Genomic DNA, 57,671 nt, shown 5'->3' on the forward strand with positions numbered 1-57,671 from the left:
TTCAAACTATTGCTTTATCTTGGTTCGGTTGTGGAAGCGTTGTTCTCGCTCGCTTCTCACTTTATCTAGATTAACAATCCGTTTTGGGTTTGTCAACCTTTTTCTCAAACTTTTTTTAAAAAAGTAGGGAAATTCGCTCAAACGTATGTACAGTAGTCGTTTTAGACATTCCACAGATCTTTGGTTTTCAAACACATATATATAGTATTATGTTTCTTGGTTCGGTTTGCCAGCTTTACTGTTAAGCTGAAACTATAACTTATGGGATAGCTCAAATTTTTCATTAAAGTTTTGGGCATGACGCCCTGTCACTTTATTGCAGGGTGCTGATGTAGACTCTAGCAGCGATGAGAATTTGCAGTGCTTCTATTTGTTGCAAATTCAATTATCGGGCAATATAGTCAATTACACACCAAGTTTTTAAAGGCAACCTCTCTTCTGTCATTATAGGATCGCCTATAGAAAAACGAATATATCTTGTTTGAGTTTACAAAAATCAACTATATATCTGAGTGTTTTTTACGTATATAGCAATCCTATCTGATTTATGAAAATTTGCAGCATCCAGAACCCAGGTTTCTCAAAGAAGTCGGTATTCTATCTGTTTACAAATGATTTAGGATTGCTATATACATTATAATTATAATGAAAATTGTATTTTATGTTAGTAAATTATCGGCAATTGGACAAAAAAGAAACTGTTATGAAAGATGATAGACACTACCGTCTTATATCCAAATATTAATTGAGAACTAATTTTGTTAGTCTTTTTAAAGATTTTTTTACGTATAACTAAGTATAGAAAATAGATATTTTACTATAAAAAATAAGAAAAATTAAGTATTTGTTTTGGTTAGTTAATTAAGGCTTTGTTAATAATGAAGTTTTACAACTAGAAGATCTTGGTTGAGATATTGGAGGTAAAATTGTAGGTGTAGATGCAGTCAAAACAATTTCTCCTTGAGGATTAATTACCCATCCCGTAGCTTCCACAATAGATTTTGAAAGCACATCGTTCTGGTGGCTAAGTGTAGTTGGAGTGGAAGAAACTTGGGTATTGGGAACAAGTGCAATCCAATGTGCGATCGCAGCCTCATCATTAAGTAGTTCGTAAGGATTAGACGGTACACCACCACGTCCAGTCATCACAAATCTGCTTTCTTCTTGAGCCGTAATATCTTGACAGCTTTGACTCAACCTTGCTCGAACAATCTCGGTTGGTAAATTGATGCGTGCTAAATTGGGTTCTATGCCAAGTAGATCGATTTGAACAGTACCATCTAATCCAACATCTGAACTTGCATTGATATCGCTTAGAGATGTGAGTAATGGTCTATTTTCAAATCCATAAATTCCAGAGCTCACAATTGTAATTCTACCACCGTTTCCTTTTTGGGCGTTGGCAATGATGTTACTATCTTCATGCAGGAAACCAATAATAAAACCATTGGGAATATCGATAGTAATATTACCTCCATTCCCATTATTACCAGCATCAGCAGATATTTGACTTTGACGCCGCATTAAAATAGAGTCTTGCACTTGCAACTTAATATTTCCACCTTCACCAGATGCAGTCGCTGCTCGTAATTTCCCTCCATTATCTAAAAATATTGAGCGAGACTGAATTTCTAAATTACCTGCATCTTTTTGACCGCTACTAACGCTTAATTGTGCGCCATCTCGAACAATTAACTGTCCAGTTCTTATATTAATAGTCCCACTTTTTCCAGTAGACGTTTCGGAAGTACTAGCATATATACCACTCGCACCGCCAACAGTACCAAGTCTAATCTCTGCCTCTGTTTTACTCTTATACTTAATTGCTGTTTGGTTAAAGATTTCATCAAAATTAGGATTGCTACCTGAGATGTCTATACGATCGCTAGCACTCATAGTAATATTACCTGCATTCCCACTTCTAGAAGCACTTGTGAGAAGTTTTCCACCCCCAGTTAATTCAATCCTCTTCGCATTTACAGCGATCGTACCACCTTTAAAATTCCCTTGACTTTCTGCTCTTAAACTTGCTCCATCTACTACCCGTAAAGTTCCATTTGGAACATCAATGCTAATATTACCCGCTTGACCTCTTGCATTTCGCTCAGCACTTGTTAGCAAAGTACTATAAAGTGCTGTTCCCGAACGATTGTTCTCAGAAAACAACTTAGGAACTCTGCCAGAAATCTCCACTAAATCTGTAGCATCAACTTGAATTATACCAGCATTACCACCCAAAGCATTTCTTGTCGTTACTTCCGATCCAGCAGTGACAAAAATAGATTTTCCAGATAGGTAAATCTTACCCGCATTACCTCTAGCAGTAAGAAAATTATGTGATGCTCCAATGTTAGCAGAAATCAAGCTATTCTCAACACGCACAAAATCAGATGATTTGAGTGTAATATTACCAGAATCACCTCTAATAAAACTAGTAGCAACGAGGGAGCTATTGTTTCTTAAAGATATAGCTCGATCGCCTTGTAGTAAGATTTCTCCCGCATTTCCGTTAAAGCTACTAGTGACAATAAAAGCATTATCTAAAGAAATAGAACCGGCTTTAATAAATACACTTCCACTTCCGCCTTGACCTCTTCCATTTGTATAAGTGGAAATGATTTTATTTTGAGGATTGTCACCTCGCCCAATTAGAGCGATCGCTCCATCAGCTTCCAAATAAATATTACCACTATGTCCTCTTCCAGAAACAAAAATTCCATCATTGCTAGTATCTATCGCTGCTTTATCTTCAGATATATACCGACCATTTTTGTCTTGAAGAATGTAAGACGGATTGTCGAGTGAAATTTCAACAGCCTTAACACTAATATTGCCAGCATTTCCTTGACCCAAAGTACGAGTCCGAATTTGTCCGCCGTTGACATTCACTTTCCTCGCACTAATCTTGATGTTACCAGCATTACCAGTTGCTTCAGGCTCTACTTCATTTTTTATTTGACTATTTTGATTTATTGTCAAGCTTCCACCAGCATTCAATTTAATATCTCGTGAAGTTAAGCTCGTTGCACTCAATTTCGATCTAATACCTGTAGAAATAAGACTCCCCCCAAAAATATCTATATCTTCAGCATTAATTGTCACACCCCCTTGACCTTTACCAGTGACTTCAACTTTTGCTCTATTAACAAGTGATACATCCGATTTCTGTATATTCTCTGAAAAGTTCAAATTCAAATTATTAGCACTACCTAAAAGCTCTACTGTTCCTGCATCAGCTAATCCACCAAGTTCTATTTGACCATCCAATACCCAGATATTAGCAGCATTTAAGCTAATATCTCCCCCCAAAAGTACCAAACTCTTGCCTTCTCCAACTGATAGAGATGCTCCATTCACTTGAATTCCAGGGATTGCTCGATTGGAAATTTGGTTAAACAAGAAGGCATTAGGATTAACATTTAACAATTGGGATGGCAGAGGCTCAGTTGGTTTAGTACTGAAAATCTCTCCATTACCCAAACGCATACCGTTAGCAGTCGTTCCGACAAATGAACCCATCACGTCCAAACGAGCTGTGGAACCGAAAACAATACCATTAGGATTCATAAAAAATAGATTGGCATTACCTCCTGTAACGCCAAGGGTTCCCAAAATTTGAGAGGGGTTTACCCCAGTGACGCGAGTTAAAATATTCTCCACACCAGAAGGAAGAATAAAGTAAGCCCCTCTTCCTACATCAACATTAAATTCCTGAAAGCTGTGGAGAAGGTTAGTTCCTTTGACGATTCCACCTGAGATTTCTTCGCTAGGAACTCCTTTTATCTCAACATTAGGAGTCACTGTAGAGTTTGAGATGCCCAACGAGTTATCTGGAACGATATGACTTTGAGCTAGTGCGAGACTTTCAGTGAGAGCGAACGTACTCGAGACGACTAACCCATTCGCGAGTGCTACATAAGGGTTGCGCCAATACGACTTACGTAAGGTCAACATTACGCTCCTCCTAACTTAACTGTGTGAAAAAATTGTATACCTGCTAAACATTATTTTTTAGCGCCACCCCCTTAAGAACGATCTTTGGGTAATAAATTTTAAATTTTTTCCTCTCAATGCCGAACTCACAACCATATGAGATGACGCTGGCTTGATAAAAGATTACACTGTGGAATATGTTATGTTCTGTTTGTTTGCTTGTAGCAACACTTACATACATTTAGTTCCATTGATAAACATTGCTAAAGTCAAATTCTATAACAAAAGTCAGTTATGTCAGTTCATCAACGTGGTTGCGGTGCTACCGCCGATCTAATTATTGGTGTTGCAGATCGCGAAAGTCATGCTATGCAGCGAAATGGTGCAGTGGTAGGTGCTCTTGCCAAACGCAAAGGAACAATTTCTACTTTCCTCGCGCCCTTAACTCAGGATACTTTTAAGCAGGTTGTTTCCGAAGTCGAACAAAAGCTACGCATTGTCAATCAAACCCTGTCTATGCTTGACTCTCAGGGATTTGAAACAATCTTGCAAGAAATGCTACATTCAATCACCCTAAAAACCGGGGAGTTACTGGGTGCCGATCGCACGACAATTTTTTTACTCGACGAGGAAAAACAAGAATTGTGGTCTATTTTGGCAGAGACAGAGGGCAATCGCTCCTTAGAAATTCGCATCCCAGCCGATAAGGGAATCGCTGGTGAAGTTGCCACCTACAAAAAAGTTGTTAACATTCCTTTTGATTTTTACGACGATCCCCGTTCGGTATTTGCCCAAGAACAGGAAACAAGAACGGGGTACCGCACCTACACAATGCTAGCGTTGCCACTCGTGAACGAGGAAGGAGAATTGGTTGCAGTTGTACAATTGTTAAATAAATTAAGATTTCCCAACGCCCCAGATGCGCCTTTGTCAGAACGTATTGATATAAAAGGTTTTACAGAAGCCGATCGACAGTTATTTCAAGAATTTGCCCCTTCCATTAGGCTAATTTTAGAATCTTCTCGTTCCTTTTACATAGCAACTCAAAAACAAAGAGCTACAGCTGCTCTCATGAAAGCAGTAAAATCTCTCAGTCAAAGCAGCCTTGACTTAGAGGATACACTTAAACGGGTGATGGCAGAGGCAAAAGAACTCATGAATGCCGATCGCAGTACTCTCTGGTTAGTCGATCGCGAAGCAGGACAATTATGGACAAAAATCACCCAAGATGATGGTTCTGCTAAAGAATTACGAGTACCTATTGGCAAAGGTTTTGCGGGTATAGTTGCTGCAACTGGCAAAACACTCAATATTCCATTCGATCTATATAACAATCCAGACTCAGAGACAGCCAAACAAATAGACCAACAGAATGGCTATCGTACCTGTAGCTTACTTTGTATGCCAGTCTTTAATGCAGATGGAGATTTGATTGGCGTCACTCAGCTCGTTAATAAAAAGAAACCAGGAGATTTTCCTCCCTACAACCATGCTAATTGGCCAAACCCTCCTGAGTGTTTCCAAGCAAGCTTCGATCGCAATGACGAAGAGTTTATGGAAGCTTTTAACATTCAAGCAGGAGTCGCACTGCAAAATGCCCAATTATTTGCCACAGTTAAACAGCAAGAACAACTACAGCGAGACATCCTCCGCAATCTTTCTAATGGAGTTATTTCTACTGATAAAGCGGGTCAAATTATTATTGCAAATGAAAGTGCTAAGCGTTTACTTGGTTTAAACCCAGAAGAACGTTTGGAAGGTAAACCCGTTAGTGAAGTTGTCAGTATTAAAGAAGGTGATTTTCGCAAGTGGTGTCAAGCTGCTTTAAACACAGCAGATCTGAAATACCGCGAACAATACTATCCAGATCGAACTCTAGTAACTCATACTGAAGATCAAAACAGTATCAATTTGTCAATTAACACAATTGCCGATGCTAGCGACGCTCAACAAGTACGAGGAGCGTTAGTGGTGATGGATGATATCAGTGATGAAAAACGGCTTAAAAGTACTATGTACCGCTACATGACTCAAGAACTAGCGGAAGAATTACTAAAATTAGATGATGCAAAATTGGGAGGCGATCGCAAAGAAGTTTCCATCTTATTTTCTGATATTCGAGGCTATACCACCCTCACAGAAAATCTAGAAGCCGAAGAAGTGGTTAGCATGCTCAACGAATATTTTGAATCAATGGTAGAGGCAGTTTTTCAGTACAAAGGCACGCTAGATAAATATATTGGTGATGCCATAATGGCTGTATATGGTTCTCCATTGCCCTTACATGAACACGCTTGGATGGCAGTGCAGTCTTCAATAGAAATGCGCCATCGGTTGCAAGAATTTAATGCTCGCCGTCGTTCTATTCACAAACCAACCATAAATATTGGCATTGGTATCAACTCCGATATCGTGATTAGCGGTAATATTGGTTCGAGCAAACGGATGGAATTTACTGCGATCGGTGATGGCGTTAACCTCGGTTCTCGATTGGAAAGTGTTAGTAAGCAGTACGGATGCGACATCATCATCAGTGATAATACTTATAAACCTTGTAAAGAGCAACTGTGGGCGCGAGAACTAGATTACATTCGCGTTAAAGGCAGAAATGAGCCAGTTGCTATCTATGAGCTTGTTGGTTTGCGTTCCGATCCGATTTGCGATGGAAAACTACAGGTTATTGAGTACTATCACCAAGGTCGTCACTATTATATCAATCGTGACTTCGAGCGTGCTAGAACAGAATTTGCTAAAGTCTTAGAGATTGACAGCAAAGACCAAGCAGCACGGTTGCACATACAACGCTGTCAGCATTGGCTGCAAAATCCACCATCTGATAGCAATTGGGATGAGGGTGTGTGGACTTTTAAGGAAAAGTAAGACTTATCGATTTTGGATTTTGGATTGAGAACACTTTGTACTAATTTGGATTAAGTAAAGCTTCACCTGAAGTTAATCTCATTTGAGGTCTTGTCTCATTTTTTTTTAATTTAGTACAGATATTATGTTGTCATGGTGCAATCTATGAAATATTTCTTAATTATGTTGAACAAAAAATCTGGTAAACTTATCTAAACCCTGCATTAGACATTTGAGAAAAAACATTGTGAAGGCACTTTCATAATAGTGCGTCTTTACGAAAGTAGTGTGTAACAACCAATAAATTGTTGGCGATATTGATTAAATTAGTTCTGCTCTGATTCGAGTCAACGTTAGAGTCATAGGAACAAACAATGAAACTAGAAGGCAAGGTTGCGCTGGTCACAGGTAGCAGTCAGGGGATTGGACAGGCGATCGCTATTCGTCTGGCACAGGAAGGAGCAAGTATTGTCATCAACTATCGATCGCACCCGGAAGGGGCAGAAGAAACCTTGTCAAAGGTAAAGGCTGCAGGTGGAAAGTGCCAAACAGTTGATGGATTTACAATTCAGGCAGACACTGGAATAGTCTCTGACGTGCAACGCATGATTGCAGATAGCGTTTCTCACTTTGGTCAGCTAGATATTTTGGTGAACAATGCAGGCATCGAAAAGAACGCTGACTTTTGGAATGTGACAGAAGCAGATTATGATGCCGTAATGAACGTAAATCTCAAAGGAGTTTTCTTTGCTATCCAAGCATTTGTAAAACATCATATTGAAACAAAGCAACCAGGCAAGGTTATCAACATTAGTTCCGTACATGAAGAATTGCCCTTTCCTCACTTTGCAGCTTACTGTGCTAGCAAAGGGGGCTTGAAGATGCTGACTCGTAATTTGGCAGTTGAATTAGCTCCTTATGGCATCACAATTAATAATGTTGCGCCAGGGGCAATTGAAACTCCTATAAATACCAAACTCTTAAACGATCCAGAAAAGTTAGGATCGCTTCTCAAAAATATCCCATTGGGAAGATTAGGACAACCAGGAGATGTTGCTTCTCTTGTGGCATTTTTGGCTTCTTCCGAGTCAAATTATGTAACGGGTACAACATTTTTTGTTGATGGTGGATTGCTCTGGAATTATCAGGAGCAATAGAGGTTAGTAGCTCATAAGAGTTTTCTCATTTCTCGTTCTCTGGTTCTACCAAGGAATGCACGACTAGAGGCTCCGCCTTGCGGGTAGATGGAACACTCTTAGGCAGAGCCTCTAAAGAAGGCATTCCCAGGCTCTGCGTGGGAACGAGGTGGGGTCTGGTAGAAGAGAGAAAAGCTTGTGGGAAGGTTGTGTAAATTTCTTAAGGAGAAGTTCAACCCATGACTTCGGAAGAAAGCAGATTACAACAGGATCGAGAACGTACAGCTTATTGGAAACGTTGGGGACCTTATCTCAGCGAAAGGCAGTGGGGTACGGTACGAGAAGATTACAGTCGTGATGGAACGGCTTGGGATTATTTTCCCCACGAACACGCTCGATCGCGTATTTATCGTTGGGGTGAAGATGGCATTGCTGGAATTTCTGATAGTCGTCAGCGTTTGTGTTTTGCGATCGCTTTTTGGAATGGTAACGATCCAATTTTGAAGGAGCGTTTATTCGGACTTACGGGAACAGAAGGTAACCATGGCGAGGATGTGAAAGAGTATTATTTTTATCTCGATAATACTCCTACCCATTCCTACATGAAATGCTTGTACAAGTACCCCCAACAAGCATTTCCATACACGCAATTGGTGGCAGAAAATCGATGTAGAAACAAATTTGAACAGGAATTTGAGCTACTCGATACTGGTGTTTTTACTGAGAATCGCTATTTTGATGTCTTTGTGGAGTATGCAAAAGCATCACCAGAAGATATTTTGATTCAGATTGCGATCGCCAATCGAGGCTCGGAAACTCACACTCTTCACCTACTGCCAACACTTTGGTTTCGCAATCTCTGGGCTTGGAACCCGAATTTGGAGCAACCCTTCATCAAAGTCGTTCAGTCAGACCCCAACTTTAGTTTAATTGAAGCCGAGCACTCGACTTTAGGAACTCGTTGGCTGTATTGCGAAGCAGGAGCAGAACTCCTTTTTACTGATAACGAAACAAACTACGAACGATTATTTGGTGTTAGCAATAGCTCGCCTTACGTTAAGGATGGCATTAATGAGTATGTAGTCAACGGGCAAACAGCAGCTGTCAATCCAAATCGCATCGGCACAAAGTTTGCCTCCCACTACACGTTATCTATTCCTGCAGGTGAAACTAAAGTAGTGCGCTTGCGGTTGAGTAATGTGCAAACACTGAGCGCTCCCCTTGGTGCTGAGTTTGATACGATTTTCAAGACTCGTATTGCTGAAGCTGACGAGTTTTATCAGCGTATCAATCCTTGGACAATATCAGAAGACGAGCGAAACATTCAGCGACAAGCATTTGCTGGATTGTTATGGAGCAAGCAGTACTATAACTATGTGATACATGACTGGCTTAATGGCGATCCCAAACAGCCACCACCTCCACCGGAAAGGAAACTAGGACGCAATCACGAGTGGATTTCTCTGTTTAGTGAAGATATTCTCTCAATGCCAGATAAGTGGGAATATCCTTGGTTTGCTGCTTGGGATTTGGCATTTCACCTGATTCCCTTGGCTGCGATCGATCCAGATTTTGCTAAGCTGCAATTGGATCGTCTGACACGGGAATGGTATATGCAACCCAACGGGCAATTGCCTGCTTATGAATGGGCTTTTAGCGATGTCAATCCACCCGTACAAGCATGGGCAGCTTTGCGAATTTATCACATCGAGCAGAAGTTTTACGATCGAGGCGATCGCTCTTTTTTAGAACGTGTTTTTCACAAACTGTTGCTTAACTTTAATTGGTGGGTGAATCGCAAGGATGCAGAAGGTAACAACGTCTTTCAAGGTGGATTTTTAGGGCTAGACAATATCGGGGTATTCGATCGCAGTAAAGAACTACCCACGGGCGGTCACCTAAATCAGGCAGATGGCACGAGTTGGATGGGTATGTACTGTTTGAATATGCTCGCGATTGCTCTAGAACTCGCTAAGGACGATATGGTGTACGAAGATATTGCTAGTAAATTCTTCGAGCATTTTCTCTACATCGCTGATGCCATTGATGGGATTGGCAATGCCGAGATTTCATTATGGGATGAGGAAGATGGTTTTTACTACGATGCACTACGGTTGCCTGATAATAAGCAGTTTCCTTTAAAAGTGCGTTCTATGGTAGGATTAATCCCCCTATATGCCGTTGCAGTTTTACAATTGGAAACTTTACAACAGTTCCCTGGTTTCAAACGACGCATGGAATGGTTTATTCGCAACCGTCCCGATCTCAAACAGAATATTGCCTGTATGGAAACACCAGGGGTGGGAGCGAGAAGGCTGTTAGCGATCGCTTATCGAAGCAAGCTAGAACGCATACTGCAAAGGATGTTGGACGAGAATGAGTTCTTGAGTTCCTATGGAATTCGCGCATTATCAAAGTATCATCTCAAACATCCTTATACATTGCATCAAGGCGAGCATGATTATTGTGTCCGCTACGAACCTGCTGAATCTACCACAAGTTTATTTGGTGGTAATTCTAATTGGCGCGGTCCCATTTGGTTTCCAGTCAACTACTTGATTCTTGAAGCACTTTTGAAGTTTTATGAGTACTTTGGAGACTCTTTTAAAGTGGAATGTCCCACGGGTTCTGGGCAATATATGACCCTTCAAGAAGTTGCGATCGCACTATCCAATCGTTTAATTGCTATCTTTCAGAAGGATACAACAGGTCACCGTCCGGTGTACGGCGCTCTTGAAAAATTCCAATCCGATCCCTATTGGCGCGATTATATTTTATTTCATGAATACTTCCATGGAGATAACGGTGCGGGGATTGGGGCTAATCATCAAACAGGTTGGACGGGGCTAGTTGCTAGCATGATTCTCCAAAATTCCGAATACCGGATGCAGGAGGAGAAAGGTGGAAACGTTTAAAAAACATTTGCCAGAATACTTAATGGAAGCAGCAGAACTAGGAATATTTATGATTTCTGCTGGGGTGTTTACCTGCATATTTGAATATCCTGGTTCTCCCATTCATCAAGCAATTTACAATGGAGATTTGCGCCGATTTTTTATAGGCATAGCTATGGGATTAACAGCAATTGCCCTCATTTATTCTCCTTGGGGTAAGCAATCTGGCGCACATATGAATCCTGCTGTTACCCTTACTTTTTACCGATTAGGGAAAGTGAAACAACAGGATGTTATTTTCTACATTCTGTTTCAATGTTTGGGTGGCTTACTTGGTGTATACTTAGTAGCATTATTGTTAGGTAAAGTCTTCACACAACCACCTATCAACTATGTCGTGACGGTGCCGGGAACGCTGGGTTGGGTTGCAGCTTTATTGGGCGAACTAGTCATTGCATTTATCATGATGATGACTGTTTTGCTAACGAGTAACAATCAAAAACTCAATCGTTTTACAGGTTTATTTTCCGGATGTTTGGTAATGCTTTACGTCTTTCTTGAAGCTCCTTTGTCCGGCTTTGGCATGAACCCCGCCCGTACCTTCGCCTCTGCTTTTCCATCTCAAATTTGGACGGCATTTTGGTTGTATGTTATTGCCCCACCTGTTGGGATGTTGCTGGGATCAACATTGTATCAATATCTCTTTGGAAAGCGAGCAGTTAAGTGCGCTAAATTGCATCACGACAATCACAAACGCTGTATTTTTCGCTGTGATTATAACCGTAATGGCAATATCGATTTGAGCGATTCCCTTCCTATTTCAGGAAAAAACTTATGACAACAAACACCCATTATGATGTCATCATCATTGGTACTGGGGCTGGTGGTGGGACTTTAGCATATCATCTTGCTCCTAGTGGAAAAAAGATTTTAATCTTGGAACGAGGTACGTTTTTGCCTAGGGAGAAAGAAAACTGGAGTGCATTAGAAGTTTATCAGCGAGAGCGATACCATACCCAAGAACAATGGTATGACGTAAACAACAAACCCTTCCGTCCCGCAATGAATTATTGGGTTGGTGGAAATACAAAAGTTTATGGTGCAGCCTTGTTACGATTGCGGGAACGCGATTTTGAGCGGGTAGAACACAAGGATGGTATCTCACCAGAATGGCCGTTGAAATATCATGACTTTGAACCGTATTATACTCAGGCAGAGCAGCTTTACGATGTTCGAGGTCAAGCAGGTGTAGATCCTACGGAGCCTTCCAGAAGTTTACCTTATTCTTATTCTCCTGTACATCACGAACCTCGAATGCAGGAACTAGTGGATTGTTTGAAGGGGGCTGGGTTGCATCCGTTTCATTTGCCATTAGGATTGAAGTTGAATGAAGTTGATAAAAGTCTGGGAGACTGTATTCGTTGCAATACCTGTGATGGCTTTCCTTGTTTGACTCGTGGCAAAGCTGATGCTGATGTGAATTGCATTCAACCCATTCGCCCTTACGCAAACATCACTTTACTAACGGAAGCTAAAGTCACTCGCCTACATACGAGTCCTTCTGGTCGGGAAGTCACGCAAGTGGAAGCCCAAATTAATGGAGAGCTTCAATTTTTTACAGGCGATATTGTTGTGGTCTCTTGCGGTGCTATTAACTCAGCTGCATTGTTATTGCGATCGCGCAATGACCAACATCCCAATGGATTGGCAAACAGTTCCGACCAAGTAGGTCGCAACCTGATGAAGCACATCTGTATGGCGATGGTACAACTGAATTTAAAAATTAATCCGTCTGTTTATCAAAAGACGATAGCCATTAGCGATTTTTATTGGGGCGAACCTGACTTTCCCTACCCCATGGGATTGATACAAAATACTGGGAACGTATTAGCAGATATGTTACCCGCCGAAGTTCCAGCATTGCTAGCCCCACTTTTAAAAATGCGACCGGGAGCAGAACTGAAAACGGTTGCCGATCGCACTGTTGGGTGGTGGTTGCAAACTGAAGATTTACCCGATCCTGAGAATCGCGTGCGGGTGCAAGGCGATCGTCTTTACTTAAACTACAAACCCAATAACCTTGAAGCAAGCGATCGGCTAGCCAAACGTTGGGTAGGAATTCTCAAGAAGGGCGATCGAGCAGAACACCTAGTTCCCTTCAGTCTTTATCCTCGCAACATGATGCCTCTACAGTCCGTTGGTCATCAAAATGGGACTTGTCGATTTGGAGAAGATCCAACAACTTCCGTACTGGATCTTAATTGTCGTACCCATGACGTTGATAATCTTTATGTTGTTGATGGGAGTTTCTTTCCATCTAGTTCTGGAGTCAATCCCACACTGACTATTATTGCCAATTCATTAAGAGTAGGCGACCTCTTGTTACAACAATTGAAGTGATATCTCTGGTCAGATCCCCGACTTCTTTTCTCTCATTCCCAGGCTGAGCCTGGAAATGAGGTGAAACCTGGTCACTGGTCACTCCCTATGGAAATATAGAATTGAAAAAGTTATAAAACTGTAACCGTCCATAACCAAGAAATTGACCGTGTGCGTTCTCTCCTGGTGGAAATGCTGTTACTCCAAACAGATAAACTCCTGCGACCGATGGATTTCTTCTCGGCTTTAAACCAATGGTCACAATTTTACCTGGAGACAAAGGTGGATCGAAGGTAAGAGAGACTATTTTTGTTTTGCGATCGCTAGTAGCATCTTTGAGTCCTATCCGTTGTCCTCGTTCGGAGCGAGTCCCTTCAAAGGCTGTACTGTCTTCAAGATCGAAGCGTATACGATCCGCTCCTTCTCGTTGATTAATTGTTATCTTTTGCAGTGGTTCTCCGGCAGTTGCCGGTATGCTGATAGTGAAGTAGTATGTTGCACCCCACACATAAACATCCTTATAAGTTGTCACTACCTCTTCTAGGCGGGGTGGTTGAGTAAAGTACACTTTACCGTCTCGCAACTGGACTGCTTGACTCAAGTTACCGGGATAACTACCAATTGCTAAAGTACAAGCCATTGCTGTACTAAGTAAATATGCGGCACGCATTGCTTCTTAAACTTCAAGGATAGGACAGGCTGTACACCCTGTTTTGTAAGAAATTTTCCTTACACTTAATATGCTAACACTTCGCAACTTCTTGACTCTTCTTAACAAGATGTAAATATCATTAAGAATTTCATCAGAGAAATTACGGTGTAATTTAGGGCAAGGCTCAATTCTTTGTCAGATTGCAAATGATTGTTAAAGATAATTGATACTTGTTGTCAAAATCCTTTGTTAGGATAGACACTGTAAGTATAAACATATGCAATTTTTCTATGAACGCTATTTCTAACGTCGAACTGAAACGACCCATTTGGCAGGATGTTGCTATGCTGACATTGGGTTTCTGGCTGAGTGCTAGCCTGATTTTAAGTTGGGTAATTATGCCTAGTTTGTATGTAACTGGCATGATGACTCAGCCCAGTTTTGCATCAGCAGGTTACGCGATTTTCTGGAATTTTAATCGCATTGAGTTATTCTGTGCGAGCTTGGTATTAGCTAGTGTATTGGCAGCATGCAGTACAAAATCTAAGTGGCGTCTGAGTTCAATTGCCTTATCAGTGTTGCTGCTTGGTATAGCTTTAGTGGATACCTATTTCTTGACTCCGCAAATGTCGGCTCTTGGCGTTCAACTGAATATCTTTGAAACTGTTCTTGAAACTCCGGCAAATATGAACTTGTTACACGCTAGTTATTGGATGCTAGAAGCAGTCAAACTACTGGCAGGTTGTACGTTGTTAAGCTGGTGTAACAGGAATCAGTGACCAGTGACCCTTACGGGTATCTCTTTCGGAGACGCTTCGCGAACGCCAGTCGCCTGGGCGTGGGAGACCCGCCTCATGCGCGCTGGACTCACCAGTGACTAGTGACCAAATAGATTGTTTAAGTGAGGAATCAGAGTTCAATAATAATAGCGCTACTTTCAAATGAAAGTAGCGCTATTGCTCTTATTAAATTCAGGGGTAAAATATAAAAACTAGCTCCCTAAGGTTTATTAAAACTGAGCGTGCTTTGACTTCTTACACTGCACGACGGGTAACTAAATTCCACACAAAAATAGCAACAAGCGCACCAACAACTGCTAACGCGATACCGGGAATACTAAGAGCAGTGGCGGTTAGCGAGAATTGTCCCGTGCTGAAGAATACACCCAAACTACCACCAACAAAAGCACCAATAATTCCTAACAAAATTGTTCCTAGGATTCCACCACCTTGGTGACCGGGATAAATAGCTTTAGCTATGGCTCCAGCAATCAAACCTAAAACAATCCAAGCAATAATATTCATTGTTCTAAATGGGGTAAACTGCTTTACTTTGACAATAACAGAATAACAATTCAGACTTTTATGTTTAATCTGTCATTAGAACTAATTATTGACAAGCCTTTAGTTAGAAGTAAATAGATTTATTTCTTAAGATGTACACTAGGATTTAGAGGAATTAAAAAACTCCTAGTTAGTCCCAAACTAGGAGATTGCAAATTTATTGCTTGGTAATTGCATTCTAAAAATTTTTCAGAGGCTATCTGCTCTCCCAAAGGAGTAAAACTTAAGAACGAATTTGCTTTGTGCTTTGCACATAGTATGTACGAAGTGCATAGATGGACTTTGTTTGTATAGACGCGATTTCCAATCGTCCAGTATTTTTTCCAATTTGGGATGCTACCTGGGTAATGAGCATGAGACGAGCGCTCAAAACTTAAAAAAGTGAAAGTGCATCAATACCCACAGTTTTTGACGCAATTACCCCAATAAGTACGATGAAACCTAGCGTTCTACGAAAATAATTGACACCTTGAAATAATTCCAAACATGCCCAGATAAATAAAGAACCAAAAGCTACCCAGTCTAACACTAGATTGATTTCACCTGTCGGAAAAATTAGTTTAAGTAAACTAGCTACCACCCAAACAATAATTGGTGGGTTTGGCATCTGAGCTATAACAATTTTGCCATTACTGTCGCGGAAGATTTTATCAAATAATGTATTTTTCATGGCTTTAAGTTACAACAATTACGAAGAAGTAATAACTTACATAAAGTACATTTGCATTAAAACATTTGAATTTTTCTCTTACAAGCACCATTATGCTGAGATTAGAAGCGGCAAAGAATATTCATTAGGACTTATGCTGTGAGAGATACCTTCGTACAAAATTACTATAATAATGACAAAAATATAGTACAAATGTTTTTAAACGCTAATGACTTACATTTATCCTAAACAGCCGATCTCAGGAAAATAATTCTTTATCCAATGCCCCATGCCCATTGCCCCATTTTATAGATATCTCGCTTTCCGCTGTTCACTTTTCCCTGTTTACTGTTTACTTGTAACTATTCACTGTTCACTGTTCACTAATAATGGTTCACTCTACCCTTATAGCACCACTCTATGTTGACCCAGTGATGGGGAATGATGCCAATTCTGGAACGAGGTCAAACCCCTATCGAACTCTGACTCGTGCTTTAAAAGCAACACCATCAGCAAAAATGATTCAGCTTGCACCCGGAACTTACAGTTCTGCTAGTGGTGAGGTGTTTCCTCTTGTCATTCCCGATGGGGTAATAGTGCTAGGGAATGAAGCAACTAAAGGTAAAGGTATTTCGATTTCCGGAAGTGGTGAGTATCGCAGCCAAAGTTTCGGGACGCAAAATATAACATTATTGTTACAGGGTGATGCCCAATTAATAGGCGTGACACTCACAAATCCCATGGCAAAGGGAACTGGTGTTTGGATTGAATCCACTTCCCCAACAGTAGCTAACAACACTTTGACGAAGTGCGGACGGGAAGGGGTGTTTGTGAGCGAGACTGCTGAACCTGTCATTCGGGATAATTTGTTTGTACAAAATACGATCGCTGGTCTGGTAATGGCACGTCATAGCAAAGGAGAAGTGTTGCGAAATGTTGTGCAAAAAAATTCTTTGGGGATAGCAATTAGCGATTTTGCTGCTCCTTTGGTGGCTCATAATAAAGTATCAGAAAATAGCACTGGCATGGCTTTCTCTCGCAAAGCTCATCCGGTATTGCGTCACAATCTCATAGAAAAGAATATTCAAGATGGTTTATTGATAAATGGAGAAGCAATTCCTGATTTGGGTAGCCCTCAAGAACCAGCAGGTAATATTTTTCGTAATAACGGTCGATTTGATGTCCGTAATGTGACTTCTAAAAAGTTAATTTCTGTCGGAAATCAGTTATTGGTTTCTCAAGTACGAGGACTGGTTGAGTTGGTAACGTTGCCGGAAAATTCCGTACAGCCAGTTTCAGTTAAGACAAAATTTACGGATATGGCTGGGCATTGGGCAACGGCTTTTGTAGAAGCATTGTTGAAGAAAAACTTGATAAGCCCGTTTCCTGATGGAACTTTTCAACCAGATGCACCTATAACTCGCGCTCAATATGCTGCTTTGGTGGCTGGTGCTTTTCATCCTGTTGCCAAGCGCCAAGTTCCTGAATTTACAGATATTTCAAAAGATTATTGGGCTTATGATGCCATTCGCATTACAGCACAGTCCGGTTTTGTGAGCGGTTTTAACAATCGTACTTTTCGACCAGAGCAACCTGTTTTGAGATTGCAAGCGATCGTTTCCTTAGTGAGTGGGCTTTCCCTGTCGGCAAAATTTAGCGAGGACTTGGTTAATTATAGCGATCGCAATACCATTCCCAAAGCAGCTCTAAGTGCAGTTGCAACAGCCACAGATAATAAAATTATTGCTAATTTTCCCGATCCTAAGTTAATTCAAGGGAATCGAGAAGCAACACGAGCTGAAGTAGCAGCAATGGTTTACCAAGCTTTAGTAGCAATTGGAACAGTTCCTGCTATTGATTCGCCTTATATCGTCTCTCTTCCCATAATAGAAGTAGAATGAAAGACACCTGTTGATTTCTGGGTAACTCTTGACAAAGAAAACTGTAGCTAAAAACACACAGGCTTTATGAGAGGGGAGCAAAATCAATGTCTATTGCCAGCAGGCGATAGCCAAATGTTTACAGCAAAACAGCCGGAAACTTCTGCCGACTTAGCAGTAGCTTTATTAATTCATTATAGTTTTGACCTGAGTGGCTACAGTGCCATTGAGCTTATTGAACTTTGGCAAAAGCAATACCCAGGCAACTGGTTGCACTTAGCAGCGATCGAAGCACTGTATCAAGGTCGATATAAGGCAATTTCAGTGCAGCAAATATTAACTTGCTGGCAAAGGAGGGGACAAGCCATTTTCCATTTCAATATGGAATTTGAACGCTTGATTTGCAGCAAATTTCCCCAAAGCTTAGCTGTAGTTGCCAAAATATCCTCAGCCACTGCTTTTACTTCAGGATATGAGGAAACGACGCAGCAAGTTGCGAAGCCATTGGCTGAGACAGATTTCCCATTACAGACACCTGATGTTGAGGCGATCCCCGTGGAAACAAATGGAGTCAACACATCTCTTAACTTGATACCAGAACAGGAAGAAATTTCGCCATCTTATTTAGAGGATTTAGAGGAGATAGTCCCAGTTACGACTAACAATCCCCCTATTGGTCAATTTACTCCAGAAACACGGGCAGGTTCTGAGTCTTTTACATCAAAATTAAAAGCAATTTCCTATGAGGAATCTCCTTCTAGAAGATTGCTGTCCGGGCGGGGCGTGCGAGCGAGTGTAGTGTAATTTTTTTCAGTAAAGGCAATTTAACCCTTATCTTTAAGATAGATCCTTATGGGCGATTGCCCACAACGAGGTCATGAAAATTTTCTTACTCCCTACCCCCTACTCCCTATTTTATTAACTCGATTCTGCAAAGTAATGGTGAGGGCTGATAATACGATCCTCATGTTTTTGATTACACCCCATATAGCAACAGCAATACTGATAATGGCTTCTGCCAAAGGGGGAGAATCAAAGCCTATAAGCACAGGGAGGGCGCTTCCCGGTTTGATAGTCCCTTAATGCTCCAGAGGACACTACAGTTCGCCCGTCTCTTCTAAAAGTAGGGATTTGTCCTTTTTGCAAAGCTATATACAACGTGCTTTGACTCACGCCCAAACGTCTTGCTGCTTCTACAAGCGAAATACCATGCTTGACCATAATATATAGTGCTTACCACTTTTGGTAGAGAAGGTTATACCGTCACTGTTTCAGCAATCTTAAAAAATTCTAACATTATTCTGATGTACATCTAATAAAACGTGAAATACGAGGTCGTTATTGTGTTGGGTTATATGTACAATCTAGTTATATTTAAGCTACTTGAAATTTTCTACTTTACTTAACCCCAGTAAGATGGGCAATAATCGCTATTAACGCATCGGGGTCAAAAGGTTTTTCTGCAAATACAGAAAATCCAGACTCAAAAGCAAGTTTGCGTCCTTCTTCCGTAACACAAGCTGTTATAGCAATAGCTGGAAGTTGTTGTATCCATTTATCTTTAGAAATTCTTATTTGACGAATCAATGAATAACCATCATCATTTGGCATAACAATGTCGCTAATTAAAACATCTGGGTTCCATTGTGCCAACAGTAATAATGCTTCTCTTACGCTATTCGTCACCTTTACCAACACCGAGTGTATCTCAAGAATTATTTTGATTAATTCCAAGCTATCGTTATTGTCATCTACTACCAGCACTCGCAAATTGTTTAGAGATGATTTTTGATAGGTGAAAGTGTAACTCATTATAAGTAATCTTCTATTGAAGGGAATTATTTTTACCTGTTATTAACACTTAACACGGCTTGTTTCCTTGAAAGCTTAATACTTTCTGTAATCCCATTAAAAAGTAGCCACAAAAACAGTATAAAGTAGGATTTAAGTATTTTTACTCAGTTATTTAAGGATTGACAGATTTAATGCTTTATGGGTTATGCATTAACACTCCCACAGTAAGAAACCGTGGAAGTGTCAATGCGTTCTATATTCAGGGTCTTTATAGTGGCTGACCCCGTTTGAATTAAGAAATTTAATCTTATATTTAGATTCTCATCAAATTAGTCATTTTTTTTAATGTTTAATATTTTCTTTAGATTTATACAGATAATTTTCCCCCATTGTTTTGCCATCCGACATTACCCATAATGCCTTGGATTTCGCACAGTAGCGCTTTTGTAGAGGTAAGAGGGATTCTTCATTACCCTGCTAACACGGCGTGTCTTAGCACTCACTCGTTACACTTTTTAAAATTTCTTAAAAAATATTTATAATGTAATGAGATAGCAGTCTAATTTAGATTACTAGGAAGGCAACAGCGTATGCAGAAGCAAGGTGTCTCACTGGCAGAGGCAGCAAGGCGTTTGGGTGTGAGTCAGAGTACTTTGTATGTGGCTGTGCAAAAAGGACAAATCTCTGCTTTTAGAAGATATGGGAGAACTGTGATTTCTACTGGAGCCTTAAGGGACTATCAAGTCAGGCAGCGCCCTACCACTCCTTATAGGCTCTAGCGCTACGTTTTGATTTAAAGCACGACTCACGATCGTGTACTGGCAAAAACGATTACGCGAAGAACTGCCTAAATTAATAGAAAATTGAAGTGAGGGTTTTAGCCCGAATGCAGCTTTCCGCTTGTTTCTTTGTAAATATGCTATAAATATGCCCGATACTCCTAACTCACCCACAACCCGTAAGTCCAGTACAACCGAGCATACACTATTGCTTAGCGATCGCCAGATCCGCTACATGGCAATTGCTGAGTGGCAAACCCTGTTCGAGCAGGAAAAATCCGTTGCCGAAATGTTTCACGTGGCGTATTTAGCTGAGGCTGAAGAAGCATCGCAAAGACCGCTCACCTTCGTCTTTAATGGTGGACCAGGCGCTGCTTCTGCTTATCTGCATATGGGAGCATTAGGTCCGAAGCGCATTTCTTTTGGAGAATGTGGCAGCTTACCCAAACCTCCCGTTCGTTTGGTGGACAACACTGAATGTTGGCTAAGCTTTACGGATTTGGTATTTATCGATCCCATAGGTACGGGCTTTAGCCGCACCATACCTCAAGACAAAGATGATCGGGAGGGCAAAGACAGCGAGAAAGCCAATCCTCAGGAGGCAAATAAACCCAAGGAAACAGAATTTTGGGCAGTCGAGCGAGACTTGAAAGCACTCGGAGAGTTCATTCAACGATTTCTCTCGCAAAAGAAGCGATGGCTATCTCCCATCTTTATTGCAGGAGAAAGTTATGGAGGTTTTCGAGTTGCGAGATTAGCCCGCAAGCTACAACAGGAATTTGGTGTTGGTCTCTCCGGTGCCATTTTGATTTCTCCGGCTTTGGAATTCAGTTTGCTTGAAGGAAGCGACTATAACCTCACATCTTGGTCAACTTTGATACCTTCCTTTGCCGCCGCCGCCGCACATCATGGACGCGCTCAATGGGCGGGAGAACCGGGTAATTTACAAGCTCACGTAACGGCTGCAGAACAATTTGCCCGCACAACTCTGATTCCACTTTTGGCAATGGGAGATGGTGTAACATCTGAGGAACGTCAGAGAGCATATCAGCAGCTTGCAGGGTTAATTGGTTTGCCTGTAACGCTTGTTGAGAGACACTCAGGAAGAATCGGTATAGAAGTTTTTTCAAGGGAATTGTTGCGCGATCGCCAACGGATTGTAGGATTGTACGATGCTTCCATAACTGCGATCGATCCTTTTCCCGACCGTATCAATTATGAAGGAACCGACCCTACCCTTGGTGGATTGGATCGGTTATTTACGGGGGCTATTAACAGTCACCTACGGGATACCCTCGGCGTTGAAACCGATTTGTCTTACCATCTCCTCAATTTTGAAGTGTTCAAAGCTTGGAAATATGACATTCAAGGCGAGTTTAAGCAGGGCTTTATTGGGTCGGTAGACGATTTGCGTGTGGGAATGGCTTTAAATCCTTATATGCAAGTGTATATTACTCATGGATTTTTTGATTTGGTAACTCCTTATTTCTCCTCAAACCATCTAGCAGATATGATGAAATTAGATCCAGTAATTCGTCCTAATCTGATTCTAAAACATTTTCAGGGTGGGCATATGTTCTATGCTTGGGATGAATCTCGCGTTTCATGGTTTGCTCACATACAAGCTTTTTATCAAAATGCAGTAGCTTGATACAATTTCAAGATCGAGCTGCGTATTACTAATTTATGCACAGATTAGCATAGATTTAAGGTGCTCTGCTCAACCGCTACTTCTACAGGTATCCATCAAGTAACTAGCTTGAACTAGCGTTGTTAACTTATGCTAAATAAGTTATTGTAGAGGTGTTGGCTACCATAACACCTCTATGCTATGATGAAGAGAGCTTAACAGTTGGCTACTAGATCTGCTAAATGGCAGGTAGGCAGGTGACTAACTAAGAGCTAAAAACTAGTAACTAAGCTAAGTCTGGCGGCATAGCCAAGTGGTAAGGCAGAGGTCTGCAAAACCTCCATTCCCCAGTTCAAATCTGGGTGCCGCCTTTTCAGAAAAGCCCTACAGTTGGCAGGGCAGCTTAATGCTGAGAATTATCAAATATTTGATTTTGCTCAACTCTTTTTTAGTTATATTTGTACTACTTTCTCTCTGTTTTTGTTGTCTGATAGTAGTTCTATGTATATATAGTTGTCTCTTTATAGAGCAAACGAGCCCATTCTTTTCTGATATTTTGCAGACTATTTAAATCTTCCCTATCTGCCCAAACACCTCGTACTTTTTTCATTAAATTCCAACGTTTTGTTTGTTGATTCTCGCGAACAAATATCTCTTATTGTTTTGATGTAACTTGATTATCAGACATATTCTAACATTTTTATTCCTAAATTTTCCATAATTTCAGTTTGGAAATTTTGGCGGTCGGCTTTAGCTTGCTCTCGGTCGGCTTTAGCTTGCTCTCGGTCGTTGTATAGGGTAAACGCATTAAAATTTCCAAAAGAACCAGAATTATGAAGTGTATAATTTTCAAATTCTGACTCTTCTATAGAAAAATTAGATTTTTGATTAACGAAACTTATGTTTTCTAAGAATCATAATAATTTTTCTAATTCTCAATAGAAATAGTTGTAAGAATCTCAAAGAGAAATTAGATAAAATTTTAATTTTTTATCCAAAATTCACTAAAGAATTAATTCAATTTAATTGAATTTATAAATTTATAATTCCCTAAGAATTTTTTCCAGATACTCATTATCCCATCCGGCTTTGTTCCGTTTGCGTTTGACTCCAGCTTTCACTGTTTTCTCTTGATTCAAGAGATTGAGAGCAATATGCCTAAGAATTGCCAAATTGTGAGGCGCATTATCTTTTCTGATTCGCGAACTATCTTCATTAAATTGAACATCCAAAACCCAATGCAGTTTATTTTCTATGCTCCAATGTGTGCGTGCTCCTTGGGCTAATAATTCAGCATTATTAGGCAGACTACTAATAAAATAACGAGTTTCCAATGTCGTTGTCTCATTTTCTGTCCGCCATGAGTTTATCATCCCAATACTTGTAAGTGAGGACCATTTATTTTCTGGATCGATTAAGTCTTGAATATTACTCAACACTACGCATTGTCGAATTTCTTGACGACCATGACCTAATTCATCTTGACGAAATTCGCTTTTATCAAACCCTTGAAATTGGTTACTAATCGCTGATTTAAATAGAGAGTCAACTCTTTCGTATAAGGAATTTTGATTCTTTTTTAAAGCAATAACGTAGTCTCCACCTTGTTCAACAATCTGGTTGACGATTTCTTTCTGACATCCAATTGCATCTATGGTTACAATGCAGCCGTGAAGACATAAAACTTTTAGCAATTTAGGAATTGCTGTGATTTCATTCGACTTTTCATCAACCTTGACTTGTCCTAAAACCAAACAATTGGCAGATACCCAAGCACTAACCATATGTATGGCTGCTTTATCATTTGACGTATCATAAGAACCCCTAAGTGTTTTTCCATCAATTGCAATTATCTCTTCATTTGTTAACTTACTAATAGATTGAATCCAACTTATAAAACTTTTTTGAAATTGTTCGGGATTGAGGCGAGCGAATAATCTTGCAAAAGTATCATGGGAGGGAATACCGTTCGGTAATTCTAAAAATTTTTTCAACCATTCCTGTTTTGACTCCCCAAACAACTCAATATCTTCCCATGTGTCCGCTCCACAAATAACAGCACAAATAGAAATTGTTATTATATCAATTAATTTATGCAATTTTCTTCGTTCTATTCTAGGGTCATCAATATTGCTAAAATGTTCAGCTATAGTAATTTTAGGTTTTAGTTTCATCTCTGATTAATAATTCTGAAATTTTTTGAAAAAATTTATTTTAAATCTTCAAATGATACAGAAGTTGAATACAGTTTTGAGATTAGCTTAGCAACTGTGTGACGGGCTGATTTTTTATGTTTTAGCATTTTTTTCGCTAGCTCAATTGCTTCATTTACACTCTTACTTGATTTTGTTACATTTTCAAAATTAGGAGGATTTGATTCTGTTACTAATTCATTCCCTAATTCAGTTTTTGGTAGATTTGATTTTGTTACATTTTCAAATGTGTCCAAATTAGACGAGCGAGAATTTGTGATTGGTTTAGATTCGCTCTTGAACCCCTGGATTGATTCTGTGATTTTTTCATCTCGGAATTCTGCCGAAGGCACTATCGCTTGGCGATCGCCCTTCGGGCTGGACTCAGAGTCTGCTATTGATTCTGTCACTAATTCATTTATCTCCGATTTTGAATTAGTGTCAAAATCAATCTTTTCTCCAGAGTCAAGCCTGTGAGCTATCTCCATGACTTGTGCGGCAATGATTTTTGGCACACGAATAGTCATTGTGTCCGGATTTTTCCAGGTAGCTTTCCTGCCTGCGTTTTCACGTCGCCCTCCTCGATTGCTACTTTTTAACAATTTCATTCGACTTCATTCTACCAAGAAAGTTACTGAATTTGTCACACAATCATTTTAACTACTACCTTAGCCTAAAATCAACTTATGAGCCTGTCTCCATTTTATTTAATTCAGGTACGGGTATAGGTTGCGATCTCTAGTTTTCGCGAGCGCAACCTATACCCGAATTTTGATTTTATCACTTATTCATTTTCTGAGGTTTTTGATTCTTACACAAATTCTACCTTGGCTTCAGCATTAAGTCTAAAAGCTTGTTCTACAATACTTTCCAATTCTTTTTATCACTTCAATAAGGTTGCATTTTCACGCCGCCCGACCCAATTATCTTTTCGTAATCACGTTTGATTGAACCGAATACTGAATTCATCACATCTCAAGTGCAGCTAACTGCCCTAGCAACTAAATCTCCAGCATTCTGATTCATGCCTATGTATTTTTGTCAAGTTCATTTTTGACAAATTTTAATGCGTTTGCCCTAGTCGTTGTACGCCTCATCTGCAAAATTCCCAATGACCGTTACAAGATGGCTAATGCTTTCTTGCAATTCGGTTTTAAGTTCCGCGTTCGCTGTTGAAGAAGTACGTGTATTTTCTTCAATAAAAGTTATAATTTTTGTCAATAGTTTGTGTTACTAAATAAAATTGCTTCAATTCCATCCCGCACTCGCATCAATTCCTGATACTGCTCCTCAATCCAAGCTTTTTCTGCTTCACGTTGTTCTATTGTTTCTTGACGATACCTGAGTTTTCTAGCGAGGAAACCACTGTAAAACATTAGCCCTTGTTCAACTGCGTTTTCAACTAATCTGACGAACTCATCAAAAATCGTCGTAACAATTGAGTCCAACTTTATCAAAACTTCCTTCGAGCATTTATCAAACTGCTCCCAACTAAAAAAATCCCATTATTTATCTCTACGGGATCAACTAAAATTTATAATTCTACCTAGTTCACGTAAGGAGTCCGAAGATTATATAACTCAACAAGCGTTAGCAACTGGATACAAAGGTTTTGCTCCTTCTAGTTAGCAAGAATTACCAGACTTAACTGTTGCTAACCTTTACTGGTACTTTAAAGCAAAAAAACAGTAAATTCTAATAATTAATGGCACGAAGCGAGAAAGAAGGTTCAACGCTTTCGCTCCATTTTTACTCTTTTATTCGGGTCTTGCTTGTGAACCCAGGCTAGGAATTTTTGTAGTTGCGGATCTTGTTTTAGCTTCTCCAGAGTATTTAGGTGCAGTGCCAGGTGAGAGTTGTCGTAGAGAATATGAATTTGCCGATGGCAGGCAGAGCAAATTTGAATCGTGGGGCTGGGGTCAAGCCCCTTGCGCTTCGTCTTTTGGCGGGGAATTAGGTGGTGTTCTGTGAGAGCGAGCATCTCTCGATGGCAAAGTTCGCAGGGTAGCGGCATCGCTTAGAAATGAGTGAATAGTGGGGAACGGTGACACGTAACTCGATCCTAACATCGCCCTCCTGGTACGACATTACAAACCCATCAGGTTCACTTCCATGCTGCAACCCATTTTCAAAAGACATGGTGAGGGGGGAAGGCAGAAAACAGACGGTAGCGGGGGTTTTTATTTGGACTTTTAATTAAGCAACTTGTAACGGCTTTGTTGGTATTATTCTAGGTTCTGGGAGTGGTTTATTCTCTTCAGTCAGCATCTCAACGAAAGTTTCTATAACTTCCCGACCATTTTTGGCAGCTTCTTCATAAGTTCTATCATGGGTATGAAACTCCTGCCAGGGAAACTCTGGCAAGTGTACCAAAAAGAGTTGCTCCTCTTGTGACCATTGAATTACCATGCTGTAGTGATAGCTCATGCTTCTGGTTCCTCATTGTGAGTAGGTAGTAATCCATGAACACGCAATTGGTCGATTCACTAGTGCAGATAATCGAATCTCTTAGCCCAGAAGAGCGTATCTTTTTACAAGAGCGATTGAGCAGCAAGCCAATTCAAGTAACAGTTGGTGTATGCGGTGGACAGCCACGCATTCGTAATACACGCATTCCTGTGTGGACACTAGTCGCTTTTCGTCAACAAGGAGCAGATGATGAGGAGTTACTACGGAACTATCCTGCTCTAAACACTGATGATTTAACTGCTGCATGGATATACTACGAACAACACCGAGAACAACTAGATCGGGCAGTTACCAGGTATACTGAGGACAACGATGATTAAATTCTACTCTAATGAGAATTTTCCAATAGATATAGTCAGAGAACTGCGTCAGTTTGGATATGATGTCCTAACTTCCTACGAAGCAGGGCAAGCAAATCAAGGTATTCCTGATGAGGGTGTTCTTACTTTTGCAACACAGAACGCTCGCGTTGTCATCACTCTGAACCGTGATGACTTCATCATATTGCATCAAAGCGGTATTTCTCACAACGGTATCATCATATGTAAAACTGATAGAGATTACATAGGACAAGCTCAGTCCCTCTATACTTACCTGCAAGACCTAAAGTCGCAAGGTTATGACTCTACAGTAGTACTGCAAAATCGCCCAGTTCGGATCAAAAAGCAGAATCAACCTAAATCTAGTAGACAAGTTTTTATTATTCAAGAATACCCAAGATAAGTAGCAGTGGTCTTGCAGTTTTCTACATAAATTCATTAGTGAAATTACGTAATTAGTTATACAGATGACAAATCTGGCACAGTGCTATTAAACTCAATGAGCATACGCAGTTAACTTTTGCTGTATATAACTCAAACTAATACTTGAAAAAATTATGGGAATTGTTATTTTCTTAGGTGTATTGATTGCAACTTTAGCTGTGATTTTTGTCAATAGCTATAATGACTTAGTAAAATTTCGTAACCGCTACAAAAACTCTTACGCTCAAATTGATATTCAATTAAAGCGCCGTTATGACCTGATTCCGAATTTAATCGAAACAGCTAAAGGTTATATGAAGCACGAGCGGGAAACTTTAGAAGCAGTTATCGCTGCTCGGAATTCTGCTATCTCTGCAAGTAGTCGCGCTTCGCAAAATCCGGGAGATCCTCAAGCAATGCAGCAATTGGGAAATGCTGAAGCCGTTTTAGCAGGTGCATTGAGTCGCATCTCTGTCCTTTCAGAATCTTATCCAGAGTTGAAAGCAGACCAAACAATGAGTCGGGTGATGGAGGAGCTATCTTCTACTGAAAATCGGATTGCTTTTGCACGCCAATCTTACAATGATTCGGTAACTCTTTACAACACAAAAATAGAAGCATTCCCTAGCAATATCATCGCAAGTAGTTTTAACTTTGTTGCTGCTGCACTGTTGCAAGAAGCCACACCAGAAATGAGAACAGCGCCTCGCGTGTCTTTTTAAAGAGTATATGAATTTTTTTGAAAATCAGGACCGAGCACGCCAAAACACTCAACAGTTAATTGGGTTGTTTGTTTTATCAATAATGGCAATTATTGGAGCAGTTTACGTTGCTACGCTATTTTTTCTCCGCATGGCTCCTAGAATTTGGTGGCATCCACAATTATTTCTGTGCGTTGCAGGTGTCACGACAGTTATCATTGCTCTAGCTAGCTTTTACAAAATGGCTTGCCTCAGAGACGGTGGAAGTGCGATCGCTACTGAGTTGGGTGGAAGATTACTGATATCAGATATGGCAAATCCTAGCGAGCAACAACTGTTAAATATTGTAGAAGAAATGGCGATCGCCTCTGGCATCACAGTACCGTTTGTTTATGTCCTTGACTCAGAACAAAGCATCAATGCTTTTGCTGCAGGGTTTACTCCCAACGATGCGGTTATTGGAGTCACCCGTGGTTGCATGGAACAACTCAACCGGGATGAGTTGCAAGGTGTGATAGGTCATGAGTTCAGCCATATTCTTAATGGAGATATGCGGTTGAATTTGCGTTTGGTAGGATTGCTTCACGGTATTTTGTTTCTTTACCTGACGGGAGTCTTTATCCTACGCTTGCGTAGCAGCTACCGTAACGAGAGAGGTTTTTGGCTGTTTGGTTTGGCATTGATGTCGATTGGAGGTGTAGGATTTTTTTGCGGACGTTTGATTCAAGCAGCAGTTTCCCGACAACGAGAATTCCTTGCTGATGCTTCAGCCGTCCAATTTACCCGTAACGCCGATGGTATTGCAGGAGCGCTTGAAAAACTAGAAACAAGAGGTTCGGGGCTGTATTCTCCTGCTGCTGAAGCCGCAAGTCATATGTTTTTTGGCAATGCGCTTCAACTTTCTTTATGGGAAGATATGCTAGCAACTCACCCACCACTTTCCGATCGCATCCGCCGTATTCGCGGTTTGAACTATAAACCATCTGGCTCTGGCGTTCAAAGCCATTCTCATGCTCACGGTTCGGTAATGGGTTTTGCTGGTAACAGTTCGTCTACGATGGATTCTGCTGTTTCCCCAGAAAAGGTTGTCAATCAAGTGGGAAAAGTAACTCCAGAGCATTTTACTTATGCTCAAAAGATACTGGCAGATTTACCAGAATCCCTACGTTTGGGCTTGCAAAAGCAACAAAGTGCAATGGCTATTATTTATGCACTGTCATTAAATCATACTAAATCTCAGGTGCGCGATCGCGAAGCGGCTCCTCTGGAGCATCGCCAACTTGAGTGGTTGCGAGAAGTACAACCTGCTGAGGTAGTAGAAGAAACTCTATTGTTTGGTAAAGAAATAGCCTCGTTAGATCCTAGTATGCGCTTACCTCTAGTGGATTTAGCAATACCCGCATTACGTCAATCTTCTCCTAAAGAGTGCCAACAAATTTGCAAATGCGTTAAGGGTTTGATTAAAGTGGGTGGCGACTTATCACTATGGGAATTTGTTTTACAGATAGTGCTGTGGCATCGTCTCGAACCTTGTATCCATCCAGAATCTTCATCCAAAACAGAGCAATTTGACAGCATACAAGAGATTTGGTCAGATTGTATCCTCGTGCTTTCCGCACTAGCAAAAGTCGGACAATCTCAACCCGATGCGATCGCCTACGCTTTTCGTAGCGGAGTTTTTAAACTTCCCAAAGTAGAGCAACAAGAAAAACCGGAAACACCAATTGCTTGTAATTTTGCTGGAATTAAGAAAAGCCTCGATCGCTTGCGTCTTGCTAGTCCCAAATTGAAGCAAGCGATAATTGATGCTTGCGCCCATACCGTGATGGTTGATAATCGAGTCACTCTTGAAGAAGCAGATTTGTTGCGAGCGCTCGTCATTACTTTGGATTGTCCCATACCTCCATTTTTAATTCCTCGTAAGAAGGCAGAAGTAAGGAGGCAGAAAGCAGAAAAATAGGGAATAGGGAGTAGGAAGTAGTTAACAGTTAGTAGGGGCGCGGCGGCGTTGCGCCCCTACACTGGTCAGGTGATTATTGCTCGCTGGTCACTGTTATGGTAGATATCTTATTTTTCTCAACGCGCACTTTTTCTGCAATGATATCGGATTGGCGACATTCTTGAGCGACTGACGATAAATTTACAAAAGCCTTAGAACTGTTCCCATCTCCCATGTCAGATAACGCTCGCCCTACACCTTGCAAACAAGTATTCATTGTTACAATATCAGAATTTTTTTGTTTAAGTTGTTGTTGCAGTACTTGGATTTGTTGTTTGCTATGCTTCAACTGCTTTTGCGCCTCTTGAAGCTGTTGTTGCGTATCTTGCAATTCAAATTTAACATTATCTAAATCCATGGGAGACACGCATCCACATAATGTCAAGAGTATAGTGACACAAATTGTCCCAACTTCTAGCCGAAAAGAGTTCTTCATCATAGGGATACCTTCACTCAGACATAAATTATCTTTTACCGTAGAATTATCTGTATAAAAAGCTTTTTTCAAAATTTTTATAAAAGTAGCTTTTGCGATCGCATGAAGGCGCAAGCCGTACCCGGCTTATCGCTGTACTTAGTACATACAGAAACATATTTGTGTGTCTGTATATGGTCTAACTTTTTAGAGTCTTTTACAAATGAGATATTAATGTTTATTTCAAACTTTTATGTTGGTAGCTTTATGTTATTTTGACTCAACGGAGTCGAACAGTCTAATTTAAATTGATAAAAATTTGACAAAATGAGGAAATAAAAATCCCCCAGAAAATTGAATTTGCTTTTGAGTAAATGTGCCAAACTGGCAACAATGGTTTACTAGATTTGATATTCATTTATGTACTGGGGTCGTTTTATTGATATCCACCGAAAACGACCCCACAGCACTTCAAGTCAAGTGCAACAAACAACACAAACTATTTTCAATTTTACTTTCCCTATTCTTTAGAAAAATATGTTAGATAAAGTGTGAAGTATCAAGTGTTAAGTATGAAAAGTTGTTATTTACGATCCTTGATTCTTCATGATTCTTTTCATCCTTTATCTTTTCTTGACATGGGGAATCATTGCAGAAATCTTTTTATAATCACCATCACAACATGATTGGGCAGTTACTAGCAGGGCATTACAAAGTCCTTGAAGTATTGGGTGAAGGGGGCTTTGGACAAACTTATATTGCTGAGGACACTCACCTCCCCGGAAATCCTAAATGCGTCCTCAAACATCTCAAATCTTCTAGTACAGACCCGGAAATTTTAGAAACTGCTAGAAGATTATTTCAAAAAGAAGCGGAAACATTGCAAAAGTTGGGTAGTCACGACCAGATCCCCCGACTATTTGCATACTTTGAAGAAAATCAAGAATTTTATTTGGTACAAGAATTTGTAGATGGGTACTCTCTCAACAAAGAAATAACTTTAGGGCTTAGATGGACGGAAAGCCAAGTTATCCAATTGCTCATTGAAGTACTAAGCATTTTGGAGTTTGTCCACAGCCAAGGAGTAATTCATCGTGATATTAAACCTAGCAATCTCATTAGACGCACTTCAGATAACAACTTAGTTCTGATTGACTTTGGCGCAATTAAACAATTGCGAAGTCAAACAGCAACTCGCACGGGACATAACAATCTCACTCTGATTGTCGGAACTCGCGGGTATATGCCTTCCGAACAAATTAGACGCTTACCCCGTCCCAGCAGCGATATCTACGCCTTGGGGATGATGGGTATTCAAGCACTGACAGGTGTGTACCCGCACAAACTCCAAGACGATCCGAACACAGGAGAAACTTTATGGCAGCATTTAGCTTGTGTTAGTCCCGGATTAGCTGCTGTCTTAACTCAAATGACGCGCTATCACTTCAAAGATCGTTATCAAACAGCTACTGAGGCTTTGTGTGCGCTTCGAGAATTAGCATCTCACCCCAATCAACGTTCAAATGCTCAAGCGACTGTTACAACCACAACTCTACACGAACTGACTTTGGAATGGGAAGAAGGAGAATTAGCTAAGAATCGTAAAATTACTGAGAAACAACACAGCAAGAAGCCCGGTAGAGTTCGTATTGGTCGCAATCCCGAAGAGTGCGATATTGTCTTAAACGATCCAACCGTATCAGGGCTGCATATTGAAATCTTTTTTCATCAAGCAAGGGAAAGGTTTTATTTGCGGAATTTACGCCAAAGAAATCCTCCTATTGTTGATAAGCAATTGCTTTTGGCTGGTGAAATTCCACTTTTTATCGGCAGCAACATACGTTTGGGACAACTCAATGTTAAGGTGAGTGCGATCGCAAGCAAAGATTATCCAGCAGGCTATGTTCCAATTGAATTCGCACTTGTACCGATAACCCCGCAACAGCCTGTTGTGAAAACTATACGGATGCCCAAAGTTCATAGCATCAAAGAACACTCAAAGCTGATTTTGCGATCGAGTCGATCGACCATTGCCTCAATACCTAACAAAGTGCCACGCTTATTAGGAGTCAGTTTTGCTGCTTGTGCGAGTGTAATTGGTGGATTGGTCTTTTTTAACGCCGACAATACAAGCGGAAGTAACGCACAACAGAGTTGGCTCTCCGAAAAACCCCAACTTTGTCGTATTGTTTCCCCTCCAGGTGGTAGATTCATAGCTAAATTACGTCCCGAACCAGGAACGGAAGTTGGCACAATCAAACAACTCAAGCTAGGCGAAAGGGTTTTATTTTTGCGCTCGCGCGGTGATTTTACTGAAGTTGAACTACCCGATGGTACTCAAGGCTGGCTTTTTGGGGATGAGATCCGACCTTGTATTGCATCAAATAAGGGATAGGGGATTGGCGATTGGCGATTGGCGATTGGCGATTGTAAATTAATTTCCTAATCCCCGAGTTCCCCAGTCCCCAGTCCCCAGTCCCTAATCCCCAATCCCTAATCCCTTTTTCTAAATTTATCCTTGCCAGAACACAAACCTTTTGAATAATGGAAGTAACCGGAATTAACTGGTGAATTTATGTAGCTTTTCTAGATGCTACAAATAATACTAACGGGAGATGAAATGTTATGGCACTAGAGCAAGTGAATGCTTTTTATGACACATTGATGTCGGAGCGAGCAATTTACGAGCAATACTACCGTCAGTGTTGCATTCAAGGATTATTTGGAGTTTGGGATTGGGATAAAACAAAAATTGTTAATTTTGCTGCTACTCTAGGCTATTCTTTCACAGAAAGCGAATTAGATGCAGTGTTATTCGGCAGCGAACCAATTACTTTTCAAGATTCAATAAATTTATCAGAATATAAACAATATGCATTTCAGTGAACAGTGACCAGTGACCAGTGACCAGTGACCATTCATGTAATATACGATACAAGTCTCTAAATTTATTATGAAAAAATAAAGAAATTGATTCATAATTCAAATCCCTTACTTTGAAGTATGGGAATTAACTGGTCACTGGTCACTGTTAAACTGGTCACTGTCAAAAAGAAGAACTTGGCTGTTTTAAAAACTCTTTTTCCTCTGGCGTTGAAGTTCTTCCTAAAATTGCATTGCGATGGGGAAAGCGACCAAAACGCTCAATGACTTTCATATGGCGAATAGCATAATTAATACAACTGGCGCTGTCCGGATCGTTGGTGAGTTGCTCAAACAACTGAACCGACTTCCGTTGATGCTCCAAGTTTTCGCTGTGTTCAAAGGGGAGATAAATAAACCAGCGTTGGACGGGTAATAGTTTCTTGTCGTAGCCTTGAGCAATGGCATGATGCGCTGCGGAGAGTGCTTCCCAGTCCGTTAAAAAGGCTTCGGGAGTATCTCGGAAAACGTTTCGGGGAAATTGATCGAGCAGCAAGACGAGAGCTAAACAGCTCTTAGGAGCATCTAGCCATTCGTCGAGACGTCCTGCTGCTGCTTTTTGATAAGCGCTTAAAAACCGGACTCGAAGTTCTTCGTCAAATTCTGGTTTTTTATTAAACCATGAAGATTTTGGTTTTCCATAACCCGGTTCATCTGGTTTGCCAAACCAAAAGTCTAAAATTTCAGTTGCCTCTGACATCGCTTTCACTGACCCTTACAAAGCACTTGTCGCATTTTACGCATATTCGTTGGCAATTCAAAGTTCATTGCTTGTTGTATAAAAATTGATGGTACGGGTAGGGTTGGAGTTGCTGCTACTCCATAGGTTAGTAAAGTGCCATTGCCACAATCTTTTAGCTCTAAATTAGCTGTAAAATCATGAAATGTTCCTTCTTCCAACCGGAATTGTATCCTTTGCCCAATTTCTTCTACAACGTTAAGATATATTTCTACTTGAGCCGTAAAAAATAAGAAAGCTTTTTGTGCCGCTTGATACAGACGTTTGACTTCTCCTCGTTGTAGGACTTCACTTTTGGTAACATCGGGAAAATATTGTACCCAACGGGGATAATCCGTGATTTGCTGCCAAACTTGCGATCGCACCAGTGGCACGTACATTGTAGCGGTCACAGCACCGCCCCATGCTGTATGGGAGCTTGTCTGTACCAAAATTTCGCCTTGCATCAATAATCTTTGTTGGTCTTGATTCCAAACCATACTTGAACCAGTATTAACAGTGTGCGATATCAACGATGCACTCATATTACTTTTAATCATTCCTCACACATCCATTACTATAAGGTTTTACTGGATATTGAACTCAATCGAGTCAAATATGCCAATTTTAGTTCCAATCCAATATACAAGTTTTCCGGAAATAGTCACATATTTGCTTTTATTACCAAAACTTCATAAAAACTGGCCTCTTCTTATCGCTAACATTAAGATTTTTAGCATTCTCAGTTCATATAATTGATTTTCCTCTTAGCTTCAGATCCTCCAGACACCAACAAAACAGGTCAAAATTCACCAGTTCACCTAGACTGTCAATCTAGGGAACGCTGGTGAGCTTCCTAACTTGAAAAGCTAGCGTATAGCTCTATATTTTTCGGACACCAAATACTTCTTAAATTGTTCACAACTCTTCCGCAATTGTATTCAGTGTAAATACTGAAATATTGTTTAAGATGATTTATATATAGGAATCCTACTTGATTTTTGAATTATACGTAGGGGAGCCACCCTCGCGTGCGGGTCTCCCCGCGATTGGAGGAGTGGCGTTGGGCAATACCTACCATATAAGCTTTTGGTGGGCAATGCCTACCCTATAGCACTTAAAAATTTTCATAAATCATTTATGATTCCTATAATACTGTACGCTTTATGAGTCTTTTAGGATTTGTAAAATCTTATCAAGATAAAATAAAAAACCAAGTTACAACAAAAGTAAGCTTCTGATACAGGAGAACTCGAAATGAATTCGTCTAAACTAAATCGCAGGTTAAACCAATCTATTGGCGTTTTTCTTGGTATTGCGATCGCTATCTGGGTTTTGAGAGGTTTTGGTGCGATTACTTTTCTTCCTGGAGGGATTATCTGGCTGTTGCTTTTAGGTGCAGTCGCTATGGGTATTCTCAGTTACGTGCAGAAGATTTGGTGGCGGTTTTAATTAGATTTTTTTAATAGCATCAGAAAAGGAAAAACTTAATTTTATGGAAAAGGATGTTCGAGATACAAAAATTTTATTTTTTGACGATCGCGTAGAACAGATCGATGAGCTATTTAACATCCTTGTCCATAAAGATTATAGAGTTCAAAGAATCGGCTTTCAACAACAAATGCTTGATGATACTCTTTTGGAGCTACCGGATTTGATTGTGTTACACATTACCCTACCGGAGACAAAGAGTTATACAATTTGCCAACAATTAAGAGCTGATGAGAAAACTCAAGATATTCCCATAATTTTGGTTCATATTCAAAATGATAATCGGGAAAAATTAAAATACTTAAGATTAGGTATTTTTGATTATATTACACAACCAACTACAAGAGAAGAAATTTTATTGCGTACAGAAAATCAAATTCATACCTAAAAATGGCAGAAAAAGCTAAAACAGCAAAACGCTCAATTACAAAATGAAATTCAATCTCGCGAACGTGCAGAAGTTGAATTAAGGGAAAGTGCAGAAAGAGAAAAAGCCATATTCCAGGTAACTCAAAGTATGCGGCAATCGTTAGATCTGAAAAAGATTTTTGCTGCTACAACACAAGAATTGCGGCAAGTGCTTAATTGCGATCGCGTTGTTGTGTACCGTTTTAATCCAGATTGGAGTGGAGAATTTATCGCTGAGTCTGTAGGCAAAAGCTGGGTGTCTATCATTGAAGAACATAAAAATAACCCTGCTCAAACGAACAACGCTTTAGAAAACGAACGTTGTATTGTTCAGTTATTTAACAGTCAAGATAACCAAGTTTTAGATACTTATATGCAAGAAACCCAAGGTGGGGTTTACAGACGAGGTACAAGTTGTTTGTGCGTTCCCGATATATACAAAGCTAACTTTGACTCGTGTTACATTAACCTTTTGGAACGTTTTCAAGCTAAGGCTTATGTTACCATTCCAATATTTTGTGGCGAGCAACTTGGGGACTTCTTGCAAACTATCAAAATTCCAGTTCTCGTAATTGGAAAACAGGAGAAATTAATGTTGTTGTGCAAATAGGCAATCAATTGGGAGTAGCACTACAGCAAGCAGAATTACTGGCAAAAACTCAACAACAATCAACAGCATTGCAACAAGCTGCGCTCGCGGCTGACACTGCCAATCATGCCAAAAGTGAATTTCTAGCTAATATGAGTCACGAACTGCGAACACCGCTCAATGCTATTCTTGGCTTTACCCAATTGATGAGCCGCGATCGTACATTATCGCAAGAAAACCTGCAAAATCTGGATATCATTAATCGTGGGGGAGAACACCTGCTTAACTTAATTAATAATATTTTGGAAATGTTCAAAATTGAAGCAGGTAGGATAACACTCAATCTCAGTTCTTTTGATTTACATCACCTGCTAGATAACTTACAACGAATGCTGCATTTACGTGCAGTTTCAAAAGGTTTAGAACTCTTATTTGAATTAGATGCAAACCTTCCCCAGAATAGTTTAAGGTTGTGAGCATAAGTCTGAATCGTGTTTGGACTCCGTCCCACACTGTCCAGATAATGCAGGTATTTTTGGATTGGTTCAATCGGCAAATATTCATCATCTAGCACCATCCAAACCGGACGGTTGCTCTCTGGGAGGATACCTTTTTGGACTTTCATCCTTACTTATCCTCAATTCGTTGTTTACATTATAGATTTAAAATATTCTTTTGTATAGATGTGAAAACAGCGTAGTGATAAAACTTCATATCAGCTACGCTGTTGTTGTTGTTGTTATTTATAATTTAATAAGATATAAGTTTACGCCGGGGAGTTAGTCAAAAATAACTCTTATGCTAGATGTTTTAGGCTGTCATCTTCGTTAAGTTGTGGAGCTGGTAAACAACATAAAAGCAATCGGAGGATATTGTGACTATTTATAATAATGGCGAAGCCCGTATGGATGATACGGACGATCGCGGTAGTGGTAGGTCGTCTTTTAGTTACGCTGGTAGCGTGTAACGCTGTTCAATTGCGGCTTTGATGGCAGCACGGCTTTCACTGGCGGAACCATTAGCAGTCTTCTCTATCTTTGCGGCTTCCTCTGCTAGAGAGTCATCCTTAATTGCTTCTTGAAACCAACGAGAATAATCTCCTTGCTTGAGGTGATACAGCCAGGTTTCGTCATCAACTCCTTCAGCAATTTGGGTGAACAAAATTAAGTTTTGAGCGCGGAGATTGAGTTTGCCTTCTGCTCCTACAAAGTAAAAGCTTTTATCTTCTCCCAATTGTCCTTGAGCATATTTGCGTACATGACGGCGGCGTTCTGTATGTCCGGGAGTGATGCGGAAACGGAAGGGTTCGGTGTCTGATTCGCGGAACCATGCGATCGCCTCTCCTGGTTCGAGTTTTTGAGGAGCAAGTTGTGGGGGACAATGACCCACTATTGAACAGAATTGCTCGATGTTTTTCTCAGGTGATAAACCTACAGTAATCATGGCATCAACCAAAGACAATGCTGCAGGAGACATTTGATCGGGATGGACGGTTATAAACATCATGCAATCAAGTTGTTGAGGAAGTGTCAGAGAAGCAGGATTCCAAGAAGCAGGCATGAGGTGATGAGCTTCATCTGCTACTATCCAATGAGGACGACCAGTGCGTGCTCTTAATTCCTGTAATTGGGGTAACAGTTCGGCAAAAAATGCAGGTCGATCTGCTAGAGCAATACCTAGTAAGTTAATAATTGTATTTTGGTGCGGTTGCTCTAGTAGATCTAGAACTTCTTGTATGCTCGGTGCTCTGTTAGCATCGCCCAAAATAACTACATCTTCAAAGTTTTCGTAATCGCCTTCAGGGTCAATGATACAGAATTGATAATTTTGCTCAGCAATGCGTTCTAGTATAGCGGTTGCCAAGGTCGATTTTCCACCACCAGAAGTACCAGCTAGTAAGAGACTCGATCCATATGTCTTTATATTAACGAGAGAACCATCTTCTCTCGTACCCAATAAAATACTGTGTTTTTCCCTTTGAGTATCTACTTCAGCTAAATCTGAAGCCAGTAATTGGTCGATTAGTTCGACGACACCAGCACCGCGACTGTTTTCGGTGACAAAATCGACTCGCTCTTTTACCATAGGCAAAGCGTTCGCAACAGCAACAGAACACTCGCACAGTTCTAAGAAAGCATGATCGTTTTCCGCATCCCCCACACCAACAACATTATGCGGTGATAACTTCAATTCATCTAAAGCCGCGTTTAGTCCTGCGGCTTTGTTAATCCCGGAAGGCAGTACCATGACTGCACCTTTGTTAAAAATGACTTGCAATTCTAACCCCAACTCGCGAATTGTTTGCAGTACTGTTGTTTCGTTGGGATGCCAAGTGGCAACAATGACTCGACCAACTGACAAAGGGTCAACCTTGCGATCGCGTAATGCTTTGACAAACTCTTCGGGCGGTTTTGAGCCTAATAGTTTCTCCTGACGCGAAGCAGGAGAGTATAACAAAGCGCCATTTTCTACCACTACGCAATCAAATAAATCCAATTCTGAAAATGCACGCTGCAAATCTTCCAGTTCGCGCCCTGTCACTAATATCAGTTTTCTACCAGAAAGGCGCAGGCGTTTTAAAGCTTCTATAGTTTCATCGCTCACGCGACCGTCAGTTGCTAGCGTACCATCGTAGTCAGTGGCTAAGACAAAGTAGCGCATAGTTAGTTGCAAGTAGATTTAAAACATATTGAGTACATACATAAAATGACTTGAGTCTGAGTTTGAAAGAATCCAGCCTAGGAAATAAATATTCTTCAATCATTAGTGCGATCGTGAAACCCTGTATCTGTAACATCCCTGATTTGTATGGTAACTTGGAGAGTTATAACTGAATTTACTGTTATCTCTAAGAGGTTGTTTGAAAAATCTAGCAATACAGCCTTGGCGATGTTCGTAATCGCGGCTACACAGACAAAACCTGCCTGGTGCAGGTTAGCGAATCCTTGATTTTGTATTAGTCCACGGAGGTGGACTTAATTTGTATAGTAGCGAATTATATTCGCCCAAAACTTTTCACACATCCTCATAATAAGGAAAAATTACAAATGCCATACGTGACTTCAGAAAGTATGATTCGTTCTCTTATTGCTGAATACACAAAAGCTGACACTTTGTGGATTGATACAGAAGTTGCTGAGTACAATACTCGCAATCCTAGATTGTCGCTGATTCAAGTATTGGACAATCCAACAGATTTAAGTGGCGATCGCACTTTTATTTTGGATGTCCTCAACCAGCCTCACACTGTTGCTGAGTTTATCGACAAGGTCGTGATTGATTCCAAAATTGAAAAAATTTTTCATAATGCTAGCTACGATTTAAAATTTTTAGGTGGTAAGAAAGCAAAAAATATTACTTGTACTTTAGAATTAGCAAAACAAATTCCCTATTATGCTTTACCAGTCCCTAACTATCAACTAAAAACGTTAGCTGAAGAACTTTGTAATTTTCAGAATGTAGAAAAACAAGAACAGAAAAGTGATTGGGGAAGGCGACCTTTAACTGAAGAACAAATTGATTATGCTTATTTAGACTGTATTTATCTTGCTCAAGTCCATTTAAATTTGATAGAATTAAACAAAGAAATTAATCCAGAACCAGCTACGGAAAATATAGCAGTTCTGAATGCAAGATACGCGGAAATTGAAGAACAGTGGAAGGTGCTCAATTCAGAGTACGAGCATTTGCAGGAGCGCATCAAAAAAGCCATGCAATTGCAAAATGTATCTGAAACCCCATATTTTAAGCTGTCTTCTTACGAACGCACAACTGTAAAAGTCGCGTTTATGGAGCTGGTACAGTTGGTACAAAATCAAGATGTGGATTTTGATTTTCCCATTACACTGACTCAAAAATTACAAAAAGACTTAGGAGAAAACTTAGAACAATTGTCAGTAGAATTTGATAAAAAAACTTATTGGAAACTCGCCTCTAAAAATCAAGACAACGATGAAGGACAAGATGAAGAATGAAAAATCTGTTGCTAGCTGTATTTGTGTCTGTGGCAATTGTTGCTTGTAATAAGACCAAAGATGTCTTTGTAACAGATATTCAATCTCGTCCTGTCTTGCGTTCAGTGGCTAGACCCTCTAGTGCTAGAGACTTTTATACTCAGGGTCAGTATAGGCAAACAAAAGGAGATTTCCAAGGAGCGATCGCTGCATATAATAAAGCGATCGGTCTGAATCCTAATTATGGAGAAGCTTACAATAAGCGAGGGCTTGCCTACTTTAAGTTAGGAAATAGACAGCAAGCGATCGCAGATTATGACCAAGCATTGCAAATAAATTCTAATGATGCACAAGCTTATAACAATAGGGGAAATGTTTATCTAGCAGAGGGAGCAACACAACAGGCGATTACAGATTACAATCAAGCAATTCGTATTAATCCCAACTATGCTGAAGCATACAATAATCGAGGCAACGCTAGAGCCGCAGATGGAAATAGAAATGCAGCAGTAGACGATTACAGTGAAGCCATTCGCCTCAATTCCAAATATGCTGTTGCATATAGTAACCGAGGAAACGCCCGCACGATTTTAGGAGATAGAGAAGGAGCAGTTGCAGACTACGACGAAGCTATTCGCATAGCTCCCAACTTTGCAGCAGCATATAATAATCGAGGTAATGCTCGCGCCGCATTGGGAGATAAAGAGGGTGCTATGGCTGACTTACAACGAGCAGCAAAAATTTTTGAAAAACAAAACAATCAGCAGTTGTATCAAGAAGTGATGAATAATATCAAAGAGCTTGGACAATAAGTAAGTCAGTACTTTGCTTTTAGTTCCCCCCTTTTTCAAAAGCTTTTAGTTCCCCCCTTTTCAAGGGGGGCTAGGGGGGATCGATAAGTACCTGAAATCACAACCAACTACTTTAAAAACAACCTCTTAGGACATTACAAACGCAAAGAGGCAAAGTGCTAGGATATGAACACCAGTTTGTTAGATTTAAAAAATTTTGAATGCGAACTATTCCTCAAGTAACTGCTCAACAAGCACAAGCTTTAGTTAACGAGTTCATCAGCGATTACTTAAGCGATCGCTTTACTGCTGACCAAGCTAAACTTTTTGTAACAGGTGAGGTATGGCAAGTGCCTGTAATTTTGGCATACCCAGTCGTTGGTTCTTTAGGACAAGTGGGAGAAGTTTTAGTTAGTACTTCATCAGAAGCGATTGTCTCACATACATCTTTTGATGAAATAAAGCAGGTAGGACAAGGACTTTACGACGCAATTTACCTCGTTCAACTTTTGTTACTGCATGGGCAATGATGCATAACTTATGCATCTTGGTGCAACGACGGCTCAGTCAAAAATTAGAGAAATTCACATGAGGCTTGCTTCCTAGGATTGGTATATATTCCCGCAGACAAAATTTTTACCCGATAATCATCCTTAAGATTGCATATAGTTTAAACCTCTAGACAGGTCATTATGATGATAAGACTGACTATTATCAAAATATAAGTATTGAGATATGTAAAAAAAATTAAAAAGGCAGGTCAAAGATGAATCAGTCGATGGAACTATCTCTAGAGCAACAATTTAACCTGAGAATCTTTGGAGATTATGTACGGCAGATGTCTCGCGAACAAGCACAGGATTTTCTAGTCGAGCTGCAAGAGCACATGATGCTCAAGGAAAATATGTACAAAACTTTGCTAAAGCAAGACTGGGGAATTGATACAGACCAAATGATGATATAAAGCGCCCGCGCTTTGTGTTCAAGAAGTAAGTTAAATTCATGAAAAAGGTAAACAGCTATGAAAATGCAACAAAAACTTGACGAAATAACACTCTACCTAACACAAACTTTAAGTGGATATGAAGTGATTCCAGCAAACTGGGGATGGCACATTCATAAAAAAGATATGTATTGTGGGTACCTAGAATATCAAGATACAAAGGGGTGGCGGGGAAGTGCTTTTAATTCCCTTCCAGCAAGAATAAGAGAGCAACTTAAGCAATTTGCACTTTCTGATTCTGCTCTCACATATCAAGTTATAGTTTAGAGGATGTCTAAAAGTCCTCTAAGAACTAATGCAAGGTGTGAGTATGAATTATCAGAATAAATGGTGGGCAATGCCAATGCCTACTGGTCACTGAACAGCAGGTTCTAACATCCGAATTGTTCCAGCATCGGTGTCTATTTCTACATCTAAACCAAGAGGCAATGTCAGTACATTTTCAAGATGTCCGATCGCAGCACCTGACCATGCGGGAATCCCTAGAGGTTTAATATGATCCCACAAAACCTCTTCAAAAGTCAAAGAGCCATAGTCAGCATCAGGCAAACAATCGGAACATTGCCCAAAAACAAAACCGGCTAGTTTATCAAATAAACCCGCTATTTTTAACTGAGTCATCATCCGATCTATACGATATACATTTTCGTTCAAATCTTCTAAAAATAAAATAGCACCATTGAGATTGGGTACATAAGGAGAGCCAACAATTGCTGATAAAACGGAAAGGTTACCCCCAATCAGCTTACCTTTAGCTTTCCCAGAAGAAATAGTTTGAACTCGGTACTTAACCTGCATCAAACGGTCAGAATCGCCGCCATCTTTTTCATTTTTAAAGGTGACGGTTTCTCCATTAAATAAAACGCGACGAAAACAATCTGTTTGAGTCGTTCTCCAAGAACTTAGCCCGTTGGGACCGTGAAATGTCACGAGATTAGTTTTGGCATTCACCCCTAGAATTAATGATGTGATATCGCTGAAACCCACTACGATCTTGGGATTTTTGCGAATGAGATTGTAATCTAGATAAGGTAACATTCGGCTGCATCCCCATCCGCCGCGAATTGGCAAAATAGCTGCTATGGAAGGATCGCCAAAAAATTGATTGATGTCAGCAGCACGGTCTTTGTCTTTCCCTGCTAAATAACCATACCGTTCTAAAACGTGAGGTGCGAGCTTGGGAACTAATCCTAAAGCTTTAACTGCATCTATAACAATAGAGAGTTGTTCGCGAACAAATGTAGCACCAGCAGGGCTAACTATTCCCACGACAGATCCGGGTTGTAAGCGTTTGGGTTTTAACAGTGGTTGACTAGCTGCTCTCCCCAATTTTAACGGAGAAGCTAATACCGAAGAACTTGCAGCTAGTCCAATTAGAAAGTTACGGCGATCTATCATAGGAGTTTTGGTATGACATCGAGTTTCTCGATTTATGACAAAGAACGTTATGTAGAGTCTGCAATAAATCTTCAGCCATGTAAGGTTTGGAAATAAATGCCTTCACTCCACTAGTTCCTGCTAATTTATCGCCTGCTAAGCCACTAACAGCAACAATCAAAGCATTTGAATTTAGTTTTTGTATTGTGCGAATAGTGACTGCACCATCCATTAATGGCATCATCATATCTACTAGCACCAAGTTGATTTCATGTTTATGTTGGGCATAAAGTGCGATCGCATCTATCCCATTACTAGCTGTTAACACTTTGTAATTATAAGCTTCTAATGAGATTTTTGTAGTTTCTAAAATATTTACTTCGTCATCTACAACGAGAATCAATTCTCCATTTCCTTTTGGTAGTTCGAGATCCTCTACAAGTGGGGTTGCAGTGATTGCTACTGCGGGTAAGAATATCTGAAATTCAGTTCCTTCTCCAACCTTACTATCTACAGTGATAAAACCATTATGACTTTTAATGATACCCCTTACTGTCGAAAGACCTAACCCTGTGCCTTTGCCAAACTCTTTTGTAGTAAAAAAAGGCTCGAATATTCTATCTATAGTTTCTGATGACATTCCGATGCCTGTGTCAGTTACTGAAATTACCACATAAGGTCCAATATTTGCTTCCAAATTAACACGTGTATAATGTTCGTCGATCAATCTGTTTTCAGCGTGAAGGCTGAGAATACCTCCGTCCTGCATGGCATCACGAGCGTTTACAATTAAGTTCATCAGGACTTGATGCAGGTGTGTTGCATCTCCAAAAACCGCCCAAAGATCTGGTTTTACAGTTGTAGAAAATGCAATAGATTTAGGAAACGTTTCTCGAACAATCTGCTCAATTTCTAAGAACAAAGAGCCAATTTGTACAATTGTACGCTTGCCTTCAACTCCCCTTGCAAATTGCAGCACTTGTTTAACCAAAGCAGCACCTCGTTTAGTGTTACTTTCGATAATTTTTAGGACTTGCCGATCCCGCTCATCAATTTTAGGGAGTTTAATTTGTAGCAGTTGTGCTGAAGCTAAGATGGGAGTAAATATATTATTCAGGTCGTGAGCAATGCCACCTGCAAGTGTTCCAATACTTTCTAGTCTTTGTGCGCGTAATAGTTGGCTTTCGAGTTGTTTTTTCTCTGTAATGTTGGTGTTCACAACAAGAATTGATTTGGGTTGCCCATTTTTATTGCGGATTAGCGTCCATCGGCTAGCAACAACAATGTGTTGCCTGTCTTTATTAACTTGATTTAATTCACCTTGCCACGTGCCAATGTCAGTTAGCTTTTTTTGAATTTCTGAAAGTTGAGGTAAAGTTTCTACTCGATAGAGAAGCGCATTAGCATTTTTACCTATTGCTTCTGCTGCTGTCCAACCATATAACTGTTCTGCACCATTGTTCCAATAATGAATTTCGTTGTTTAAACCTCGAACAAGAATTGCGTCTGTGGTGATATCTAATAAAGCTGCTTGTTCTTGAATTTTCTGTTCTGCTTGTTTTCGCTCAGAAATTTCCTCTTCTAAACGCAAATTTTGCTGCTGAAGTGTCTTCGTTAGATTCCGCAATCTTAAATGAAGTTCGATCCGGGCTAAAACCTCTTCATGCATGAGAGGTTTAGTGATGTAGTCCACTGCACCAAGGCTTAAACCTTTCACTTTGTCTAGTACTTCAGACAGTGCAGTCATAAAAATTATAGGAATATCTTTTGTTGATGAATTAGCTTTTAAACGACGGCAAGTTTCAAAACCATCCATTCCAGGCATTAGAATGTCTAAGAGAATGAGATCTGGTGGAGCATACTCCGCTCGTTCAATCGCACTCTCACCATCTTCAGCAATTAAAACCGTAAATCCAGAGTTGGATAGTAAATCAAACAGTATTTCTAAATTAGTGGGTGTGTCATCGACAATCAAGATCGCACCCTTATCAGTAGAATCTTTGTCCTTTGTCATTTGTCATTCGTCATTTGTTAAGATGAAGCCCTGTCACGAAGCGTGCAGGGTGCTGACGCCTAATGAGGTTCCTCCGGTAACCTCCATATTAAAAGTTATACTCTCCATCCTAAATTGTTCTTCTAAAATTTTTGATGTGCGATCAATTTTTTACATTTGCCTTGGATACATAATAAATGATGTAACTAAAAGTAAAGCTATATTATTTAGTGAGGCTACAAGATCTTTGTAAGATCTCCGACATCTTAAAGATGTCGGAGATCTGAGCAAACTTACTCATTAGAACTTATAAGACAAACTACAGGAAAATCTTAATATTTACTTTATAAAGTATATTTAAGTATTTATTCCCTTTTCTAAATTGGATATAGCAATCCTATCTGATTTGTGAACAAATCTCAGTACTGTAGGTAGGGAAGACAGCCCACCATATGATACTACTGGTGGGCTGTCTTCCCTACCTACGTGTATTTCAAAAATCTGCGGAGGAGTCCTATAGATTGGCGATCGCACAATAATATACCAGATGCTGCTATAATGCTGACTTACTTTGTTTGAAAAACGAGTTGCGGAGCCATAGTGAAAAAATAAATAAAAAAAATGAAATATTTACGTTACTGTAAAATCGCGAAGAATGCCCGATTAATAATAAGGCAAAAGATAACGCGGGTACAAATAGGGCTGATGTGCTATTAGAGGAAACAACAAATGGGACATATCATTGCTACTGCAAATATGAAGGGCGGCGTTGGTAAAACCACTCTTACAGTCAATATGGCAACTTGCTTGACCAAAAACTATGGTAAGCGAGTGCTGGTTCTGGACTTGGATAGTCAAATCAGTGCTACACTCAGCCTGATGTCGCCTGTGGACTTTGCCAAGCTCCGAAAGCAAAAACGGACACTGAGGTATTTACTCGACCAAATTATCAGTCCATCACAAAGATCGAAATTGACAATTCAAGATATTATTCAATCTCAGGTTTGCAATCTTCCAGGGTTGGACTTATTACCAGGAGATATCGACCTGTACGATGAATTTGTCGTCTCCGAAATGTTGCATCAGCAAGCAGTTAACTTAGGTGAGAATGACTTTGAAAATATTTGGAATCGTTTTGAAAGAGTCCTACTAGGAAAAGTTTTAGAACCTGTTCTTCAAGAATATGATTTTATTCTCTTAGATTGTGCTCCTGGATATAATCTTTTAACTCGTAGTGCTTTAGCTACCAGTAACTTCTACATACTTCCTGCTAAACCAGAACCCTTATCTATAGTGGGTATTCAATTGCTAGAACGGCGCATTGCCCAGTTAAAAGAAAGCCACGAACAGGAAGCAAATATAGGTATACAAATGCTGGGAATTGTCTTTACAATGTCCAACGCTAATTTTCTCAGTGGCAGGTATTATAAACAAGTTATACAACGGGTTCATCAAGATTTTGGCGATGCAAAAGTTTGCCAAACACAAATACCAACTGATGTAAATGTGGCTAAGGCTGTTGATACTTTTATGCCAGCTGTCTTACACACTCCTCAATCAGCAGGTTCAAAAGCGTTTATTCAACTTACTCAAGAGTTATTGCAAAAGTTGGAAAAAGCTAAAGTAGAAAACCAGCAACAAGGTAACTTGCAATTTGCCACAACTTAAGATTACCCTCATCCCTAGCCCTTCTCCCTCCGGGGGAAGGCAGGGTACTCCCTTTCCGCTCTAAAATTAGCGAATTTTGTGGTGCTATGCCCTACAACGTGATAATGGTGGGTATTGCCCACCCTAAACCTAGCCCTTCTCCCTCCGGGGCTTACAGACCCTTCAGCTACAATTGTCATCTTTCATCACATTTTAACTATGAGTACAGTTCAACTTGAAATACCTGAAGAAGTATTAATCAGCCTTAAAGAAACACCGCAAACGATTGCTAAAGAACTGCAAATTTTACAGCAGTCAAATTATTTGAACTTGGCAAATTATCATCAGGGCGTGCCGCTCAATTAGCCGGAATATCGCGAGTACAATTTCTACTTTTATTAGGACAATATCAAGTATCGCCCTTTGCATTAACAACTGAAGAATTAGAACAAGATGTGAATAATGCCAATACCTGAAACAACTATATTGTTATTGAAGCTGGTGGATATGGAAACAATGAAATTACGAGCGCATATTGGAGCAGATGGTGTATTGCAAATCCAAACGCCCACTGATTTAAAAGATACTTCTGTTGAGGTAGTGGTGGTTGTACAACCGTTACCGGATGAAGAAGTTGCACCATTAGAAGACACTCAACCGCGTTATAACGCTTGGGGAAAGTCCACAACGAAACAATCAATAAGTGATGCAATTATTAGAATGCAACAGTTGCAGCGAGAAGTTGCGTTGGACAAAACGTCAATTAGCTCCATGATAGAAGAAGGGCGAAGATTTTAAATGCAGTTTGTGTTGGATTGTTCTGTAGCAATTAGCTGGTGTTTGGTGGATGAGAATAACTCCACTGCTAATGCCATACTAGCTATGATGCCGGATTCTGAGGCATTTGTACCGGGAATTTGGTCGCTGGAGATTGCGAACGTGCTGCTAGTGGCTGAACGACGCAATCGCATGACGACTCAGCAATCATCAGAAGCTGTTGTTCTGTTACAATCACTGTTAATTCAAGTTGATACAGCAACAGATGCAAACGCCTTGGGTGCAACCCTGGGGATTGGACGACAAGAAAATTTAGCAGCTTATGACGTAGCTTACTTAGAATTAGCACTGCGGTTAGGATTACCATTGGCAACACTTGATACTCGATTAGCAGAGGCGGCTACAAGGTGCGGTGTGGAGTTGATTATTGTTGATTGAGGGATTTCCCTCTCCCCTTGGGAGAGGGTTAGGGTGAGGGCAAACTTCTTAAAATTCCCCTGCTAAAGCTGAAACACAACGTTCGCAAATGAGAGGATGTTCGGTAAATTCTCCTACACGAGTGGAGTAGTTCCAACATCGATCGCATTTATGCCCATCTGCATCAGCTACACCTAAAATCCATGCATCTGACTGCAGATTGTACTTCAAGCTTTGAGCTGTTTCTGGAGAATCTAATAAATCTACCTGAGAAGTTAGAAACAAATAGCGTAACTCATCTATGCCATTCTGGCTAGCATTCAGGGCTGTTACAGCAAGTAGTAACTGCTCGTCTATTATATATAGCAATACCTTGGCTTCCAAGGAAGAACCAATGGTTTTGGCTACCCTAGCTTCTTCTAACACCTTATTAACGTCATTGCGGAGTTGTCGCAATTGTTGCCAGGATGCTGCTAATTCTGGATTTTTCCATCCTTCCTCTAACTCCACCCAACCAGCTTCAAATACGGATTTGTAAGGTGTTTTATAGGGGAGGTACTGCCAAATATCCTCCGCCATATGACACAATACGGGAGCGATCGCACGTGCTAAATTTTCTAAGGCAATTCTCAGTACTGTTTGACAGCTACGGCGACGGAATACATTGGGCGCACTGATATACAGCCTATCTTTTGCGACATCCAAATAGAAGTTAGACAAATCCACCACGCAAAAATTTTGCACGGTTTGGAAAAAGCGGAAAAACTGGAAACTATCAAAGGCTTCCGTCACTTCCTGAAAAACTTCTGTGATGCGATGCAGCATATAGCGGTCGAGAGAAGGCAATTTTTCCAACGGTACTGCATCTTTGTCTGGATCGAAATCGTGCAAATTACCCAGTAAGAACCGCGCTGTATTGCGAATCTTGTTACGAATATCTGCTAGTTGCTTGATGATATTATTACCCAAGCGGACATCGGCAGAGTAATCTACAGAAGAAACCCATAATCGCACAACATCAGCACCGTAACCCGGTTCTTTCTTCTGGTCTTTGCCTCCCAAGATGACAGTAGCTGGATCTACCACATTACCCAGTGATTTACTCATTTTACGACCTTGTTCGTCCAAGACAAAACCGTGAGTCAATACGGTTTTATAAGGAGCACAATCGTTGACCGCTACACTTGTAAGCAAACTCGATTGAAACCAACCGCGATGTTGGTCTGAACCTTCCAGATACATATCAACAGGATAGCGCAATTGCCATCGCTGTTCTGCCACAGCTGCCCAAGAAGAACCAGAGTCAAACCATACATCCATGGTGTCAGTCCCTTTCCGATAAGACCGACCGTTGTTGCGATATTTTTCTGGTAACAACTCCTCTACTGACATTTCCCACCAAGCATCAGACCCTTTTTCGGCAAAAATAGCTTGGACGTGAGAGATGGTTTCTTCATTCAACAAAGGTTCTCCCGTTTCTTCATCATAGAATACGGGGATCGGTACACCCCAGCTGCGCTGACGGGAGATACACCAATCAGAACGTTCCGCTACCATTGGGGTGATGCGATTTTCTCCTTGGGCTGGAATCCATCTTACAGATGCGATCGCTTTGAGGGCTTCATCCCTAAATCCTTCCACCGAAGCAAACCACTGTTCTGTAGCCCGAAAAATAGTAGGTTTCTTAGTCCGCCAATCGTAGGGATACTTGTGGACGTAAGCTTCCTCCTTCAGCAAAGAACCAGCCGCAGTCAGCGCATCAATAATTGCTTGGTTCCCATCCCCTAAAACATTTAACCCTGCAAACTCTCCCGCTTCCTTGGTAAAATTCCCGTTATCATCTACAGGTGCTAGGATAGGCAAACCATACCGTTGACCTACCATGTAATCTTCTTGACCGTGACCGGGGGCAGTATGTACCAATCCAGTACCGGAGTCAGTGGTAACATAATCTCCACCGATAACTATCGGGCTTTCGCGATCGAAGAGAGGATGACGGTAGGTAGAATGTTCTAAATCTTTTCCTTTGACTGTTGCTTTTACGGTTAATTGCGCCTCAAGGACTGTAGAGAGACGTTCCACCAAATCCACCGCAACAATGAGATATTTGAAATTTGCCTCACCTAAAGTTGCAACATTGCTTTGTTCCTTTGCGTCCCGCGACACTTCCACCACGGTGTAATTAAGTTCTGGATTGAGTGCAACAGCCAAGTTACCTGGAATTGTCCAAGGCGTGGTTGTCCAGATAGCGACAGCTAACTCAGGCAAAAACTCACCCAAAACTGGTTTCACTGCTTCCGACAAACTTGTCATTTTGAAAGCAGCGTAGATACTCCGCGAAGTGTGACCTTCGGGATATTCCAACTCAGCTTCCGCCAAAGCTGTTTTAGAACTAGGACTCCAGTGTACTGGTTTTAATCCCCGATAGATGTAGCCCTTGAGTACCATCTGACCGAAAACACCAACTTGAGCCGCTTCATATTCCGGCTTGAGCGTAAGATAGGGATGTTCCCAATCCCCCCAAACTCCGTATCGTTTGAAACTTTCCCGTTGTTCGTCAACTGTAGACAGAGCAAATTCCTTTGCTTTGTGACGCAGTTGTAAAGACGTTAAGTTTTGCCGTTCTGCTTGCTTCATATTCTGCAAAACTTTCAGTTCAATAGGCAAACCGTGACAGTCCCAACCCGGTACGTAACGAGCTTTACGACCGCGCAACAGTTGGTAGCGATTAATAATGTCTTTAAGAATTTTATTTAAAGCGTGACCGATATGCAGGGAACCGTTAGCATAGGGCGGTCCGTCATGCAGTATAAATAAGTCGCCTGGATTTTCTTCAGACAGGCGTTCATAAATCTTATTCTCTTCCCAAAACTTTTGGATTTCAGGTTCCCGCTTGATAGCGTTTGCCCGCATATCGAAGTTGGTCTTAGGTAAGTTTACAGTGTCTTTGTAGCTTCCAGGTTCTGTCACAGTGCTGAATTGAGTAAATAGAGTGGTGTTCTCACTATGATATCAGCGAGAATTTCTTAGATCTTCAACTAGTCTACTTGATTCAACTTTTCTTGAATAATTCTTCCCACATCTTCCAAAGGTAAATTCGCTGGATAGCGAACTGCACCACGATTACGAGTCATTAACTCACTCAAAGCTTCGCTAAATGCTTCATCGTCATCTCTATGAGCTGAAAGATATTCTTTTAACTCAGCAACGCTCATTTCCTTAAAATTAGGCATTAGATAAACTCCCATTCTCCATTTTGGTCAATAACTATTGCCAGATTGTCATTTACTCCAGCTTGAATATATAAAGTTTTGAGTTTCCGATCGTAACGGAAGACGTTAATCGGTTGAAAAGCATTTGAAAGCATCTGGCAGACAAATATACAAATAACTGATTGTTTTTCTGTGGGCAAATCTCCAACTCCTTATACTGTAAGCTTTTTTTCCAAAAAAATGATTCCTGCTTGTGGCAGGATAAACCGTTTATTAAAATTGACTTTATAAATTAGCCTTGGCTCAAGTTTTGCTTGACAAACTCCTCAATTTTCAGATACCATTATACAATGGAAATCTGTGCGATCGTAATATATAAAGCTTTTAGCAAAAAACTTCTCCATCTAGCGTTCCTTACTTTGGTAAGAGAGATTGATTTGGTCGGTTTTGAGTAAACCCGCTTCTTTGCAGTTTGAAAGCGAAAAATCCCCCAACAGCCAACAGAGCAATAGCACCAATTATTAAAGACGGAGACAGGCTGGTAACTGTAACTTAATTTCTACCCCTCCCATACTGTTGTGATAGTGCTTATTTAATATGCTTCTAACGGTTTACAGACGGTTTATAGTCGTAGAGCCATGCTTCAAATTCATCTTGTTTCATCTGAGAGGGTTTCACCATTTCCCGGAGTGTAACTTCACTATCAGGTTGATAGGAGCGGTTCCCTTCAAATGCACTGCGTTCGTAAATAACTTTTGTCCGGGGAATGCGACTGTTCTCATAAGCATGAAGCGCCGTTTCTATGTTGTCGGGTGAAGCTTTAAGGCACTCTGCTAGTTGGTAGGCATCCTCAAACGCCATGTTTGCCCCCTGTCCCAGAGATGGTACAACGGCATGAGCAGCATCCCCCAACAGCGTGACTTTGCCCTTGCTCCAACTGTCTAATGGAGTGAGATCGTAAATCGGTCGCTCCACGATCGCGTCAACGGGAGTTGCCTCAACGATCGCTTCTACAGGTTCTGCCCAATTTGCAAATCGTTCTAGAACACGAATCTTAGGATTTGTAGCCGATTGATGTACAAAATCGTCTGCTGATAGCGCACCAGCGCTCCAGAAGGTGTAACCCTCACCGACATCAATCAGCAAAAAATTTTTACCATCGGGTGCTGTTATTAAGGTTGATGCGTTCGGAGACAAGAGATCGTGGTTATACTGAATGACGGCACGCCAAGACATACGATTTGCATAGTTTGGCAAACTGTCGCTGATGAGTGTCTGCCTGACCACAGAGTTAGTTCCGTCTGCTCCGATTAGCAAATCCGATAGTACGGCTTCTCTGTTTTTGAAATAAATTTCGATCCTGTTGTCCTGCTGTTCAAAACCGACACAGCAATGATTGAGATGAATAATATCGGGTGGCAGTACTGATGCAAGAATGGCTTGTAGACGAAACTATTGAATGTTTAACATGGGTTGCCCGTATTGCTGCATGAGCGTCATTGACTTTGACGCGATCGTTTCTCCAGTGCTGCGCTTGAGAGCAAGGTGATTGAGTTGACTGCCTGCCTGTTTCAATAATTTAACAATTCCCGGTTGAATAGCATCGAGGCTATTTAATCCATTTGGACTTAAGGTCAGACCCGCACCAACGGGTTGCAAAGCCTTTGCCTGCTCGTAAACTTGCACGTTGAATCCCGAATTGAGCAGGGCGATCGCAGTCGCCAAGCCACCAATGCCACCCCCGATAATCGCTATATTCACGCTCATGCTTTCAGCCTCCTAAAAAGTGCATTGGGGACACCAAGTTATTTTCAATAGAGAAATCTTCTTATACGCTACAACCGATAAGGAAGCATCACGGCAGGGCAAAAGCCCATTTCTTCCCTTGTGCGCTTGGTGAGAGCGAATCAGAAAATTTTCTGAATGCACCAATCGACTTCAAGTACGTGTTGGATATTGATTTATAATTTTAACTCCTCTAGAGTAAAGCTTGCAATACTTGCCCACAAGCGCTCGCCTGCATAAAAGAAAGGAAAGCAAACGCGTTCACATTCACAGGCAGTTTTCAGTGTCAATGGTAAGCTGTTGTGCGATCGCGTTGCGTTGGTCAAGAATTTCAACCGTTGGTGTTGTAGAAGATACAGCCGCTTTTGAAGGTTCGGAGGTCAGTCGTTCATGTACTGATAACTGAGAAACTGAGTTTTGAAGGTTCGTTTTAACTTTTTCAGCTACTTGGTACCTTTGGGTTTGTTAGACCATTGGCGAGTAGAATTATCTCAAGAGAAATTGCAAAATTCAAATATAGATTTAGAAAATACTGTTAAGAAGTATTATAAAGGATTGCTAAAACTATTAGACGCTTTAGAAAAACATTCTCGTGGAGCAAAACATAAAGAAGTGATGAATATAAAAGAAGTAGTAAAAACAGCAGTTGAATTACTGCCTAGTTTAAAGATTACTCCCTTCCCGCTAGAAGATTCCCAAAACTGTATTATATAAAATACAAACACACTGCAAAAGAATCTCTTGTTTCTATAATTAATTAAAACGAATAGTTGACATGGATTGGAGAAGAAATGCCCACCTTAGAGGAAGTTTGGCGACTTTACTGGCGGCGTTTTCCCATCGCTCACTAGTCTAAACACCAGTAGATTTTAATGCTATCATTTCTCAACAGTTTGATTAAACTCTTTTCTTGACTTAGTTATTTTGTACTATTTTTTGGGGAGTTTTTTGTATGTGACAGTTAGGGTGCAGAAGGGGGGTTGGAATTAAGTATCATAGCCAGATTTATGGGATTTTACCAGCACTCGGTTATAAGTTGGTATGCCGGATTTCTCACAACTAAGGAATCCGAGCTTCCTACCGATTTTGTACGCTATCGCACATATTGCCAATTTCACTAGCATCGGCATCTTTGAGATTAGTCTTGAAATACTCACCTATGAACGCGCACCCTTCCCTAAGTAAAGAATTAAAATCCAATCTCCACAGTCTCACGGTGTTGTCATGACTTGCTGAAGCCAGAATTTTGCCATCTGGGCTGAAACTGACGCTCCAAACTCCGTTTGTATGCCCAGTCAAGGTTTTAATTTCTTTGCCTGTGGCGGTATCCCACAGTTTCACCGTGTTGTCACCACTTGCCGTTGCCAGGATTTTACCATCCGGGCTGAAGCTGACGCCATTAACCCAGTTTGTATACCCAGTCAGGGTTTTGATTTCTTTGCCTGTGGCGGTATCCCACAATTTCACCGTGTTGTCATCACTTGCTGAAGCCAGGATTTTGCCATCCGGTCTGAAGCTGACGCTATTAACAGCTTTTGCGTGTCCTCCTAAGGTATTCGGTGCGGCGACATTGTCAACTGTATCCAGTAATGCCAGTTCTACCTGTCTACGGGTATCAGCATCTACCAAGGGTGTATGTTGCATTTGCACAACAGCTTTTAAACTTGCTTTTAAAGCTTTTCGTCCATCTAAGTTCAATAGCGTATCTGAAGTAAGAGTAAGAGAATTAATTTCACGTATTGCGGCTCTCCACCAGCCCACACCAGCGACGCCTGCTATAATTAGAGCGATCGCACAGAAGCTACTGAGTCCAATAATTGTCCTTTGCCTGCGGCGATCCTGTTCTTGCTTATCACGATCCCGTTGACTTGTGCCAGCCTGAATAAAGTCTTGCTCCTCCTGCATCATTTCATGTGAGCGTTTGTGCAACCAATCTTCTGCTACAGTTAACGGCACACCTCGCAATAACGCCCCAGAATCATGATTGCTATTTTTCCACTCAAGCAATGCTACTTTCAGCCGTTCCTGCCAAACGCGAAACTGACGATTAGCATTCATCCACTCTCGCAGAGTTATCCATTCCTGAATCAGTGCTTCATGGACAACCTCCACCGTGTCTTCTCCTGACTTGTCATCGCGTCCCGTAACAACTAAACGGGCTTGACATCCTGCTAAGTAACTTACTAATCCCCAATTCTCTTCCCCGACTTCTTTGCGTATAGCCAACCGCCGAGTATCCTCTGTTCCTTGCCCCGGACGCACTAATTGTACAAAAATCCGCTGTGCATGCTTTTGCTCTTTTGCACCTAGTTGACTATAAACCTGCTGAGCATGATTAGCTAATGCCTTTTTCACACCGCCAATCTCATCATATGCTTGATGAGTTAACAATCAGTTTTGCTGCTTTGACCACAATCGCGTAAGAGCAAATTCCAACTGTGGTAAATTACCTGGTTCAAGTCCCACATCATCCAAAATTCGCTCTTGTAATTGTGCTTCAAATTGCACTTCCAGCTTTTGTGCAGGTAAAGCGATCGCTGCTTGAAGTTCCTCCCGATTCATGGAACTCAGTAGTAGGGGTGTAAACTCCTGCAATGCATCACTAAATGGACGGTAGGAGAGGACATAGCCGTAGAAGTCAGCTCGTAAAGTGAAGACCAGTGTGATACTTTGATGATGGATAGCTTCCAGTAACGTATCAGCAAAGCGTTCTTGTTCTTCCTTCTGGCAAAGGGTGTAGAGTTCTTCAAATTGATCTACAAACAATAGAAGACGTTTATCTGAGTTACGTTCTCTAATGCGAGACACCACCTGCTGCAAAGTCACTTTACCCTGCTGTATATCTACTGCTAGTCCAACCGCCGAGCGCAATTTTTCAGTTTCACCGATTCCTGGTTCTAATTGACGCACTAATGCCGAAGCAAGCTGATAAAATGGTTGATTACCAGGACGGAAAGATTCAATCAGCCAAATTCCTTCACTTCGCAACTGTGGAAGTAGTCCGGCAAACACCACCGAAGATTTGCCGCTACCAGAAGGACCATCCTATTCCATTTGTAACGGATGCTCATGGTATTATCCGTGTTGGTAAAACTCATGTAACACTTGCTACAGTTGTTACAGCTTTCCTTGAGGGTGCTACAGCAGAAGAAGTTGTGGAACAGTATCCATCACTTCAGCTTTCAGATGTCTATTCTGTAATTGGTTACTATTTACGCCACAGATCTGAAGTTGATAAGTATCTTGTAGAACGCCAAAACCGTGCAACTGAGGTTCGTCAGGAAACTGAGAAGCGTTTCAACCCGGTTGGGATACGCGAGCGCTTCCACGCTCGGCGTAACCAGCAAAGGTAAAGAGATGATGAACTATAATCAAGAAGCTACTTTTTAAAATACAAAATAATGTAAGGAGTAATTTAAACTATGTCTTTGTTAGAACTTGAAAAAGATACAGAGTTTCTTAAGAACCAATTAATTAAGAATGCTCGAGAAGAAACTAAATCTCAAGAAAATAATTTAGAAGATTTTATTGAAAAAATAGAATTCAATTTTCGTTTTCAAGATAGCGATTTTATATATGAAAATCTTAAAAAAGACTTTTTGATTTTTTCAAAATCTCTTAAGAAAATCCAAGAACAAGATTTATTAGTAGAAAATCTTGATATTAAAAATCAAATTAAGATTAGAGCATCACAGATAGATAACATTTACAAAAAGCTAAATAACTTAATCAGTAAATATGGTGATGTTATCAACAACAAATCATTAGAAAAACTTCAAGAGAGTATAGATTTTTTTGGATGGAGAAAAGAAACGCTAAAAGCTGCACTATTATTTCAAGAGATAGTAGAATTCTCTCAAAAGAAATCGCAAAATTCAAATGTAGATATAGAAAATGTCGCTAAGAAGTATTATAAAGGATTACTCAAACTATTAGATACTTTAGAAAAATATTCTCGTGGGGCAAAATATAAAGAAGTGATGAATATAAAAGAAGTAGCAAAAACAGCAGTTGAATTACTACCTAGTTTAAAGATTAACGGAGAAAAATCTAATACAATTTTCAAAAAAATAACGAATATAGGAAAAGCTATTTTATGGGAAGTTGATAAGTATGAGAAACTAAGGAATAACCAGCGTTT

55 protein-coding genes, 1 tRNA gene and 3 pseudogenes (1 of these 59 running past the window's edge) are annotated in these 57,671 nt (G+C 40.5%); 34 read left to right on the plus strand and 25 right to left on the minus strand.

What is annotated here, in order from left to right; all coding sequences use genetic code 11:
• Positions 1 to 861 precede the first annotated feature (861 nt).
• Entirely contained in the window at positions 862 to 3,954 is a 3,093-nt protein-coding gene (locus tag ACKTT2_RS25205) for a two-partner secretion domain-containing protein (protein ID WP_407891683.1), read from the minus strand.
• A 273-nt stretch (positions 3,955 to 4,227) separates the two neighbouring features.
• On the opposite strand from ACKTT2_RS25205, the gene ACKTT2_RS25210 reads away from it, so the two are divergent.
• From ACKTT2_RS25210 to ACKTT2_RS25230, 5 genes are all read left to right on the plus strand, one after another.
• Positions 4,228 to 6,813 (plus strand): GAF domain-containing protein, encoded by a 2,586-nt coding sequence (locus ACKTT2_RS25210; RefSeq protein ID WP_407891685.1) that lies wholly within the window; start codon positions 4,228 to 4,230, stop codon positions 6,811 to 6,813.
• A gap of 353 nt (positions 6,814 to 7,166) precedes the next feature.
• Entirely contained in the window at positions 7,167 to 7,949 is a 783-nt protein-coding gene (locus ACKTT2_RS25215; protein ID WP_407891687.1) for a glucose 1-dehydrogenase, read from the plus strand.
• Positions 7,950 to 8,167: 218 nt separating this feature from the next.
• On the plus strand, positions 8,168 to 10,843 hold the full coding sequence (locus ACKTT2_RS25220) for an MGH1-like glycoside hydrolase domain-containing protein (protein WP_407891689.1): 2,676 nt from the start codon (positions 8,168 to 8,170) through the stop codon (positions 10,841 to 10,843).
• Positions 10,830 to 11,660, plus strand: a complete 831-nt coding sequence (locus ACKTT2_RS25225; protein ID WP_407891691.1) for an MIP/aquaporin family protein — start codon at positions 10,830 to 10,832, stop codon at positions 11,658 to 11,660. The genes ACKTT2_RS25220 and ACKTT2_RS25225 overlap by 14 nt, the downstream gene beginning before the upstream one ends.
• The gene (locus tag ACKTT2_RS25230; RefSeq protein ID WP_407891693.1) at positions 11,657 to 13,222 is read left to right on the plus strand and encodes a GMC oxidoreductase; all 1,566 of its coding nucleotides are present in this window, start codon (positions 11,657 to 11,659) and stop codon (positions 13,220 to 13,222) included. Before ACKTT2_RS25225 ends, ACKTT2_RS25230 begins: the two co-directional genes overlap by 4 nt.
• Before the next feature lie 85 nt (positions 13,223 to 13,307).
• On the opposite strand, the gene ACKTT2_RS25235 is transcribed toward ACKTT2_RS25230, so the two are convergent.
• Positions 13,308 to 13,871, minus strand: a complete 564-nt coding sequence (locus ACKTT2_RS25235) for a DUF2808 domain-containing protein (protein WP_407891695.1) — start codon at positions 13,869 to 13,871, stop codon at positions 13,308 to 13,310.
• A 272-nt stretch (positions 13,872 to 14,143) separates the two neighbouring features.
• On the opposite strand from ACKTT2_RS25235, the gene ACKTT2_RS25240 reads away from it, so the two are divergent.
• Positions 14,144 to 14,632, plus strand: a complete 489-nt coding sequence (locus tag ACKTT2_RS25240) for a hypothetical protein (protein ID WP_407891697.1) — start codon at positions 14,144 to 14,146, stop codon at positions 14,630 to 14,632.
• Between the two features lie 255 nt (positions 14,633 to 14,887).
• On the opposite strand, the gene ACKTT2_RS25245 is transcribed toward ACKTT2_RS25240, so the two are convergent.
• Together ACKTT2_RS25245 and ACKTT2_RS25250 are read right to left on the minus strand one after the other, a co-directional pair.
• Positions 14,888 to 15,157 (minus strand): GlsB/YeaQ/YmgE family stress response membrane protein, encoded by a 270-nt coding sequence (locus ACKTT2_RS25245; RefSeq protein ID WP_407891699.1) that lies wholly within the window; start codon positions 15,155 to 15,157, stop codon positions 14,888 to 14,890.
• Between the two features lie 412 nt (positions 15,158 to 15,569).
• On the minus strand, positions 15,570 to 15,866 hold the full coding sequence (locus ACKTT2_RS25250) for a hypothetical protein (protein WP_407891701.1): 297 nt from the start codon (positions 15,864 to 15,866) through the stop codon (positions 15,570 to 15,572).
• A 368-nt stretch (positions 15,867 to 16,234) separates the two neighbouring features.
• On the opposite strand from ACKTT2_RS25250, the gene ACKTT2_RS25255 reads away from it, so the two are divergent.
• Both ACKTT2_RS25255 and ACKTT2_RS25260 read left to right on the plus strand, forming a co-directional pair.
• The gene (locus ACKTT2_RS25255) at positions 16,235 to 17,746 is read left to right on the plus strand and encodes a DUF1565 domain-containing protein (protein WP_407891703.1); all 1,512 of its coding nucleotides are present in this window, start codon (positions 16,235 to 16,237) and stop codon (positions 17,744 to 17,746) included.
• A 66-nt stretch (positions 17,747 to 17,812) separates the two neighbouring features.
• A complete protein-coding gene (locus ACKTT2_RS25260; RefSeq protein ID WP_407891705.1) occupies positions 17,813 to 18,529 on the plus strand; it encodes a hypothetical protein in 717 nt (238 codons plus the stop codon).
• A 228-nt stretch (positions 18,530 to 18,757) separates the two neighbouring features.
• Here the strand turns inward: ACKTT2_RS25260 and ACKTT2_RS25265 are convergent, their stop codons facing one another.
• Both ACKTT2_RS25265 and ACKTT2_RS25270 read right to left on the minus strand, forming a co-directional pair.
• The gene (locus tag ACKTT2_RS25265; protein WP_407891707.1) at positions 18,758 to 18,946 is read right to left on the minus strand and encodes a helix-turn-helix domain-containing protein; all 189 of its coding nucleotides are present in this window, start codon (positions 18,944 to 18,946) and stop codon (positions 18,758 to 18,760) included.
• 177 nt (positions 18,947 to 19,123) lie between these two features.
• Positions 19,124 to 19,537, minus strand: a complete 414-nt coding sequence (locus tag ACKTT2_RS25270; protein WP_407891709.1) for a response regulator — start codon at positions 19,535 to 19,537, stop codon at positions 19,124 to 19,126.
• A gap of 572 nt (positions 19,538 to 20,109) precedes the next feature.
• Here ACKTT2_RS25270 and ACKTT2_RS25275 point away from each other — a divergent pair.
• The 3 genes from ACKTT2_RS25275 (at position 20,110) to ACKTT2_RS25285 (ending at position 22,299) form a co-directional block, all read left to right on the plus strand.
• Positions 20,110 to 20,298, plus strand: a complete 189-nt coding sequence (locus ACKTT2_RS25275; protein ID WP_407891711.1) for a helix-turn-helix domain-containing protein — start codon at positions 20,110 to 20,112, stop codon at positions 20,296 to 20,298.
• 148 nt (positions 20,299 to 20,446) lie between these two features.
• On the plus strand, positions 20,447 to 21,949 hold the full coding sequence (locus tag ACKTT2_RS25280) for a S10 family peptidase (protein ID WP_407891713.1): 1,503 nt from the start codon (positions 20,447 to 20,449) through the stop codon (positions 21,947 to 21,949).
• 278 nt (positions 21,950 to 22,227) lie between these two features.
• Positions 22,228 to 22,299: transfer RNA gene (locus tag ACKTT2_RS25285), tRNA-Cys, on the plus strand.
• A 669-nt stretch (positions 22,300 to 22,968) separates the two neighbouring features.
• Here the strand turns inward: ACKTT2_RS25285 and ACKTT2_RS25290 are convergent.
• The 6 genes from ACKTT2_RS25290 to ACKTT2_RS25315 form a co-directional block, all read right to left on the minus strand.
• Positions 22,969 to 24,102 carry an ISAs1 family transposase gene (locus ACKTT2_RS25290; RefSeq protein WP_407891715.1) on the minus strand — a complete coding sequence of 378 codons (1,134 nt, stop codon included), beginning with the start codon at positions 24,100 to 24,102 and terminating at the stop codon, positions 22,969 to 22,971.
• Between the two features lie 35 nt (positions 24,103 to 24,137).
• Complete coding sequence (locus ACKTT2_RS25295; protein ID WP_407891717.1) at positions 24,138 to 24,647, minus strand: hypothetical protein; 510 nt, start codon at positions 24,645 to 24,647, stop codon at positions 24,138 to 24,140.
• Positions 24,648 to 25,197: 550 nt separating this feature from the next.
• Complete coding sequence (locus tag ACKTT2_RS25300) at positions 25,198 to 25,341, minus strand: hypothetical protein (RefSeq protein ID WP_407891719.1); 144 nt, start codon at positions 25,339 to 25,341, stop codon at positions 25,198 to 25,200.
• The gene (locus ACKTT2_RS25305; RefSeq protein WP_407891721.1) at positions 25,338 to 25,568 is read right to left on the minus strand and encodes a hypothetical protein; all 231 of its coding nucleotides are present in this window, start codon (positions 25,566 to 25,568) and stop codon (positions 25,338 to 25,340) included. The genes ACKTT2_RS25300 and ACKTT2_RS25305 overlap by 4 nt, the downstream gene beginning before the upstream one ends.
• 281 nt (positions 25,569 to 25,849) lie before the next feature.
• Positions 25,850 to 26,134 carry an HNH endonuclease gene (locus ACKTT2_RS25310; protein ID WP_407891723.1) on the minus strand — a complete coding sequence of 95 codons (285 nt, stop codon included), beginning with the start codon at positions 26,132 to 26,134 and terminating at the stop codon, positions 25,850 to 25,852.
• Positions 26,135 to 26,316: 182 nt separating this feature from the next.
• Positions 26,317 to 26,547 (minus strand): type II toxin-antitoxin system HicB family antitoxin, encoded by a 231-nt coding sequence (locus tag ACKTT2_RS25315; RefSeq protein ID WP_407891725.1) that lies wholly within the window; start codon positions 26,545 to 26,547, stop codon positions 26,317 to 26,319.
• A 35-nt stretch (positions 26,548 to 26,582) separates the two neighbouring features.
• Between ACKTT2_RS25315 and ACKTT2_RS25320 the strand changes: the two genes are divergently transcribed.
• The 4 genes from ACKTT2_RS25320 (at position 26,583) to ACKTT2_RS25335 (ending at position 29,993) form a co-directional block, all read left to right on the plus strand.
• Positions 26,583 to 26,909, plus strand: a complete 327-nt coding sequence (locus ACKTT2_RS25320) for a DUF433 domain-containing protein (protein WP_407891727.1) — start codon at positions 26,583 to 26,585, stop codon at positions 26,907 to 26,909.
• Entirely contained in the window at positions 26,902 to 27,312 is a 411-nt protein-coding gene (locus tag ACKTT2_RS25325; RefSeq protein ID WP_407891729.1) for a DUF5615 family PIN-like protein, read from the plus strand. The genes ACKTT2_RS25320 and ACKTT2_RS25325 overlap by 8 nt, the downstream gene beginning before the upstream one ends.
• Before the next feature lie 154 nt (positions 27,313 to 27,466).
• The gene (locus ACKTT2_RS25330; protein WP_407891731.1) at positions 27,467 to 28,054 is read left to right on the plus strand and encodes a LemA family protein; all 588 of its coding nucleotides are present in this window, start codon (positions 27,467 to 27,469) and stop codon (positions 28,052 to 28,054) included.
• A gap of 7 nt (positions 28,055 to 28,061) precedes the next feature.
• Positions 28,062 to 29,993 (plus strand): M48 family metallopeptidase, encoded by a 1,932-nt coding sequence (locus ACKTT2_RS25335; protein ID WP_407891733.1) that lies wholly within the window; start codon positions 28,062 to 28,064, stop codon positions 29,991 to 29,993.
• 73 nt (positions 29,994 to 30,066) lie between these two features.
• On the opposite strand, the gene ACKTT2_RS25340 is transcribed toward ACKTT2_RS25335, so the two are convergent.
• Positions 30,067 to 30,471, minus strand: a complete 405-nt coding sequence (locus ACKTT2_RS25340; protein WP_407891735.1) for a hypothetical protein — start codon at positions 30,469 to 30,471, stop codon at positions 30,067 to 30,069.
• Between the two features lie 658 nt (positions 30,472 to 31,129).
• Between ACKTT2_RS25340 and ACKTT2_RS25345 the strand changes: the two genes are divergently transcribed.
• The gene (locus tag ACKTT2_RS25345) at positions 31,130 to 32,842 is read left to right on the plus strand and encodes a protein kinase domain-containing protein (protein WP_407891737.1); all 1,713 of its coding nucleotides are present in this window, start codon (positions 31,130 to 31,132) and stop codon (positions 32,840 to 32,842) included.
• Between the two features lie 230 nt (positions 32,843 to 33,072).
• Positions 33,073 to 33,333, plus strand: a complete 261-nt coding sequence (locus ACKTT2_RS25350) for a hypothetical protein (RefSeq protein WP_407891739.1) — start codon at positions 33,073 to 33,075, stop codon at positions 33,331 to 33,333.
• A 160-nt stretch (positions 33,334 to 33,493) separates the two neighbouring features.
• Here the strand turns inward: ACKTT2_RS25350 and ACKTT2_RS25355 are convergent, their stop codons facing one another.
• Positions 33,494 to 34,069 (minus strand): DUF924 family protein, encoded by a 576-nt coding sequence (locus ACKTT2_RS25355; RefSeq protein WP_407891741.1) that lies wholly within the window; start codon positions 34,067 to 34,069, stop codon positions 33,494 to 33,496.
• 5 nt (positions 34,070 to 34,074) lie between these two features.
• Positions 34,075 to 34,632, minus strand: a complete 558-nt coding sequence (locus ACKTT2_RS25360; RefSeq protein WP_407891827.1) for an SRPBCC family protein — start codon at positions 34,630 to 34,632, stop codon at positions 34,075 to 34,077.
• 712 nt (positions 34,633 to 35,344) lie between these two features.
• On the opposite strand from ACKTT2_RS25360, the gene ACKTT2_RS25365 reads away from it, so the two are divergent.
• From ACKTT2_RS25365 to ACKTT2_RS25375, 3 genes and pseudogenes are all read left to right on the plus strand, one after another.
• The gene (locus tag ACKTT2_RS25365; RefSeq protein ID WP_407891743.1) at positions 35,345 to 35,539 is read left to right on the plus strand and encodes a hypothetical protein; all 195 of its coding nucleotides are present in this window, start codon (positions 35,345 to 35,347) and stop codon (positions 35,537 to 35,539) included.
• A 43-nt stretch (positions 35,540 to 35,582) separates the two neighbouring features.
• Complete coding sequence (locus tag ACKTT2_RS25370; protein ID WP_407891745.1) at positions 35,583 to 35,966, plus strand: response regulator; 384 nt, start codon at positions 35,583 to 35,585, stop codon at positions 35,964 to 35,966.
• A gap of 45 nt (positions 35,967 to 36,011) precedes the next feature.
• Positions 36,012 to 37,033: pseudogene (locus ACKTT2_RS25375) on the plus strand (GAF domain-containing sensor histidine kinase); the annotation flags it as partial.
• A gap of 490 nt (positions 37,034 to 37,523) precedes the next feature.
• Here the strand turns inward: ACKTT2_RS25375 and ACKTT2_RS25380 are convergent.
• A complete protein-coding gene (locus tag ACKTT2_RS25380; RefSeq protein ID WP_407891747.1) occupies positions 37,524 to 39,236 on the minus strand; it encodes an HAD family hydrolase in 1,713 nt (570 codons plus the stop codon).
• A 386-nt stretch (positions 39,237 to 39,622) separates the two neighbouring features.
• Between ACKTT2_RS25380 and ACKTT2_RS25385 the strand changes: the two genes are divergently transcribed.
• The 5 genes from ACKTT2_RS25385 to ACKTT2_RS25405 all read left to right on the plus strand — a co-directional run bounded on the left by ACKTT2_RS25385 (position 39,623) and on the right by ACKTT2_RS25405 (position 42,589).
• The gene (locus ACKTT2_RS25385; protein ID WP_407891749.1) at positions 39,623 to 40,549 is read left to right on the plus strand and encodes a ribonuclease D; all 927 of its coding nucleotides are present in this window, start codon (positions 39,623 to 39,625) and stop codon (positions 40,547 to 40,549) included.
• Positions 40,546 to 41,340: a tetratricopeptide repeat protein gene (locus tag ACKTT2_RS25390; protein WP_407891751.1), complete on the plus strand. Its 795-nt coding sequence runs from the start codon at positions 40,546 to 40,548 to the stop codon at positions 41,338 to 41,340. The genes ACKTT2_RS25385 and ACKTT2_RS25390 overlap by 4 nt, the downstream gene beginning before the upstream one ends.
• Before the next feature lie 200 nt (positions 41,341 to 41,540).
• Positions 41,541 to 41,849: a hypothetical protein gene (locus tag ACKTT2_RS25395; protein ID WP_407891753.1), complete on the plus strand. Its 309-nt coding sequence runs from the start codon at positions 41,541 to 41,543 to the stop codon at positions 41,847 to 41,849.
• Positions 41,850 to 42,085: 236 nt separating this feature from the next.
• On the plus strand, positions 42,086 to 42,283 hold the full coding sequence (locus tag ACKTT2_RS25400) for an NblA/ycf18 family protein (protein WP_407891755.1): 198 nt from the start codon (positions 42,086 to 42,088) through the stop codon (positions 42,281 to 42,283).
• A 57-nt stretch (positions 42,284 to 42,340) separates the two neighbouring features.
• A complete protein-coding gene (locus ACKTT2_RS25405) occupies positions 42,341 to 42,589 on the plus strand; it encodes a hypothetical protein (protein WP_407891757.1) in 249 nt (82 codons plus the stop codon).
• Positions 42,590 to 42,676: 87 nt separating this feature from the next.
• Here the strand turns inward: ACKTT2_RS25405 and ACKTT2_RS25410 are convergent, their stop codons facing one another.
• The gene (locus tag ACKTT2_RS25410) at positions 42,677 to 43,720 is read right to left on the minus strand and encodes a S66 peptidase family protein (protein ID WP_407891759.1); all 1,044 of its coding nucleotides are present in this window, start codon (positions 43,718 to 43,720) and stop codon (positions 42,677 to 42,679) included.
• The gene (locus tag ACKTT2_RS25415; RefSeq protein ID WP_407891761.1) at positions 43,704 to 45,713 is read right to left on the minus strand and encodes an ATP-binding response regulator; all 2,010 of its coding nucleotides are present in this window, start codon (positions 45,711 to 45,713) and stop codon (positions 43,704 to 43,706) included. Before ACKTT2_RS25415 ends, ACKTT2_RS25410 begins: the two co-directional genes overlap by 17 nt.
• 708 nt (positions 45,714 to 46,421) lie before the next feature.
• On the opposite strand from ACKTT2_RS25415, the gene ACKTT2_RS25420 reads away from it, so the two are divergent.
• From ACKTT2_RS25420 to ACKTT2_RS25440, 5 genes and pseudogenes are all read left to right on the plus strand, one after another.
• Positions 46,422 to 47,360, plus strand: a complete 939-nt coding sequence (locus ACKTT2_RS25420) for a ParA family protein (RefSeq protein ID WP_407891763.1) — start codon at positions 46,422 to 46,424, stop codon at positions 47,358 to 47,360.
• A 198-nt stretch (positions 47,361 to 47,558) separates the two neighbouring features.
• Positions 47,559 to 47,705: a hypothetical protein gene (locus tag ACKTT2_RS25425; RefSeq protein WP_407891765.1), complete on the plus strand. Its 147-nt coding sequence runs from the start codon at positions 47,559 to 47,561 to the stop codon at positions 47,703 to 47,705.
• Between the two features lie 2 nt (positions 47,706 to 47,707).
• A pseudogene (locus tag ACKTT2_RS25430) lies at positions 47,708 to 47,815 on the plus strand (UPF0175 family protein); the annotation flags it as partial.
• A gap of 31 nt (positions 47,816 to 47,846) precedes the next feature.
• Positions 47,847 to 48,137 carry a hypothetical protein gene (locus tag ACKTT2_RS25435; RefSeq protein ID WP_407891829.1) on the plus strand — a complete coding sequence of 97 codons (291 nt, stop codon included), beginning with the start codon at positions 47,847 to 47,849 and terminating at the stop codon, positions 48,135 to 48,137.
• Positions 48,138 to 48,554, plus strand: a complete 417-nt coding sequence (locus ACKTT2_RS25440; RefSeq protein WP_407891767.1) for a type II toxin-antitoxin system VapC family toxin — start codon at positions 48,138 to 48,140, stop codon at positions 48,552 to 48,554. It abuts the gene before it with no gap.
• 48 nt (positions 48,555 to 48,602) lie between these two features.
• Here the strand turns inward: ACKTT2_RS25440 and ileS are convergent, their stop codons facing one another.
• The 5 genes from ileS to ACKTT2_RS25465 all read right to left on the minus strand — a co-directional run bounded on the left by ileS (position 48,603) and on the right by ACKTT2_RS25465 (position 53,512).
• A complete protein-coding gene (gene ileS, locus ACKTT2_RS25445; RefSeq protein ID WP_407891769.1) occupies positions 48,603 to 51,503 on the minus strand; it encodes an isoleucine--tRNA ligase in 2,901 nt (966 codons plus the stop codon).
• A 68-nt stretch (positions 51,504 to 51,571) separates the two neighbouring features.
• Positions 51,572 to 51,766, minus strand: a complete 195-nt coding sequence (locus tag ACKTT2_RS25450; protein WP_407891771.1) for a DUF6887 family protein — start codon at positions 51,764 to 51,766, stop codon at positions 51,572 to 51,574.
• Positions 51,766 to 51,945, minus strand: a complete 180-nt coding sequence (locus ACKTT2_RS25455) for a DUF6888 family protein (protein WP_407891773.1) — start codon at positions 51,943 to 51,945, stop codon at positions 51,766 to 51,768. Before ACKTT2_RS25455 ends, ACKTT2_RS25450 begins: the two co-directional genes overlap by 1 nt.
• 403 nt (positions 51,946 to 52,348) lie before the next feature.
• Positions 52,349 to 53,182: an FAD-dependent monooxygenase gene (locus ACKTT2_RS25460; RefSeq protein WP_407891831.1), complete on the minus strand. Its 834-nt coding sequence runs from the start codon at positions 53,180 to 53,182 to the stop codon at positions 52,349 to 52,351.
• 15 nt (positions 53,183 to 53,197) lie between these two features.
• On the minus strand, positions 53,198 to 53,512 hold the full coding sequence (locus ACKTT2_RS25465; protein ID WP_407891775.1) for an NAD(P)-binding protein: 315 nt from the start codon (positions 53,510 to 53,512) through the stop codon (positions 53,198 to 53,200).
• 301 nt (positions 53,513 to 53,813) lie between these two features.
• On the opposite strand from ACKTT2_RS25465, the gene ACKTT2_RS25470 reads away from it, so the two are divergent.
• The gene (locus ACKTT2_RS25470; RefSeq protein WP_407891777.1) at positions 53,814 to 53,936 is read left to right on the plus strand and encodes a hypothetical protein; all 123 of its coding nucleotides are present in this window, start codon (positions 53,814 to 53,816) and stop codon (positions 53,934 to 53,936) included.
• An 11-nt stretch (positions 53,937 to 53,947) separates the two neighbouring features.
• Positions 53,948 to 54,244 (plus strand): hypothetical protein, encoded by a 297-nt coding sequence (locus tag ACKTT2_RS25475; protein ID WP_407891779.1) that lies wholly within the window; start codon positions 53,948 to 53,950, stop codon positions 54,242 to 54,244.
• A gap of 363 nt (positions 54,245 to 54,607) precedes the next feature.
• On the opposite strand, the gene ACKTT2_RS25480 is transcribed toward ACKTT2_RS25475, so the two are convergent.
• Positions 54,608 to 55,588, minus strand: a complete 981-nt coding sequence (locus ACKTT2_RS25480) for a WD40 repeat domain-containing protein (RefSeq protein WP_407891833.1) — start codon at positions 55,586 to 55,588, stop codon at positions 54,608 to 54,610.
• Positions 55,565 to 56,545, minus strand: a pseudogene (locus ACKTT2_RS25485) (nSTAND1 domain-containing NTPase); the annotation flags it as partial. The gene ACKTT2_RS25480 and the pseudogene ACKTT2_RS25485, both read right to left, overlap by 24 nt.
• Here ACKTT2_RS25485 and ACKTT2_RS25490 point away from each other — a divergent pair.
• Entirely contained in the window at positions 56,521 to 56,883 is a 363-nt protein-coding gene (locus tag ACKTT2_RS25490) for a DUF433 domain-containing protein (protein ID WP_407891781.1), read from the plus strand. The pseudogene ACKTT2_RS25485 and the gene ACKTT2_RS25490 overlap by 25 nt on opposite strands.
• 69 nt (positions 56,884 to 56,952) lie before the next feature.
• Positions 56,953 to 57,671, plus strand: the 5' portion of a protein-coding gene (locus ACKTT2_RS25495) for a hypothetical protein (RefSeq protein ID WP_407891783.1). Its footprint extends 151 nt past the window's final position; the window shows 719 of its 870 coding nt (coding positions 1-719); the start codon lies at positions 56,953 to 56,955; its stop codon lies beyond the right edge, outside the window.

It is taken from the genome of Scytonema hankhaensis NUACC26 (assembly GCF_045865695.1).
Lineage (GTDB): Bacteria > Cyanobacteriota > Cyanobacteriia > Cyanobacteriales > Nostocaceae > Scytonema.

Bases quoted from the DNA above. Each gene is read 5' to 3' on its own strand.
- ACKTT2_RS25205 (WP_407891683.1), bottom strand. From the start codon at position 3,954: ATGTTGACCTTACGTAAGTCGTATTGGCGCAACCCTTATGTAGCACTC.
- ACKTT2_RS25210 (WP_407891685.1), top strand. From the start codon at position 4,228: ATGTCAGTTCATCAACGTGGTTGCGGTGCTACCGCCGATCTAATTATT.
- ACKTT2_RS25215 (WP_407891687.1), top strand. From the start codon at position 7,167: ATGAAACTAGAAGGCAAGGTTGCGCTGGTCACAGGTAGCAGTCAGGGG.
- ACKTT2_RS25220 (WP_407891689.1), top strand. From the start codon at position 8,168: ATGACTTCGGAAGAAAGCAGATTACAACAGGATCGAGAACGTACAGCT.
- ACKTT2_RS25230 (WP_407891693.1), top strand. From the start codon at position 11,657: ATGACAACAAACACCCATTATGATGTCATCATCATTGGTACTGGGGCT.
- ACKTT2_RS25235 (WP_407891695.1), bottom strand. From the start codon at position 13,871: ATGCGTGCCGCATATTTACTTAGTACAGCAATGGCTTGTACTTTAGCA.
- ACKTT2_RS25240 (WP_407891697.1), top strand. From the start codon at position 14,144: ATGAACGCTATTTCTAACGTCGAACTGAAACGACCCATTTGGCAGGAT.
- ACKTT2_RS25245 (WP_407891699.1), bottom strand. From the start codon at position 15,157: ATGAATATTATTGCTTGGATTGTTTTAGGTTTGATTGCTGGAGCCATA.
- ACKTT2_RS25250 (WP_407891701.1), bottom strand. From the start codon at position 15,866: ATGAAAAATACATTATTTGATAAAATCTTCCGCGACAGTAATGGCAAA.
- ACKTT2_RS25255 (WP_407891703.1), top strand. From the start codon at position 16,235: ATGGTTCACTCTACCCTTATAGCACCACTCTATGTTGACCCAGTGATG.
- ACKTT2_RS25260 (WP_407891705.1), top strand. From the start codon at position 17,813: ATGAGAGGGGAGCAAAATCAATGTCTATTGCCAGCAGGCGATAGCCAA.
- ACKTT2_RS25265 (WP_407891707.1), bottom strand. From the start codon at position 18,946: ATGGTCAAGCATGGTATTTCGCTTGTAGAAGCAGCAAGACGTTTGGGC.
- ACKTT2_RS25270 (WP_407891709.1), bottom strand. From the start codon at position 19,537: ATGAGTTACACTTTCACCTATCAAAAATCATCTCTAAACAATTTGCGA.
- ACKTT2_RS25275 (WP_407891711.1), top strand. From the start codon at position 20,110: ATGCAGAAGCAAGGTGTCTCACTGGCAGAGGCAGCAAGGCGTTTGGGT.
- ACKTT2_RS25280 (WP_407891713.1), top strand. From the start codon at position 20,447: ATGCCCGATACTCCTAACTCACCCACAACCCGTAAGTCCAGTACAACC.
- ACKTT2_RS25290 (WP_407891715.1), bottom strand. From the start codon at position 24,102: ATGAAACTAAAACCTAAAATTACTATAGCTGAACATTTTAGCAATATT.
- ACKTT2_RS25295 (WP_407891717.1), bottom strand. From the start codon at position 24,647: ATGACTATTCGTGTGCCAAAAATCATTGCCGCACAAGTCATGGAGATA.
- ACKTT2_RS25310 (WP_407891723.1), bottom strand. From the start codon at position 26,134: ATGCCGCTACCCTGCGAACTTTGCCATCGAGAGATGCTCGCTCTCACA.
- ACKTT2_RS25315 (WP_407891725.1), bottom strand. From the start codon at position 26,547: ATGAGCTATCACTACAGCATGGTAATTCAATGGTCACAAGAGGAGCAA.
- ACKTT2_RS25320 (WP_407891727.1), top strand. From the start codon at position 26,583: ATGAACACGCAATTGGTCGATTCACTAGTGCAGATAATCGAATCTCTT.
- ACKTT2_RS25325 (WP_407891729.1), top strand. From the start codon at position 26,902: ATGATTAAATTCTACTCTAATGAGAATTTTCCAATAGATATAGTCAGA.
- ACKTT2_RS25330 (WP_407891731.1), top strand. From the start codon at position 27,467: ATGGGAATTGTTATTTTCTTAGGTGTATTGATTGCAACTTTAGCTGTG.
- ACKTT2_RS25335 (WP_407891733.1), top strand. From the start codon at position 28,062: ATGAATTTTTTTGAAAATCAGGACCGAGCACGCCAAAACACTCAACAG.
- ACKTT2_RS25340 (WP_407891735.1), bottom strand. From the start codon at position 30,471: ATGATGAAGAACTCTTTTCGGCTAGAAGTTGGGACAATTTGTGTCACT.
- ACKTT2_RS25345 (WP_407891737.1), top strand. From the start codon at position 31,130: ATGATTGGGCAGTTACTAGCAGGGCATTACAAAGTCCTTGAAGTATTG.
- ACKTT2_RS25350 (WP_407891739.1), top strand. From the start codon at position 33,073: ATGGCACTAGAGCAAGTGAATGCTTTTTATGACACATTGATGTCGGAG.
- ACKTT2_RS25355 (WP_407891741.1), bottom strand. From the start codon at position 34,069: ATGTCAGAGGCAACTGAAATTTTAGACTTTTGGTTTGGCAAACCAGAT.
- ACKTT2_RS25360 (WP_407891827.1), bottom strand. From the start codon at position 34,632: ATGAGTGCATCGTTGATATCGCACACTGTTAATACTGGTTCAAGTATG.
- ACKTT2_RS25365 (WP_407891743.1), top strand. From the start codon at position 35,345: ATGAATTCGTCTAAACTAAATCGCAGGTTAAACCAATCTATTGGCGTT.
- ACKTT2_RS25370 (WP_407891745.1), top strand. From the start codon at position 35,583: ATGGAAAAGGATGTTCGAGATACAAAAATTTTATTTTTTGACGATCGC.
- ACKTT2_RS25380 (WP_407891747.1), bottom strand. From the start codon at position 39,236: ATGCGCTACTTTGTCTTAGCCACTGACTACGATGGTACGCTAGCAACT.
- ACKTT2_RS25385 (WP_407891749.1), top strand. From the start codon at position 39,623: ATGCCATACGTGACTTCAGAAAGTATGATTCGTTCTCTTATTGCTGAA.
- ACKTT2_RS25390 (WP_407891751.1), top strand. From the start codon at position 40,546: ATGAAAAATCTGTTGCTAGCTGTATTTGTGTCTGTGGCAATTGTTGCT.
- ACKTT2_RS25395 (WP_407891753.1), top strand. From the start codon at position 41,541: ATGCGAACTATTCCTCAAGTAACTGCTCAACAAGCACAAGCTTTAGTT.
- ACKTT2_RS25400 (WP_407891755.1), top strand. From the start codon at position 42,086: ATGAATCAGTCGATGGAACTATCTCTAGAGCAACAATTTAACCTGAGA.
- ACKTT2_RS25405 (WP_407891757.1), top strand. From the start codon at position 42,341: ATGAAAATGCAACAAAAACTTGACGAAATAACACTCTACCTAACACAA.
- ACKTT2_RS25410 (WP_407891759.1), bottom strand. From the start codon at position 43,720: ATGATAGATCGCCGTAACTTTCTAATTGGACTAGCTGCAAGTTCTTCG.
- ACKTT2_RS25415 (WP_407891761.1), bottom strand. From the start codon at position 45,713: ATGACAAAGGACAAAGATTCTACTGATAAGGGTGCGATCTTGATTGTC.
- ACKTT2_RS25420 (WP_407891763.1), top strand. From the start codon at position 46,422: ATGGGACATATCATTGCTACTGCAAATATGAAGGGCGGCGTTGGTAAA.
- ACKTT2_RS25425 (WP_407891765.1), top strand. From the start codon at position 47,559: ATGAGTACAGTTCAACTTGAAATACCTGAAGAAGTATTAATCAGCCTT.
- ACKTT2_RS25435 (WP_407891829.1), top strand. From the start codon at position 47,847: ATGGAAACAATGAAATTACGAGCGCATATTGGAGCAGATGGTGTATTG.
- ACKTT2_RS25440 (WP_407891767.1), top strand. From the start codon at position 48,138: ATGCAGTTTGTGTTGGATTGTTCTGTAGCAATTAGCTGGTGTTTGGTG.
- ACKTT2_RS25450 (WP_407891771.1), bottom strand. From the start codon at position 51,766: ATGCCTAATTTTAAGGAAATGAGCGTTGCTGAGTTAAAAGAATATCTT.
- ACKTT2_RS25465 (WP_407891775.1), bottom strand. From the start codon at position 53,512: ATGAGCGTGAATATAGCGATTATCGGGGGTGGCATTGGTGGCTTGGCG.
- ACKTT2_RS25480 (WP_407891833.1), bottom strand. From the start codon at position 55,588: ATGAATGCTAATCGTCAGTTTCGCGTTTGGCAGGAACGGCTGAAAGTA.